A 44,579-nucleotide genomic window follows, 5' to 3' on the forward strand; every position below is an offset into this window, starting at 1 on the left:
CATGCCACTCGTGCAGGGCGGTCGTGCGGACCGGGTCGCTCAGCACGCCGCGGTCACGGCCGGCGAGGGCGGCGAAGGAGACCGGGGTGTACGGGCGCCTCCCTGTTTTGTGCCGCTGTATGCGTCAGAGCGAGCGGCGGGCCGCTGCCTCGACGAAGTCCGAGAACGCCTTCGGCGTCACCTTGAAGCCGGCCGCGCCACCACCCGCAAGCTGAAGTAACGCCTACTGCCGGACGCTCTAAGTTCCGGCGCCCGTGCGGTGCTGAGCGGCTGCCTGCGCCTGGCCCTCGAACACGAGTTGCTGCCGGACAATCCGCTGTTCCGGGTGCACTGGCAGACGCCCAAGGCAGTCGAGGAACTGGACGTGCGCAGCGTCGCCACACCCGCACAGGCGCGGGCACTGCTTCGGGGAAGGGGGCCTGAATCCTGGCCGCAGGTTGGCCGCACGCACTGGTCAGAGGTGGGATACCGCCGAACCAGGGTGAGACCCGGTGCATGCAGAAGGGGTGCCTCTCCGGAGAGGACACCCCTTCTGACCTGCAACATCTATGACCTGCGCGGAGGCGGTGGGATTTTAACCCACGGTGACATCGCTACCACGACGGTTTTCAAGACCGACATGGCGCACGGGCCTGCACTGTGGGTGACCTGCAAATACTCGCTCGCCCTCTGTCTACGGTAGGGCCCTGGCCCACACATGGCCCATGCGGAGCTCGATAAGCCTCACGGAGCGGGTCAGAGGTGCCACGATGCGGCAGGTCCGGATAGCCCACGGCCGCCCCCGTTACCCCCGCTCAGGGCGGCCGAATCAGGGCCGTGGCGGCACGCGAAGCGGGACGGGCGAGTCCTGCCCGTCCCATGTCACGTAAACCTGCGGAGGCACAGGGCCACCCAATGTGCCCGTCATGATGAACTCGTGAGCCTCGTCCGGCTGGAGGTCTCGGTCGATCGGTCTATTTCGAACGACAGGCGGCAAGTCCTGTTCAAGCACCGTGACCTTAAGGGCTGGCCCAGTACCGTAGTTGCACAGCCTGTACATGCTGCCCCTCGAGTACTCCACCACCAGCTCGGGTTGCGGGCGGGCCGCCTCAGCGTCCGCAGCACGCTGCTCCTCCGCCGCCAGCCTCTGCTCAGCCAGCGCCGCCTCGGCTGCATTCGCCGAGCGCACGGCTGCCCTGGCCGACTCCTTCCCGTCACCGCGGGCCTTCAGGCTGACAATGAAGGCCCCCGCCGAGAGTGCGCAGGCCACCCACGCCGGTGTGTCTCCCCAGTCCATGGCGGGACTGTAGTCGCTGAAGAGTTCAGCGACTACGGTAGTTGCCTCTAGTCCGGTCCGCTACCTCGCCAATGATCAGCGACGACCGGACTAGGCAGTTTCGTTTGGATCAGTCTGTCGTTGGTCCGGGTGTGCCGTTGACTGACGCGCAGTGGGCGCGGATCGAGCCGTTACTCCCGGACCGGACACCGAAGCGGGGTGGCCGCTGGCGCGACCATCGTGAGGTGATCGACGCCATCGCCTATAAGTTCCAGACCGGCACGCAGTGGGTCCACCTGCCGGAGAGGTACGGCAACTGGCGGGGTGTCTACAACCGGCTGCGGATGTGGGCCGTCGATGGCACCTGGGAGCGGGTCTTCACTGCTCTAGTGGCACAGGCCGACGCGGACGAGGACCTCAACTGGGCCGTATCGGTCGACTCCACGATCGTGCAGGCCCACCAGCACGCGGCCGGAGCCCGCAAAAAGGGGCCCCGGCCGGCGAACCCGATGACCATGCCATCGGCCGCTCCCGCGGCGGACTGACCACAAAGATCCACCTCGCCGCCGATGCCCGTTGCCGACCCCTCGCGTTCGTTCTCACCGCCGGACAAGCCGGTGATGCACCTGCCTTCACCGAGGTCATGGCCCGCCTGCGCGTTCCCCGTCGGCGAGGACGACCTCGCACCAGGCCGGACCTGGTCCTGGCCGACAAGGCGTACTCCTCCCGCGCGATCCGCGAGCACCTGCGCAAGCGGGGCATCCGGGCAGTGATCCCTGTCCCCGCAGACCAGCGCAGCCACCGGCTCCGTCGGGGCAGCCAAGGTGGCAGGCCACCAGCCTTCGACCGCGAGATCTACAAGCAACGCAACACCGTCGAGCGGTGCATCAACCGTCTGAAGCAGTGGCGAGGCATCGCCACCCGCTACGAGAAGACCGCCACCATCTACCTGGCCGGACTCCACATCGCGGGCATCTTCCTCTGGTCCGCCCGCTGATCCAAACGAAACTGCCTAGTCCATCTCGCCCAGTCCTGGAGGCCGACCTCCTGCCTGAATCGGGCAACGTCACGGATACGCCCTGCCCGGATCTCCCCTCGACACGCGCGCACCGACGTCACTCAGGGGCCTCGATCGCCTGAACATCCGTAGACGGAAGTAGGCCGATGGCTCTGCCCGGCTCGCCCTTGATTTTATCCAGGAATTTTTCAGCCTCTTCCTCCCCGAACTGGTTCGCGAGTCGATTGTAAATCTCGTCGGATAGTTCGAGCTTCCGAGATAGCGCCTCAAGCTGGCTAATTTCAGCCCGATCCTTAATGTTCTGAAGCTCGGCAACCGATTGCGCCTCGGTTACCTTTTCATGCATTTTGTTCATATTCTCTTCGTGCTGGCGGTGAGATTTCTTCCGCGCTCTATCCTCTTTGCGATCTGCCCTCCTGGACGGATCGAACACATCGGCAAGCTCGCGAATGGACTCGGCGATTCCTGTGAGACTGATCGTGAATGAGTTGTCTGAATTCAACTGCTCCAATTGCAACCGGGCCGCTTCCTCAATCATCGATTCAAGGGATAGGGTCGCCGCTGCCAGCCCGGCTTCGGGAGCGCTCTCGACAGCTGCTTTGAAGACCACGATCTCCGCTTTGTCGAGCCCACCCTGGTCAATGATGTGAGCTACTGCTGAGACGTCGTAGGCATAATTTAGAGACACCAGGCAATCGGTAACCCACCGGACGGTGGTGTAATTCTCCCCGCTAATTCGCAACGTTGTGGTGCCGATACTGAATCCCATGGACATCCTCCGAGCAACGGCCGATTTCCATCGTAAAGCGAAGGAAAACGAAGCGTCAGCTTACGCGGGAACCCAAGTGGGACCACTCACCGATACGGAGGAATCGGTTAAGCCATTCAGCGCCCGCTGCCCGTGAAGCAGCCCTTCGAGATGGAGGGCTGGCCGGTGCGCTTCCCCGGCGATCCGCTCGCCCTCGCCCCCTCACCGTCAACTGCCGCTGCGGCCTGCGCTATCGCACCGCACTCAAGGGAGAAACGTCGTGCGCTGGATCGTCTGGGCCCTGTGGACCTCCCTGTTCGCCCTATTCGAGACCTGGGAGCTGATCAACCGCAAGGAGGGCAACACCCTCAGCGAGAACACGCGCAGGCTGTTCCGCATCCGCCCGTCCAAGGCCGGCCGCGCGGCCTTCACCGTGGGGTGGCTGGGGTTCTCCGAGTGGTTTCTGTTGCACATACTCACCGAGACGATGTGAGCTTCTAGGACACCGTGATCACCTACAGTTTTTTGCCTGCTTTGACGTCGTCACGGCAGTCAACAGGTGCCTCTTACCAAGGTGAGCATCCTTCGATATCTTTCGAAGGGAATCACTAGTCATGAAACGCTTTGAATTTCCTCTCACAAATATTCCATCGACAGGCGACCACCAGTTCACACCTCGGCGATCAGTAAAATCGGCGGCAATCGGAACCCAGCCGGAGTAGTCGCGAGGCGCCCAGCCGTCATCCCCGCTCAATGTCGCCTTCATGCTGAAGGTCAACTGCGTGCATGCAGGGACGACCACTGGCCCGATCTCAACGTCGTCCACCTCCCTGCTCCGCATATAGTCAAGAATGCACTTAAGGGTGTCCTTCGCGGCCTTACAATTCTCTTTCTTATAGATCGTCGCCCAGACTCGCAAACGCAATCCACCGACGGGGAGGAGGTTTCTGTTTTCGACTGTTATGTTTGCCCCTCCATTCTTACCTGTCCCGCTCGCCAGGACGCGCTGCGCGAAATCGGCTTCCTGTTGCGCTTGCTTCTCCTCATCCTGCTGGCGCCCGTCCTTGTACGTGACGTAGGCCACATAAGTCGTGGTGCACGCAGTGAAAAGCGTGAGCACCGCTGCTACGCCGGCAAGAAGCGTGCCCCATGCGCTGAGCGCTGTATGCCGTTCGGCGCCAGTAGCCGCCGTAGAGGAATCTGCATCTCGGTCGGGGCTCGCTCCATCCGCGCCGTCAGCGACGTCCGCACCGTCGGTGTCGTCCGCACCACCAGCGACATCGGCACCGTCAGCGTTGTCGCCGCTCGCCCTATCATGGTTTACGTCACTTGTGGGCTCCGCCCCACTATCGCTCATTTTCGCCACCCCCGCAGGGGGAGATACCCGCGTGATACTCCATCAACCACTAGCCTTCGCTGTGAGCCCGCGACGCTAAGCAGGTCCGCTGCGCATGGTCCGCCCGCATGCCGAACCGGATCATCAACGCTCTCGCCTCAGTCTTCGAGACCAAGCGCGCCCGCCGCCCGTGGCGGGAGGAACTCCACCTCGTGACTCGAAGGGGCGGTTCGTTGAGACAGGCGGCATCGCCCGCATATGGGGCGGTGGCTTCGCCCGCGTTGAGCCCTATCAGCGGCTCAGCAACCCGAGTTCAAGCTCAGTAGGCACCCGACTCGTCACCGTTTGCGGGGCTCCAAGCGGGGGGCGCCCCGCCCCTCAGTGCTACGTGATGCGCTCTATCAGTGGGCATTTCGCGCAGTTCGAGGGCCAGACGGCACTTGGGTCCCGCGCCACGTAGCCGAGGAGCCCCCGGCGGAGATCCTTACCGCCCTGGAATGGGTCGCCGCCCGCTCCATCAAGGTCAAAGATTTGGAGGACCCCGCCCTCCTCCGTCCCGCCCTTGAAGCCCTCTCCCTCCGTCTGGACGGTGGGAAAGCCGCGGAGAACACCGCCCGACGTAAGCGCATGGTGCTGAGCAACGTTCTTCGCTACACAGTCGAGGAGAAGGGCCTACTCGCCTCCAACCCTCTCCCGCGAGTGGACTGGACGCCGCCCGAGAGTGACGACGAAATCGACTTCCGGTACGTGCCGGACCCACGGTTGGCGCGAGCCCTGCTCGGGGCAGTCCGCGACTCTGGCCCCCGCGGTCAGCACCTCCACGCGTTCTTCGGATGCCTCTACTACGCCGCCATGCGCCCTGGTGAAATCGTCGCGCTCACCGAATCCGACTGCACCTTGCCGCCTAACTCGCCCGATGCCGTTCAGGAGTGGGGCGAACTCCTGCTCGGAGAGAGCCGCCCGGAAGTCGGCGGCGGCTGGACGGATGAGGGCACGTCGTACGAAAAGCGTGGGCTCAAGCGACGTAAGCAGGGAGCGACGCGGACCGTGCCCATCCCGCCCGTTCTCGTGCACCTCCTTCGTCAGCACATCGAGCGCTACGGCACGGCCGACGACGGCCGGCTGTTCCGGGCCTCGCGGGGAGGGCGCGTCCCGTCCACCGAGTACTGCGACGTCTGGGAGAGAGCGCGAAAGGTGGTCCTCACGCCCCGTGAGGTGAAGTCGGACCTCGCCGCCGTGCCGTACTCCCTTCGGCACGCGGGAGTCTCCCTCTGGATCAAGTCGGGGGTGGACCCCGCGGAAGTCGCCGCGCGCGCCGGCCACAGCATCGCCGTGCTCTACCGCTTCTACGCAAAGATCCTTAAGGGCGGTCAGCAGCACTCCAACGACCTCATCTCCCGCGCGCTCGACGAAGGGGAAGAGTCGTGACCCTGGCCCACAGATGGCCCATACGTACTGGTCAACGCTGGGATATGGGCGAGAAAGACTGAGACAGGGTCCATGCAGAAGGGGTGCCGCTCCGGAGAGTGGCACCCCTTCTGACCTGCAACATCTATGACCTGCGCGGAGGCGGTGGGATTTGAACCCACGGTGACATCGCTGCCACGACGGTTTTCAAGACCGTTCCCTTCGGCCGCTCGGGCACGCCTCCCCGCGCCGGCCGTGATCGGCGGCGCGGGGACAAGGGTAACGGGTCGGTGCGGGCGGGTGGGGGTCAGTTGTCGCCGACGCGGGAACCGAGCGTGACGTCGACCGTGTGCTGCTTGCCACCGCGCTCGTAGGTGATCGTGACCTTGTCGCCGGGCTGGTGGGTCCAGATCTCGCCGATCAGGGTGGGGCCGGAGTCGATCACCCGGTCGTCGAGCTTGGTGATGACGTCGCCCGGCTTGAGGCCCGCCTTGGCCGCCGGGCCGCCCGGCTCGACCGGTGCCGCGCCGCCCGCGCCCTGGTCGGTGATCTGCGCACCGTCGGAGCCGTCGTCCAGGGAGACGGACGCGCCGATCTTCGCGTACACCGGCTTGCCGTTCTTGATCAGCTCCTGGGCGACGTACTTGGCCTGGTTGATCGGGATGGCGAAGCCCAGGCCGATCGAGCCCGACTGCCCCGTGCCGAAGCCGCCGTTGCCGGTGGACTGGATCGCGGAGTTGATGCCGATGACATTGCCCTGCGCGTCCAGCAGCGGACCGCCGGAGTTGCCCGGGTTGATCGAGGCGTCGGTCTGCAGGGCGCTCATGTAGGACGCCTGGCTGCCGCTGCCGTCGCTGGAGGCCACCGGGCGGTTCTTGGCGCTGATGATGCCCGTCGTCACCGTGTCGGACAGGCCGAACGGGGCGCCGATCGCGATGGTCGTGTCCCCGACGGCGACCTTGTCCGAATCGCCGAGGGTGAGCGGCTTCAGGTCGGACGGGGCGTCCTTGAGCTTGATGACCGCCACGTCGTAGCCCTGCGCGTGACCGACCACCTCGGCGTCGTACTTCTTGCCGCTCGGGAAGGTCGCCGTGAGCTTGCCGCCGTCCACCGCGTCCGCCACCACGTGGTTGTTGGTGACGATGTGGCCCTGCTTGTCGAAGACGAAGCCCGTGCCGGTGCCGCCCTCGCCGCTGGTGCTCTCGGCCTCGATCGTGACCGTGCTCGGCAGCGCCTTGGCGGCGACACCCGCCGTCGTGCCCGGGTCGCGCTTGACGTCGCCGCCGCTCGCGGAGGCCGAGACCGTCGTCGAACCGGTGCTCTCGTCGTTGTCCTTCGCCAGCACGTACCCGAGCCCGCCGCCCGCGCCGCCCGCGACCAGCGCGGCCACCAGGACCGCTGCGACCAGACCGCCGCGCCTGCGGCCGGGCGCCGGCGTCGGCTGCTGGTACGACGAACCCCAGCCGCCCGAGCCGGACCCGGAACCGCCGTCGCCGTACGGGGCGGTCGGCGGCGGGGGCGGGGGCCAGGACGGGTCGGGGGCGGAAGAGGAGGCGCCGGGGTGGCCGGCGCCGTCCTGTCCCTGGGGGACCTGCCCCTGGGCGTCCTGTCCGTACGGCCCCTGGTGGGCCTGTCCCTGGGGCGCCGGAGCAGCGGGAGCGTCCACCGGCACGGGGGGTGCGGACGGGGCGGGGGGTACCGCGGTGCCCTCGTTCTCGGTGCTCACAGCTTCTCTCCTAGATCCACGGCCGTTTCCGGGGTCGCATGCGTTCACGCTTTCACGCCGGTCGACGGGTCCGGCGCGATACACCTGAGCTTGTCCCTTTGTATGCCGTCAGCTTTTCCCACCGGCCGTCAGGGCACCATAAGCGGTGGCTGTGCGTCCGAGGCCATTCTTTATATAGGTCATTAACGGCGAAAAGGATGCAATCCCAATGCCTCCGTCCGGACCTGCGTCTCCGTCGAGTCCGTCCGACCGGACGCGTACCCGCACTCGGTGGCACCATGACGCGGTGACCCACGCACGACAGCACGTGATTCAAGTCGTCGCCCACCGCGGAGCCTCCGAGGACGCCCCGGAACACACCCTGGCCGCGTACACCAAGGCGATCGAGGACGGCGCGGACGCCCTCGAATGCGATGTGCGCCTGACCGCCGACGGCCACCTGGTGTGTGTGCACGACCGCCGGATCAACCGTACGTCCAACGGCCGCGGCGCGGTCTCCGCGCTGGAGCTGGCCGACCTCGCCGCCCTGGACTTCGGCTCCTGGAAGACGGGCGAGGCCTGGAGGGGACGCGACGAGGAACCCGACTGGGAGCACCGCCCGGAGGACCGCGAGGCGACATCCGTACTCACCCTGGAGCGGCTGCTGGAACTCGTCGCCGACGCCGGGCGCCGCGTGGAACTGGCCATCGAGACCAAGCACCCCACGCGCTGGGCCGGGCAGGTCGAGGACCGGCTGCTGGACCTGCTGAAGCGGTTCGGCCTCGACGCCCCGGTCTCGGCGACGGAGTCACAGGTGCGGGTCATGAGCTTCTCGGCCCGCTCGCTGCACCGCGTGCGTGCCGCCTCGCCGACGCTTCCGACGGTCTACCTGACGCAGTTCCTCTCACCCAGGCTGCGCGACGGACGGCTGCCCCCGGGCGTGCGGATCGCGGGCCCCTCCCTCCGGATCGTGCGCAACCACCCCACCTACATCGAGCGGCTGATGCAGGCCGGCCACCAGGTGCACGTGTGGACCGTGAACGAGCCCCGGGACGTGGACCACTGCGTCGAGCTGGGCGTCGACGCCATCATCACCAACCGCCCGCGCGCGGTGCTGGACCAGCTCGGCCGCTGACGCCCGAGCTCCGGCGCCGGCAACCAGCTCGGCCGTTGACGTCCACCCCGGCGCGACCAACCTCTCAAGTCCCACCAGACCCACGCACACCTCTTGACCCCGCGCGGTGCCGGGCGGGATCCTCCCCTCTCGGCCACACCGATGATTTTCAGCCAGCGGTTACAGGGAGTGCTCCGGCGCGTTCGATCCGTATTCGGTCGTGGTGAATGCGTCCCCGGACGTGGATTGGCCGGTTTCCGGTACAGGCCAATGGGGCATCCACACCGTGGCGTGGGGCGAAGGAGGTCTCGGGGGTGGCGTTGGTGGTGGCACAGGAGGTGCCCACGTCGTCGAGCATGGCCGTTCCCCATGGCCCTGCGGGCGTGGGGGTGGCGAGGCACCGGATGCGTACGCAGTTGCGCGGAGGTGGAGTCGCGGAATCGGTCATCGACGACGCCGTACTGATTCTTTCCGAGCTCTTGAGCAACGCGTGCAAGCACGGCAGACCCCTGGGCGACGCGCTGTCCGGTGACGGTGACGTCCGTGCCGCGTGGCGTGTGGAGCCGGCCGGCCGGCTCGTCGTGGAGGTCACGGACGGCGGCGGCCCGACCCGCCCCGCCCCCGCGACCCCGTCGGTCACGGCGCACGGCGGCCGCGGGCTGAACATCATCACCGCACTCGCCGACGACTGGGGCGTACGGGACGACATCCGCGGCGAGGTCACCGTGTGGGTCATCGTCCACGACGACGTGCACGATCCGGACGCCGGCCACCGCCGCGACGACTTCGCGACGCGCGTCGCCGCCCCCGCGGTCTCCCAGATACCCGGGCTGGACTTCGCGGACGCCTTCGACGACATGGACTGAGACCACCGGGACCGAGCCCGGCGGGGACAGCCACCGACGGGGACCGAGACCGGCGGGGTCCGCGACCGCGGGCACAGCGACCGACGGGGACCAAGACCGCCGGGGGCCGAGCGCGCACGCCGCGCTGAATCGGGTGTTGTCCACAGGACCCCGTCGCCCGGGGCACGAACGGCTAGGCTCGCGAGCGTACGAGACGAGCCGTAACCGGGAGACCCATCGATGGCCAAGAAGCGACCCCAGACGAAGGCCAAGCGCCCGCAGACCACGGGCGGGGCCCGAACCGCAGGTGCTGAGGGAGACGTTCCGGTCGTCGGCGCTCGTGAGCCCTGCCCCTGTGGCAGCGGCCGCCGCTACAAGGCCTGTCACGGCCGCGCCGCCTCGCACGCCGCGACCGAGCTGGTGCACCGCCCCTTCGAGGGCCTGCCCGGCGAGTGCGACTGGGTGGCTCTGCGCGAGCTGGTCCCCGCGGCCACGGTCGCGCTGACCCTCAAGGACGGTCTGCCCGAGGGCGTCCCGGCGGTCACCCTGGCCACGGTCCTTCCCATGGCCTGGCCGGCGCTGCGCCGCGACGACGGCTCGGTCCTGCTCGGCCTGCAGAACGACACCTCCTCCGGCGACATCAGCCGCGACCTCGCCGACACCCTCCAGCGCGCCCTCGAGGCCAAGCCCGGCACGCCCGTCCAGGGCCGCCGCGCCCCGGCCGACAGCCCGCGACTGCAGGATCTGCTCGACCCCGAGGGCGCCTTCGAGCCAGAAGTGCACAGCGGCTTCGAGTTCTGGGTGCCGGACCCGGAGAACGCCACGCCCGACGTGACCGCCTCCCTGGAGCGGGCCAACGCCGCGGCCATCCCGACCGTCAAGCTCCAGGGCGTGGACGCCGCCTACTGGTGCGAGACGCCGGAGAAGAACCATCTGCGGTGGGTCATGCCGCACGCCGAGGAACTGCTGCTGGACGCCCTCGCGCGGCTGCACGCCGCGGGCCGTTCCAGCCTCGGCGAGGGCACCCGCCTGGTGGGTTCCTTCCGCGCCCACGGGCTCACGGTGCCGGTGTGGGACCTGCCCAGCGGGGTCACCGCCGACGACGTGGAGAAGCCCGCGGCGGAGTTCGCCGAGCGCCTCGCCGCCGCCCTGGCGACGGACGCGCCGCTCACCGCCGACGAGCGCCGCGCCCGTGGCGGCCTCACCAACCGGCAGGTCACGCTCAGCTGACGCCCGCCCCGGCGTCCGGCCGGCCGGTCCACCGGCCGGCCCGCTTCCGGCACCCCGTCGTGTCACAACTCCCGGCGGGGACAAGCCAGTCGGTGACCGGAAAGGCGAGTTCGAATTTGCGAACCGCCGATCTCTTGTTACCGTTCCTGTAGCCCGGTTGCTGGTGCATCCCCCGTCGCCAGCAACCGGGTCTTTGCGTCTCCGCTTCCGTTCACGGAGCGCAGCAGCTCCTCAACTACCTGTTCTCACAAGCTAGTTGCTTCCCGAGCGCAGCAGCAGCGGTCCCCGCCCGCCCCGCTCGGCGAACTCCGCGACGGCCGTGTACGCCGCCGGATTCCCGCGCGCGGGCTCCCGGGGCGTCTCGCACGTTCCCGGCTCGTCCTCCGCCTCCACGGCACACGTCATCAGCACCGTGCGGTCGCCGGGGCCCATCAGGCTCAGTGCGGCGTCCAGCGCCTCGCCCGTCGTATTGCGGTAGTAGGTCCGCGCCCAGGTCTGCGCACCCTGCGTCACCACACAGGTCTGCGCCTCGACGCCGTCGGGCGAGGAGAGTTCGGGACCGCAGCGCACGGCGGTCGACAGGCCCTGGCCGAGCGCCGGAAGGCCGGGGGCGTCGGAGGACGCCCCGAGTGCTTTGCCGTCGGCACGCGGGGAAGGCCGTACGGCAGCGGAACCCGACCAGCGGGAGTCGGCACCGGAACCGGACGTGCGGGCGCCCGTGCCCACCGAAACCGCAGCCCGCTTGGCCCTCGCCGACTCCACCGGCCCCGCGGACGCCACCGCCAGCGGCAGTGCGATCGCGCACGCCGCCACGACGCCCGCGAGGGCGAGCAGTCTGGTCTTTCGAGGGTCCCGGGAGCGGCCCCGGGCGTGACGCCGCATGGTTCCGGAACTTAACGCGCCAGGGCGGGCGCCGGGCTCGGCGCGCCCGACAGCCCTAGAACTCGGGCGCGCTCACACCCGTACGAGTGAGGGCTTCGACCACGGCGTCCACCACGGCCTCGACATCGGGCACCCACGGCGAGGCCGAGCCGGGCAGCGGCGCGCGCTCCCAGCGGATCTCGCCCTGGCCCGTCTCGGAAGGCGGCAGCGCCAGGTAGCCGCCCTCGCCGTGGAAGCGGAGCGAACCGGGCACGAAGTCCTTGGCGTAGAGCAGTTCCCCGAGCTGCTCCATGGAGTACGGCTTGACGAGGATCGCCCAGCGGTCAGGGGAGGCGACGACCGGGCCGAGCCGCATGCCCATCTGGTCGAGCGCCTTGAGGGCGCGGGCGGCCGGCAGGGCCGGCAGCGAGACCGCGCAGGGCGCGTGACCGCCGGTGGCCAGCGCGATCGGCGCCGTCGGCCGGTTGCCCCACCACCAGCGCACCATGCGTCCGTCGGTGGTGGCCGCGAGGAGGCCGGGGTCGAAGGGGTGCGCGCCGGGCACCGTGCAGTCGGGGTCGGGGCAGCTGCAGCGGGAGTGCCCCTGCGGGTCCGCCGCCACGCCCGGGAGTACGGGCCACTGCCACTGCGTCGCGTAGGTCAGGGCCGCGTCGATCAGCTCAGGCTTCCCGTCGCTGCGCTGAGACAAGAGCCTGCGTCGCCTTCCGAGGATCTCGCGCATGAGCGCTCGTTCCTTTCCGTTGCACGCCTGGCAACACCGTGGTCCACATCACATCATGTGTCGATCACTTCACTGTGCGTACCTGTTGGCGCATCACACCCCTGCTGGAAGCAAGGGGAACCCCTATGGGTCGAGCTTCGGGCTGCCTCCGCGGCTGTCCCGCCCATACTGCGTCTGTCGAAAGCACGGGCGTGGCGTAGGGGTGGCGAAGTATGGCGTTTGCCGTCGCGCGTATTTCTCTCCGCCTCCGCCACGGGAGGATGGGGCACGGTCGTCGGTGGATAGGACGCCCGGTTCCGTCACCAGGTTCCGGGTGGTTCCCAACCACCCCTGGCCTTCACCGAGTACGTACCCATCACGACCGTTGTGACGCTCCGTCGAGCAAGCCCAGTCGACCGCAATAAGCCGTCCCCTGAGGCAGTTTTAAGCCAACTTTACATTTCCGCAAGAGGAAGAAGAGTTGTTCCCTCGCACCTCACGGACACCAGGAATCCCGGCAGGACAATGCTGGACATCTCCTCACGAGTGCGTGTACATGTGGAGACACTGCTAGCGACGCAGAATGACATGGGGGTTTGCGATGCTTTTGAGCAGTACGTACCGGTTGGAAGGCCGGACGCCATGAACGCTCCGCACCCTCCGAAAGTGGCTGGAATCGATTCAACGGTTCCGGCACCCGCACACACTGTCGCGCCCGTAGCGGCGGGCTCGTCCCCGGCCGTGCCCGCGAACCCCCCGGCCCCTGCCGGTGCCGTGCTCCAGGACCGTCTGGCCGGCTGGGTCTCCGACCTCACCACCCTGCACGAGCTCACCGAACGCCTGGCCCGCACCACCACGCTCGACGGGGCGCTCCAAGAAGTGCTGCGGGCCGGCGCCGCCCTGGTGGGCGCCCGGCGCGGCCTCGTCGTCATGGAACCCGGTGACGGACTCGGCCCCGACACCACCATCGGCCTGGGCCTCGCCCGCGCCGATCTCGGCCACATCGAGACCGTGCCGCGCAGCGCCCTGTCGTACGGCCGGATCCTCGACGGGCTGCCGGGCGACGAGGGCGGCATCGCCGACCCCGACCTCTTCGCCCAGGAGGGGCTCGATCCCCGCCACCGCGACGTCGCGGCCCGCCTCGGCTACGCCGCCAGCTACGCCCTGCCTCTGACCGCCGACACCGCCGTCCGCCTCGGCGCCGCCGTCTGGCTCTACGACGAGCCCGCCGAACCGGGCGAGCGGCAGCGCCATCTCGTCGGCCTCTACGCGCGGTACGCCGCCGAGCACCTGGCCCGCCTCCTCGAACTGGAACGCACCCGCACGTCCATGGCCACCATGTCGGACGAACTGCTGCCCGCCCGGCTTCCCCGGGTCGGCGGCGTCCAGCTCGCGGCCCGGCACCGCACCGGTCCGCGCGGCGGCGGCGACTGGTACGACGCGCTGCCGCTGCCCGACGCCGCCCTCGGTCTCGCCGTCGGATCCGTCACCGGCTCGGGGCCCAGCGCGGTCGCCGCGATGGGGCGGCTGCGGGCATCGCTGCGCGCGTACGCCGTGATGGAGGGGGAGGACCCGGTAGCCGTCCTGTCCGACCTGGAGCTGCTGCTGCGGCTGACCGAGCCCGCCCGGTCCGCCACCGCCCTGTTCGGCTACTGCGAGCCGGCCGCGCGCAAGATCACGCTGGCCGGCGCCGGGCACAGCCCGCCGCTGCTGATCGGACAGCGCCGCACCGAGTTCGTCGAGACCTCCGTCTCCGCCCCGCTGGGCATGCTCGCCTGCTGGGAGGCGCCGAGCGTGGAGATCCTCGCCGAGCCCGGAGAGACGGTTCTGCTCTACACCGACGGGCTCCTGCACCGCACCGGCGAGGCCACCGACCGCGCCTTCGCCCGGCTGCACGCGGCGGCGGCCGGAGTGCCGCGGGCCCTGCGCGGCGATCCCGGCGCCATCGCCGACCACGTTCTGCGGAGCGTGCTGCCGGACGGGCTGGACGCGGCCGACGGTGCGGAGGACGTCGTCCTGCTGGCGGTCAGGTTCGAGTAACGCTCCTCGTCATCGCCCTGGGCCCCCTTCCCCGCCGCCGTACAGTGGACGGTGGTCCAGTGCCGTTATCGAGGAGGATGACCGTGGCCGAGGAGCTCACACCGGCGACCCCGGACGAGAGCGAAGAGCCGATCAAGCAGCGGAAGAACGGACTGTACCCGGGCGTGTCCGACGAGCTGGCCGAGAACATGAAGAGCGGCTGGGCCGACACCGAGCTGCGCGACCTCGAGCCCATCCCCCAGGCCGCCGAGACCGCCGCCCGCCGGGCCGCGCTGTCCGCGCGCTTCCCGGGTGAGCGTCTGGTGATCCCCGCGGGCAACCTGAAGACCCGCTCCAACGACACCGAGTACGCCTTCCGCGCCTCCGTCGAGTACGCCTACCTCACCGGGAACCAGACCGAGGACGGCGTCCTGGTCCTGGAGCCCACGGCCGAGGGCCACGAGGCGACGATCTACCTCCTGCCGCGGTCCGATCGCGAGAACGGGGAGTTCTGGCTGGACGGCCAGGGCGAGCTGTGGGTCGGCCGCCGCCACTCCCTCACCGAGGCCGGAACGCTGTACGGCATCCCCGCCTCCGACGTCCGCGAGCTGGCCGACGCCCTGCGCGAGGCCACCGGCCCGGTGCGGGTCGTGCGCGGGTACGACGCCGGCATCGAGGCGGCCCTGACCGACAAGGTCACCGCCGAGCGCGACGAGGAGCTGCGGGTCTTCCTCTCCGAGGCGCGCCTGGTCAAGGACGAGTTCGAGGTCGGCGAGCTGCAGAAGGCGGTCGACTCGACCGTGCGCGGCTTCGAGGACGTGGTGAAGGTCCTCGACAAGGCCGAGGCGACCTCCGAGCGGTACATCGAGGGCACGTTCTTCCTCCGCGCGCGCGTCGAGGGCAACGACGTCGGCTACGGCACGATCGCCGCGGCCGGGCCGCACGCCTGCACGCTGCACTGGGTGCGCAACGACGGAGCCGTGCGCTCGGGCGAGCTGCTGCTGCTCGACGCGGGTGTGGAGACGCACACGTACTACACGGCCGATGTCACGCGCACGCTGCCGATCAACGGCCGCTTCAGCGACATCCAGCGCAAGATCTACGACGCCGTGTACGAGGCCCAGGAAGCCGGGATCGCGGCGGTGAAGCCGGGCGCGAAGTACCGCGACTTCCACGACGCCGCCCAGCGGGTGCTGGCCGAGAGGCTCGTCGAGTGGGGGCTCGTCGAGGGGCCCGTGGAGCGGGTGCTGGAGCTGGGGCTGCAGCGGCGCTGGACGCTGCACGGCACCGGGCACATGCTCGGCATGGACGTGCACGACTGCGCTGCCGCGCGGGTCGAGGCGTACGTCGACGGCACACTGGAGCCGGGGATGTGCCTCACCGTCGAGCCCGGGCTGTACTTCCAGGCCGATGACCTGACCGTACCGGAGGAGTACCGGGGCATCGGGGTGCGGATCGAGGACGACATCCTCGTCACCGAGGACGGCAACCGGAATCTCAGTGCCGCGCTGCCCCGGCGGTCCGACGAGGTCGAGGCGTGGATGGCCTCCGTCAAGGGCTGAGTGTCGTCTGCGGGTGCGTGGGGGCTGGTCGCGCCCTGCGGCGGAGCCGCACAGTGACTCAGCCCCGCGCCCCTGGATGGGCGTCCAGGAACAGTGCGCCCGCAAGCAGGGCCGCGCTGCCCCGTGGGGTCCAGGTGCGTTCCGCGAGGTCGGTGTCCAGGGCTCTCAGCGCCGCCGCACCCGGCTCCGTCGCCGTGCCGCCCGCCTCCAGGACACCGCGCGCCCCCGCCTGCACATGACGTAGCCCCCGCGGACCCGCCGTGTACAGCAGTTCCGTGTCCTGGAGCGTGGACATCACCGTGAGCAGGGCGTCCAGCCGGGCCTCGGGTTCGTTGGCCCCCTGACTGCGGGCCGTGGTGAGGGTGGTCAGGGCGCGGCGGACGTGCGGGAATCCCGCCCTGGCCTCTCCCCTCGCGCCGGCCGCGCCGTAGCGGGCCGACACCGTGGAGCCGCGCGACGGGCGGCGCGGGGCGCGGCGGTCCGGGTGGGCGGCCAGCTGTTTGGCCAGGGCCGTCATGCCGACCGGTGTGGCTCCCGGCTGCAGGGCTGCCGCCGCCACCAGCAGGCCCAGCGTCCACAGGGCGCCGCGGTGGCCGCCGCCCGCCAGCGCCACCGTGTGTTCCGTGGAGCGGCCGATCGCGCCCAGGTCCGCGCGGAGGCGGGCGCTGGGCTCGCCCGTGCGGCGGGCCGTGGCGGCCATGGCCGTGAGGCCGGGGAGCAGTGCCCCGGCCGACCACCGCAGGGCGCTGTGGTCCCGGGCTGTGCGCTCCCGCGGATCGGGCAGACCCGGCTTGGGGGTCAGGGCCAGCTGGCCGATCAGGGCGTCGACGGCGGCCTTCGCGAGTGCCTGGTCCGCGCGGCCGTTCCCGTACTGCGTTCCCGTCATGGGCCGGGAATGTAGGGGGGCCACCCATGAGACGGATGGGTCCCGGCTGTGAGCCCCCTTTGCACCGCCTCCCGGGGTACCGCGCCCCATAGGGGGCGGGAAACTGCGCGACCGGCCATGCACGACCCGCGCCCGCCCACGGCGATCCAGCGGCACCCCCTACGGCCCCTCCCAGCGCACGTCCGACCGGTCGGTCAAGAAACAGCAGGTCAGCGGTAGTTGACGTATGAGATCATGGCCGACCTTGCCGGGCCGACTCGGGGAACGGGCGCGATCATCATGAAGAACGTTCAGACGGCGCTGACCATGCAGGACGCCATCCTCACCCTGCAGAAGTACTGGAGCGACAACGGCTGCATGATCACGCAGCCGCTGAACACCGAGGTCGGAGCCGGTACGGCCAACCCGGCCACGGCACTGCGGGTGCTCGGTCCCGAGCCGTGGAGCGTCGCCTACGTGGAGCCCAGCGTGCGGCCGGACGACTCGCGTTACGGCGAGAACCCCAACCGCCTCCAGACCCACACCCAGTTCCAGGTGATCCTCAAGCCCGACCCGGGCAACCCGCAGGAGCTGTACCTGGGCAGCCTGCGCGCCCTGGGTGTCGATCTGAACGCGCACGACGTGCGGTTCGTCGAGGACAACTGGGCCTCGCCCGCGCTCGGCGCCTGGGGGCTCGGCTGGGAGGTCTGGCTGGACGGCATGGAGATCACCCAGTTCACCTACTTCCAGCAGGTCGGCGGTGTCGCCCTGGACCCGGTGTCGGTGGAGATCACGTACGGGCTCGAACGCATCCTGATGAACCTTCAGGGCGTGTCCCACTTCAAGGACATCGCCTACGCGCCGGGGATCACCTACGGCGAGGTGTTCGGGCAGAACGAGTACGAGATGAGCCGCTACTACCTCGACGACGCCGACATCGACACCAATCACCGGCTGTTCGAGTCGTACGCGGCCGAGGCCCGGCGCCTGCTGGACCTGGAGCTGCCCGTCCCGGCGTACACGTACGTGCTGAAGTGCAGCCACACCTTCAACGTGCTCGACGCGCGCGGGGCGATCAGCACCACCGAGCGGGCCAAGGCGTTCTCGCTGATGCGCGGCCTGACGCACGAGACGGCCAAGCTGTGGGAGCGGCGGCGGGCCGCGCTGGAGCATCCGCTCGGGCGGGCGGCGGCGCCGGCTCCGGCCGAGCGGGCCATGCTCCCCAAGGTGCCCGGTACCGAGACGCTGCTGTTCGAGATCGGCGTGGAGGAGCTGCCGTACGCCGACGTCCCCGCCACCACCGAAGCGGTGCGCGAGTCGGTCACCGCCAAGCTCGCCGCGACCCGGCTGGGGCACGGCGCGATCAACGTGATGGCCACACCGCGCCGGATCGTGATCACGGTCGACGGTGTGCAGCCGCGCGAGCGCGACACCATGCGGACCGTGCGCGGGCCCAAGGTCGCCGCCGCCTACAAGGACGGTGCCCCCACACCCGCGCTGCTCGGCTTCGCCCGCAGCCAGGGCGCCGAACCGGCCGATGTGCGGGTCGTCGAGGCCAACGGGGTCGAGTACGTGGCGGTCACCCGTCACGAAGAGGGCCGCCCGGCCGTCGAGGTGCTCAGCGAGCTGCTGGCCGAGGTCGTCTCCGGGCTGCGGGCCGGGCGCAACATGCGCTGGAGCGACCCGGGGCTGTCGTTCTCGCGTCCCGTGCGCTGGCTGCTCGCCCTGCTGGGGCGCACTCCGCTGCCCGTGGTGGTCTCCTCCTTGTCGTCCGGCGACACCACGCGGGTGCAGCGGCAGGCGCCCTACCCGGAGGTCCGGGTGACCTCCGCCGAGGGCTACCCGCACTTCCTGCACATGCACGGCATCCTGCTCGACCGGGAGGCCCGGCGCGGCGCTGTCGTGCGTGGCGCCCTGGAGGCGGCGGCCGAGGTGGGCGGGCGCATCGACGTGGAGGACCAGGCCGGGCTGATCGACGAGATCACCGACATCCTGGAGTTCCCGTACGCCGTGCGGGGCTCGTTCGACGAGCGCTACCTCGAACTGCCCGCGAGTGTCCTGACCACCGTGATGCGCAAGCACCAGCGCTATCTGCCGGTGCTGGACGGCGACCGGCTCATGCCGCACTTCGTGACGTTCGCCAACGCCCTGTGCGACGACGACGTGGTGCGGGCGGGCAACGAGGCGGTGCTGCGGGCCCGTTACGAGGACGCCGCGTTCTTCTGGCGGGCGGACCTGAAGGTGGCGCCGGAGGAGTTCCGGCGCCGGCTGGACAAGCTGACCTTCGAGGACCGGCTGGGCACGGTCGCCGACCGCGCCGTCCGGCTCGCCTCCCTCGCCCAGGACCTGGCCGGACGGGCCGGGCTCCCGGAGGAGTCGGTGGGGGTCGTGCGGAGGGCCGGCGCGCTGGCCAAGTTCGACCTGGCGTCGCAGATGGTGATCGAGTTCTCCGGTCTGGCCGGGGTCATGGCCGAGGAGTACGCCCGCCGGGCCGGTGAATCCGCCGAGGTCGCCCGCGCGCTGGCCGAGATGGAACTGCCCCGCTCCGCCGGTGGCGCCCTGCCGGCTGGGGACGCGGGGGCCGTGCTGTCCCTCGCCGACCGGTTCGACCTGGTGACGGGCATGTTCCTGATCGGCGCCGCGCCGACCGGGAGCTCCGACCCCTATGGGGTGCGCCGGGCCGCGATCGGGCTGCTCAACGTGTTGCGGAGCGTGCCCGCCGTGGCCGGGGTGCGGGTGAGCGAGGGGCTGCGCGCGGCGGCCGTACGGTATGCCGCGCAGGGCGTCGAGGTGCCCGCCGAGCGGGTCGCCGAAGCCGCCGAGCTCATCACCCGGCGCTACGAGCAGCAGCTCACGGACGCCGGGCACGAGCACCGGCTCGTCCAGGCCGTACTGGTGTGGGCCGACCGGCCCGCCCATGGCGATCGCACGCTCGCCACGCTGGAGCGGCATATCGGCAGCGAGGCGTTCGAGGCGCTCGCCGCCGCTTTCCAGCGGGTGGTGCGCATCCTGCCCGAGGGCGGTGTCGCGGCGGCCGATGGGTCCCTGCTGACCGCGCCCGCCGAACTTGCTCTCGCCGAGAGCGCGCAGGCCGTGCGTCAGGCATTGCAGGGGCGGGAGGACGATCTCGGCGCGCTGATCGAGGTCTCCGCCCCGCTGGTCGAGGCGATCGGCACATTCTTCGACGAGGTGCTGGTCATGGACCCCGATCCGGCGGTCCGGGCGGCGCGGCTGGCGCTGCTGACGGACGTGGCGGGGCTGGCGCGTACGACGCTGGACTGGGGAGCGCTGTAGGTATTGCCGATCACGGGCGCTGTTTCACGTGAAACACGGCTGTTTCACGTGAAACGCCGTCCTGTTGCGGGAGGTCAGACCGCCATCAGCGGGGCGTCGGAACGCCACTTCAGGACCTTGTCGAAGCTCACCACGGCTCCGCCCCGGCCCGGCTTGTTGCCGATGTGGACATGGTCGGCCAGCTCCTCGATGAGACACAGCCCCCTGCCGTTCTCCGCGTCGGAGTGCGCGGGGCGGACCGGCGGGCGGGACAGGCCTGCCGAAGCCGCGGGGAAGCCCGGGCCCGCGTCGGCGACCTCGATCCGGCACTTCTCGCCGTCGAGGTATGCGGTGACCCGGTAGGCCTCCGAGCCGGAGCCGCGCCCTGTGTCCCCGCCGTGCTCCACGGCGTTCGCGCACGCCTCACTGAGGGCGACGGAGAGGTCGTAGGAGATGTCCGGGTCGACGCCCGCGGTCTCCATCGTGCCGATCAGCAGGCGACGGGCGAGCGGCACGCTCGCAGCTTCGCGCCGCAGATGGAGTGACCACCAGATGCTCATGCTCCAGCCTCCTGGCTGCGGCTCGACATACCGTTACGTATTGCCCCGAGTCCCCCTGTATAAGCGTGAAGTTGGCGTGACGCCGCCCATACGGCGGATGCGCGCTGGTCCTGATCGGTGTATGTGGGCGCAGGTATCGGTGCATCCGGGGGCGCGCGGGGCCAGAGCGTGATGTTCCGGTCGTACGGCATCTTGTGGACCTGCCGCACGAGGTCTGCGAGGCCAGTGCGATGATGAGCCCGCCATGACTGCCCCCCACGCGCGCGCGACGCGCTCCGGACACACGCTCCGGATCCTGCGGGCCGCGGTGTTCGCCGCGGTCTGCGTCGTGCTGGCCGGGGCAGGTCATGCACTCGCCTCCTGCGACGGCATCCCGCTGTGGACGCTGGGTGCCGGATTCCTCGGAGTGGCCGCGGTGGCGGCTCCGCTCGCCGGGCGGGTGCGCTCGCTGGCGGGGATCACGGCGCTGCTCGCGGTCGGCCAGACGGTGCTGCACACGCTGTTCGGCCTCGGCCAGCACGGTACGGCCGCCGTCCCGTCCACGGCGCCGACGGGCGGGAGTGACGCCGCGCTGGTCCAGCAGGCCGCACGGTTCGTGTGCGGCACGACGGCGGCGGCGATCAGCCCTGCGCAGGCCCACAGGATCCTCACCGACGCCCGGATCCAGCCGCCCACGGGTGCGCACACGCATCTGGCCGCGGACACCGCGTCCGGGTCGTCGGCGTCGCTGTGGCCGTCCCTGCCGATGCTGCTCGGCCACCTCCTCGCGGCGCTCGCCGCCGGCTGGCTGCTGCGTCACGGCGACCTGGCTCTGCTGCGGCTCACCGAGCTGTCGGCCCAGGGAGTCGCCGAGGGGGCGCTCATGCGCTCCCTGCGGGCCGCTCTCGCCCTGGTTCGCGCCCTGCGCGCCGGGCTTCCGGGGGCCCCGGAAGTCCACCCGCGCCCGGCGCACACCACTCCGTCCGCGCCCCCGATGCCTCGCACGGCGGCGCTCCAGCACACGGTGATCCGGCGCGGCCCGCCGACCGCCACGGCTTCCGCAGCCGCACTCGCCCTCGCCGCCTGACGCGACGCGACCACCACCACTCCGCTCCCGCGGAGGAGGGGCCGCCGTCGTGCGGCACGCGCGTGTGCGCGCATCCCTCCTTCCACATCCAGACCGACTCACAGCGGAGTGCCCCTTCCATGAAGGCTTCCCGTATCGTCGCGGCCGGTGCCGCCGCCGGTATCACCGTTCTCGCCCTGTCCGCCCCCGCCTTCGCGCACGTCACCGTGCAGCCCGAGGGCACGGCCGCCAAGGGCGGCTACGCGGTCATCGACTTCAAGGTCCCCAACGAGCGCGACGACGCCTCGACCACCAAGCTCGAGGTGAACTTCCCGACCGACCACCCGCTGGCCTCCGTCATGCCGGAGCCCATGCCGGGCTGGAAGATCGAGGTCACCAAGTCCAAGCTGGACAAGCCGCTGGAGATGCACGGCGAGAAGATCACCGAGGCCGTCTCCAAGGTCACCTGGACCGCCGACGGCAAGGGGATCGAGCCCGGCTACTTCGAGAAGTTCCCGCTCTCCGTCGGCCAACTGCCCGAGGACACCGACCAGCTGGCCTTCAAGGCCCTCCAGACGTACTCCAACAAGGAGGTCGTCCGCTGGATCGAGGTGCCGCAGAAGGGCCAGGAAGAGCCCGACAACCCGGCCCCGGTGCTGGAGCTGTCCGCGGCCTCCGAGGACGGGCACCACGGCTCGTCCGCCGATGAGGACTCCGAGGCCAAGTCGGCCGAGAAGACCTCCGCCGAAACCGCCGCCTCCGACTCCTCCGCCGGCACCGACACCACCGCTCGCGTCCTGGGCATCGTCGGCATCGTGGTCGGCGCGGCGGGCGTCGCCTACGGCGTGCTCGCCGGGCGCCGGCGGTCCGACGCCTGAGGCTGCTTCCGTTGACGGCGCGCGCCGGGCCCCCGCCCCCGGGCGGGGGCACCCCCGGTGCGCGCCGGGTCACCGACAACTGGGACATTTTTCTATGCGCACCAAGACCTTCGCCGCGGCCGCACTGCTCGCCGCCGCCTCCCTGACCCTGACCGCCTGCGGCAGCGGCGACGCCGGCGACAAGCCCGTCTCCGTGGTGTCCGAGGAGGCCGGCTCCGACAAGGCCGCCACCGTCCTCGACAAGCCGTTCGAGAAGCCGGACCTGGTCCTCACCGACACGCAGGGCAAGAAGTACGACCTCCGCAAGGAGACCGAGGGCAAGCCCACACTGATCTACTTCGGCTACACCCACTGCCCCGACGTCTGCCCGCTGACGATGAACAACATCGCCGTCGCCAAGAAGCAGCTGCCCAAGGCCGAGCAGGACGAACTCCGCGTGGTGTTCGTCACCACCGACCCCAAGCGCGACACCTCGGCCGAGCTCGGCAAGTGGCTCAAGGGCATCGACAGCCAGTTCGTCGGCCTGACCGGCGACTTCGCGACCATCCAGGCCGGCGCCCGCACCCTCGGCATCTCCATCGAGCCGACGCGCAAGGACAAGAACGGCAAGCTCATCTCCGAGCACGGCACCCAGGTCATAGCGTTCTCCCCGAAGACCGACGGCGGCTATGTGCTCTACGGCGAGGACGCCACCGTCGACGACTACACCAAGGACCTCCCCAAGATCGTCAAGGGGGAGAACCCGTGAGGCGGCGACTCGTCCCGACGGCCCTCGCCCTGGCCGGAGCCCTGGCTCTGGCGGGCTGCGGCGGCTCGGACTCCGGAAGCGACTCGGGGAAACCGGACCTCTCCGCCGGCTCCGCCTACATGCCGCAGCCGGTGTCCGACGACATGGCGGCCGGTTTCCTCACCGTCACCAACAAGGGCGGCGCCGACGACGAGCTCACCTCGGTCACCAGTGACATCGCCGGGCAGGTCACCGTGCACGAGACCGTCGACGGGGCGATGCAGGAGGTCAAGAGCCTCAAGATCCCCGCGGGCGGCCGGCTCGAGCTGAAGAGCGGCGGGGACCACCTGATGTTCGAGCAGCTGAAGAGCAAGCCGAAGCAAGGCCAGACGGTCTCCGTCGAACTGCACTTCGCGCACTCCGGCCCCATGAAGGTCGATATGCCGGTGAAGCCCGCGACCTACATGCCCAAGACCGGACACTGAGGGAGGGACCCCTGTGACGCAGACCATCGCCCCCCGCGTCCGGACACTGGTGCTGCTGCTCCTGGCCGCGGCCTGCGCACTCCTCGCCGGAGCCGGCCCGGCCTCCGCGCACGCCGCCGTGACCGGCAGCGACCCCGGACAGGGGGCGGTGGTCGACAAGGCCCCGGCCCGCATCTCGCTCACCTTCTCCGAGCAGGTCGCGCTGTCCGACGACTCGCTGCGCGTGCTCGACCCCGAGGGCAAGCGCGTCGACACGGCCAAACCGGCCAACGTCAGCGGCACGACGTACGCCGTGCCGCTGCACTCGGGCCTGCCCGACGGCACGTACACGGTGGCCTACCAGGTCGTCTCGGCGGACAGCCATCCCGTCGCCGGCGCCTACACCTTCTCCATCGGCGCCCCCTCCAAGACCTCCGTGTCGGTCTCCGGGCAGTCGACGGACGACGGGGTCGTGGGCTGGCTGTACGGCTTCGGGCGGTACGTGTCCTACGCCGGGTTCATCGTGATGGCCGGCGGCGCCGCCTTCGTGCTCGCCTGCTGGCAGCGCGGTTCCGGGGTGCGGCCGGTCCAGCGGTACGTCGTCTCCGGATGGGTCGCGCTCACCGCGTCGACCCTCGCGCTGCTGCTGCTGCGCGGCTCCTTCACGGGCTCCGGGAAGATCGCCGACGTCTTCGACCTGTCCCTGCTCGGGCAGGTGCTGCAGACCAAGAGCGGCGCGGCCCTGGTGTCCCGGCTGCTGCTGCTCGCAGCGGCGGCCCTGTTCATCGCCGTGCTGTTCGGCGCGTACGACAAGCGGGAAGACGCCCAGGAGAAAAAGGACCTGACCTTCGGGCTCGCGATCGGCGGAGTCGTCGTGGCAGCCGGGCTCGCGGCGAGCTGGGCGATGTCCGAGCACGCCTCCGTCGGCCTCCAGGCGGGCATCGCCATGCCGGTCGACGTACTCCATCTGCTGGCCGTCGCCGCCTGGCTCGGCGGACTCGGCGCGCTGCTGGTCGCCCTGTACCGCGCGCCCGCCGAGACGCCCGTCGACGCACCGGCCGTACGCCGCTTCTCCCAGGTCGCCTTCGGCAGCGTCCTCGCCCTGATCGCGACCGGGACGTACCAGTCCTGGCGCCAGCTCGGCTCCTGGTCGGCCTTCACCGACACCCGCTACGGCCAGCTCCTGCTCGCCAAGATCGCCCTCGTGGTCGTCCTGGTCGGCATCGCGTGGATCTCGCGCCGGTGGACGGGACGACTGGCGGAGACGGCATCGGTGGAGAGGCTGGAGGTACGGGAGAAGGAACGGGTCGGCGCCCGGGCGGACGGCGCGGATATCGCGGATGGCCCCGGGGACGGGAAGGCCGCCCTCGCCGGCAACGGGGACGCCCCCGGCGAGGGGGCCGACGAGACCGCCCCCGGCCTCGACACCGACGAGCAGCCCGACACCGCGCCCACCGACACCGAGCCCGCCGGCACCGAACGCGCCGCGCAGCTCGCCCGGCAGCAGGCCGCCCGGGACGCCGCACGGCAAAAGCGGATGCGGGACGCGGACCCGAACCGCTTCGGGCTGCGCCGCTCCGTGCTGGCCGAGGCGGGCATCGCGGTCGTGCTGCTCGCCGTCACCACCGTGCTCACGCAGACCGAGCCCGGACGCACCGAGCAGGAGGCCAAGGCGGCCACCTCGTCCTCCGCGTCCGCCTCCGCCGACACCGGCGCGTCCGGGGCGCTGACCCTGAACATGCCGTTCGACACCGGCGGCGAGGACGGCAAGGGCATCGTCACCATCGACCTCGACCCCGCGCGGGTGGGCGACAACGAGATGCACGTCTACGTGGAGCGTCCCAACGGCCGGGCCTTCGACATCCCCGAGGTCAAGGTCGAGTTCACCCTGAAAGCCAAGGACATCGGGCCCCTGCCCGTCGTCCCCGACCACCTCGCGACCGGACACTGGTCGGCGAACGGAGTGCAGATCCCCATGGCCGGCGACTGGCAGGTCGACGTGACCGTGCGGACCTCCGACATCGACGAGGTGACCGTCTCCAAGAACGCGCAGATCGGCTGAACGACCATGCCTGACCAGTCCCTTCCGAAGGCCCGCACCCCCGAGGCCGGCCCGGGTGAGAGCGAAACGGCCCCCGCCCACGAGGGCATCTCACGGCGGCGGCTGCTCGGCACCGCCGGTGCCACCGGGCTCGTCCTCGGCACGGCGGGCGCCGCCGTGGGCTACGCCGCCGCCCCCTCCGAGGCAGCCGCACCGCTCACCTCGCTCGGCACGGACCGGGCGATGTTTCACGGGAAACATCAGCCCGGCATCACCGACGGCCTCCAGGCACGCGGCCACCTCGTCGCCTTCGACCTCGCGGCGGGCGCCGGCCGCAAGGAGGCCACCGCCCTGCTGCGCCGCTGGTCGGAGACGGCCCGGCGGCTGATGGCGGGCGAGCCGAGCACCCACGAGGACACGGACGTCGCCCGCGACGCCGGGCCCTCGTCGCTGACGATCACCTTCGGCTTCGGCCACAGCTTCTTCGCGAGGACCGGCCTGGAGAAGCAGCGTCCGGCCGCTCTGGACCCGCTGCCCGAGTTCTCCTCCGACCACCTCGACAAGAACCGCAGCAACGGCGACCTGTGGGTGCAGATCGGCGCCAACGACGCGTTGGTCGCCTTCCACGCCCTGCGCGCGATCCAGAAGGACGCGGGCCGGGCCGCGAAGGTCCGCTGGCAGATGAACGGCTTCAACCGCTCACCGGGCGCCACCTCCCACCCCATGACGGCCCGCAACCTGATGGGCCAGATCGACGGCACCCGCAACCCGAAGCCTGCCGAGTCCGACTTCGACCGGCGCATCTTCGTTCCGGAGAAGCCGGACAACGGCGAACCGGCCTGGATGGCGAACGGCTCCTACGCCGTCGTACGCCGGATCCGCATGCTCCTCGACGACTGGGAGCAGCTCTCCCTCAAGGCGCAGGAGGACGTGATCGGGCGCCGCAAGTCCGACGGGGCGGCCCTGTCCGGAGGCACCGAGACGACGGCGATGGACCTGGAGAAGACGGACGCCAAGGGCAACCTGGTCGTCCCGATCAACGCCCACGCCCGCATCACCCGGCCTGACCAGAACGGCGGCGCGGCGATGCTCCGCCGCCCCTTCTCCTTCCACGACGGCATCGACACCGACGGGGTGCCCGACGCGGGTCTGCTCTTCATCTGCTGGCAGGCCGATCCCCTGCGCGGCTTCGTGCCGGTGCAGCGCAAGCTCGACCGCGGCGACGCCCTGTCGCAGTTCATCCGGCACGAGTCGAGCGGCCTGTTCGCGGTGCCGGGCGGGGCCGCGGAGGGAGAGTACGTGGGGCAGAAGTTGCTGGAGGGGTGACAGTTCACCCTTGTGTGTGCTTGTGGGGGATAGCGCTTCCGCGAGCCCATTAGGGTGAGGTCATGCCAGCGAGCTACGCGTATCTCGGCCCTGAGGGCACCTTCACCGAAGTCGCCCTGCGCACGCTTCCCGAGGCCGCCACCCGGGAACTCATCCCGTACGTGTCCGTCCAGTCCGCGCTCGACGCGGTACGCGCCGGCGAGGCCGAGGCCGCGTTCGTGCCGATCGAGAACTCCGTCGAGGGCGGCATCACCACCACGCTCGACGAGCTGGTCGCCGGCGCGCCGCTGATGATCTACCGCGAGGTGCTGCTGTCGATCACCTTCGCGCTGCTGGTCCGCCCGGGCACGAAGCTGTCGGACATCAAGACCGTCTCCGCCCACCCGGCCGCGCAGCCGCAGGTGCGCAACTGGCTGAAGAAGCACCTCCCGGACGCGCACTGGGAGTCCGCCGCCTCGAACGCGGACGCCGCACGACTGGTCCAGGAGGGCCAGTACGACGCCGCCTTCGCCGGTGAGTTCGCGGCCGCCCGCTACGGTCTGGAGGCCCTGGAGACCCAGATCCACGACGCGGAGAACGCCCAGACGCGGTTCGTGCTGGTGGGCCGGCCCGCCCGGCCCGCGGCGCCGACCGGCGCGGACAAGACCTCGATCGTGCTGTGGCAGCGCGACGACCACCCCGGCGGCCTGCGTGACCTGCTGGGCGAGTTCGCCACCCGGGGCATCAACCTCATGCTGCTCCAGTCCCGGCCCACCGGCGCCGGCATCGGCAATTACTGCTTCTGCATCGACGCCGAGGGCCACATCTCCGACCGCCGGGTGGCCGACGCCCTGATGGGTCTGAAGCGGATCTGCCTCCAGGTGCGCTACCTGGGCTCCTACCCGCGCGCGGACATGCGGCCGGGGGATGTGCGGCCGCCGCGGCTGGGGACGTCCGACGAGGAGTTCGCGGGGGCGGCGGACTGGGTCGCGCGGTGCCAGGACGGGCGTTTCTAGTCCGGGTTCCCGCCCGTTCCGAGCTGGTCGTACCTGCTGATTGTCGTTATCCACAGAAGTTATCCACAGGTCCGCTTCTCGACCTGGGGACAAGTCGACAACGAAGCGTGGGTCAGTCGACAAATCGCCCTACAGGCCCTTGATGAGCCCATCGGCGGGCAGGTCACCCTTCGTCCACTGTTTTCCCTTGCGTACCCCTTCGAGGTGACCCACTTCCACTCGAAAGTGAGAGTGGAGGGGGTTTGTCACGGGAATTCGTGGGACGGTCCGACCATTCGGAGTGATCGATTCCGTAGTCCACAGATCTTCCACACAGCCTGTGGATAACTTTTGCCCGGATGTGGATCGCTGTGGACAACGGAAACCCAAGTCCCTTCCCGCCCAAGGGATTAGAGTCAAGATGACGCCCGTCGGATGCCACGTTCCGGGGAGAGGCGTCTTCTTTATTGACACTGCGCGCAATTCGCTCACAACGGTACGTAAGGCGCGAGCGGAATAGTGAGTCGTGGGCGGTCATCCCGCACCGGTAGCCTTGGGCGCGTGATTGACCTTCGCCTGCTCCGTGAGGACCCCGACCGTGTGCGCGTGTCGCAGCGCGCCCGTGGAGAGGACGTCGCGCTCGTCGACGCCCTCCTGTCTGCCGACGAGCGGCGCAGGTCGTCCGGCGTCCGCTTCGACGAGCTCCGCGCCGAACAGAAGGCGCTCGGCAAGCTCATCCCCAAGGCGGCCGGCGACGAGAAGGCCGAGCTGCTGAAGAAGGCGGGCCAGCTCGCCGCCGACGTCAAGGCCGCCGACGCGGACCGCGACGCGGCCGCGACCGAGACCCAGGAGCTGCTCCAGCGGCTCGGCAACCTCGTGCACCCGGACGTGCCCGTGGGCGGCGAGGAGGACTTCGTCACCCTCGAGACGCACGGCACGATCCGCGACTTCGACGCCGAGGGCTTCGAGCCCAAGGACCACCTGGCGCTCGGCCAGCTCCTCGGCGCGATCGACGTCGAGCGCGGCGCCAAGGTCTCCGGCTCGCGCTTCTACTTCCTGACCGGCGTGGGCGCGCTCCTGGAGCTCGCCCTGGTGAACGCGGCGATGGCGCAGGCCACCGCGGCCGGCTTCACCCCGATGCTGACCCCGGCGCTGGTCCGCCCCCAGTCCATGGCGGGCACGGGCTTCCTCGGCCAGGCCGCGCAGGACGTCTACCACCTCGCCGACGACGACCTCTACCTGGTCGGCACGTCCGAGGTGGCGCTCGCGGCGTACCACATGGACGAGATCCTCGACGCCGACCGCCTCCCCCTGCGCTACGCGGGCTTCTCGCCCTGCTTCCGCCGCGAGGCCGGTTCGCACGGCAAGGACACCCGGGGCATCTTCCGCGTGCACCAGTTCGACAAGGTCGAGATGTTCTCCTACGTCGCTCCCGAGGACTCGCAGGCCGAGCACCAGCGCCTGCTGGACTGGGAGAAGCAGTGGCTGACCTCGCTGGAGCTGCCGTACCGCGTGATCGACGTGGCGAGCGCCGACCTCGGCTCCTCGGCCTCCCGCAAGTTCGACTGCGAGGCGTGGATCCCGACCCAGGGCAAGTACCGCGAGCTGACCTCGACCTCGGACTGCACCGAGTTCCAGTCCCGCCGCCTGTCGATCCGTGTCCGTGAGGGCAAGCAGGTCCGCCCGCTGGCCACGCTCAACGGCACGCTGTGCGCCGTCCCGCGCACGATCGTGGCGATCCTGGAGAACCACCAGCAGGCCGACGGTTCGGTGCGCGTGCCCGAGGTGCTGCGTCCGTACCTGGGCGGCCGGGAGGTCCTGGAGCCGGTGGCCAAGTGAGCGACACGGCTTCCCCGGGCGCCTTCCCGTACCGGCTCGTCGCCACCGATCTCGACGGGACGCTGCTGCGCTCCGACGACACGGTGTCGCAGCGCACCCGTGACGCGCTCGCCGCGGCCACCGCGGCGGGCGCCGCGCACATCGTCGTCACCGGCCGCGCCGTCCCGTGGACCCGGCACATCCTCGACGACCTCGGCTACCGAGGCCTCGCCGTCTGCGGCCAGGGCGCGCAGGTCTACGATGCCGGCGCGCACCGCCTGCTGACGTCGGTGACGCTGGACCGGCAACTGGCCGGGGTGGCCTTGGCCAAGATCGAGGCGGAGGTCGGCCCGCTCCACCTGGCGGCGAGCCGCGACGGCCTCGACGGCGAGGTGCTGGTGGGCCCGGGCTACGCGGTGCAGGGCACCCTGCCCGCCACGCCCTTCACGGACGCGTCGGACCTGTGGACCGCGCCCCTGAACAAGCTGTACATCCAGCACCCGACGCTTTCCGACGACGAGCTCTGCGAGGCGGCGACCCGCACAGCGGGCGGTTTCGTCACCGTCACGATGGCGGGCGCGGGCATCGTCGAGCTTCTCCCCCTCGGTCTGTCCAAGGCGACAGGGCTGTCCCTGGCGGCCCGTCGGCTCGGTCTGAAGGCGGCCGACACGATCGCCTTCGGCGACATGCCCAACGACATACCGATGTTCGCCTGGGCCTCCCACGGCGTCGCCATGGCGGACGCCCACGAGGAACTGAAGGCGGTGGCCGACGAGGTGACGTCCTCCCACGACGAGGACGGCATCGCGGTGGTGCTGGAGCGGTTGCTGGGCTGAACCTTCGTAGCGTGTGCGCGGCGGAGGATGCACGGATCGAACGTGCGCGGGCCTTTCGACCCGACCATGGCTTAGCAAGCCAGTGCCTTACCACTCGGCCAATCCTCCGGGTGGGCGGCCTCACGCGATGTGCGATTCGCGTGCTCGAAGCGGCCGCCCCGGGCAGCTCCCCGTACGGGGCGGGTTCCACGGAGGGGTGGCGACTACTCCGGATCCCGCCTCGGGCTGCCCTGAAGGGAGCTGGACGTACTGCCGTGCATGGACATCGTCCCGCTCCTCTCCCGGCTCGTGACTCCGGGCCGATCGGCCCGGCGCTGACGACAACCACTCTGCCCGCCGGGCGAATTGGACGCCACTGAATAAATCGGCGGCCGGACCGGCGGCGGCCCGGCTACTTCCTGCGCCACCTGCGCCGCCGGACCTTGCTGAAGAACCAGCCCGCGGGCGGCTCGTCGGACCGCCAGGGCTGCGGCTCCGGTTCCTCGCGGCGCCACTTCGCGGCGAGCATCCGGGCACGGGCGGACGGCTCGGAGGTCCCGGCGGAGCGTATGAAGTCCTCGTCCAGTACGACATCCTCGAAGTCGTCCTTCTCGCTCGCCATTCCCGTCCTCCCAGCCGTCCAACTCCCGTTGTGCTTCCCCTACATCCCGTTCGCCCAGTGTGCCCGGACAGAGGTGAAGCCCCCGTCAAGGCCGGGGCACGTCACTCCTCGCCGGCGAGCGTCAGGGAGCGCAGCTTCTGCCCGGCGTACCAGGTGGCCAGCACCGTGACGGCCACCAGCAGCACCGTCGCCGTGGTCAGGCCCACATCCGAGGAGACCAGGTCCCCGCCGGACACCTTCTGGGCCACCGCCAGCGACCACTGCTGGACGCTCAGCGTGCGCGCACCCGGCACCAGGGAGCCGAACAGGGCCTCCCAGACCAGCGCGTAGACCAGGCCGAACACCACCGCGTGCCGGGAGACCGTGCCCAGCAGCAGGAACAGGGCGGCGTAGGCGATGGACGCGACCAGCGCGGCCACCGTGTAGGCGACGGCGACCTGCTGGCCGTTGCCGTTCAGGATGAAGCCGGCGATGAGCGTCGGCACCGCGGAGAACACCATGGTCACCGCGATGGCGACGATCAGCTTGGTGAAGATGATCGTCGGCCGTTTGATCGGCTTGGACAGCAGGTACACCACCGAGCCGTCGTCGATCTCCGGCCCGATCGCGCCGGTACCGGCGATGACGCCGATGATCGGCACCATCGTGGCGAGGGCGAGGCCGCCCAGCAGGTCGGACGCCGTCTGGTCGTCCGCCCCGGCCAGGCCGCGCACCGCCACGGCGATCACGATCAGCAGCATCGGCAGGGCACCGAGGATGAGGGCCCGGCGCCGGCCGAGCAGGGCCCGGTAGGTGAGCCGGGCGACTGTGGGGTCGTACATCAGGGCCTCCTACGCCGCGACGAGATACGAGAAGACGGACTCGAGGGACTCGTCGGACGGCGAGACCGTGAGCAGCCGGATGCCGTGGTCCCTGGCCACCCGCGGCAGCAGGGCCGTGAAGCGGCCGAAGTCGACGGCCTGGATGCGCAGCGCACCCTCGGCGAGGTCGACCTCGATGCCGGCCGTCGACGGGTCGGCGATCAGCGCGGCCGCGAGGGCGCGGTCGTCGCTGGAGCGCACCAGGTAGCGGTGCGGCCGGTCGGTCATCAGGCGGCGGATCTTGCGGAAGTCGCCGCTGGCGGCGTGCCGGCCGGCGACGACGACCTCGATGTGCCAGGCGAGTTGCTCGACCTCTTCGAGGATGTGGGACGAGAACAGGACCGTGCGGCCCTCGTCGCCCATGCGGCGCAGCAGGTCCATCAGCTGCATGCGCTGGCGCGGGTCCATGCCGTTGAACGGCTCGTCCAGCAGGAGCAGCGAGGGGTCGTGGACCAGGGCGGAGGCCATTTTCACGCGCTGGCGCATGCCCTTGGAGTACGTCTGGATCTTGCGGTCCTGGGCGTACTCCATCTCGACCGTGGCGAGCGCCTTCTGGGCCGCCTTGGCGCCCAGGCCGTGCAGCTCGGCGTTGGCCAGGACGAACTCCTTGCCGGTGAGGAAGTCGTACATCGCCTCACGCTCGGGCACGACACCGATGTGCTTGTAGATCTGCTCGTTGCGCCACACGGCCTGGCCGTCGAGGGTGACCGTGCCGGTGGAGGGGGCCAGGAAGCCGCCCATCATGTTGATGAGGGTGGACTTGCCGGCGCCGTTGGGGCCGAGCAGACCCGTGACACCGGGGCCGATGGTCATGGTGATGTCGTTGACGGCGACCACGTTGCCGAACCAGCGGGAGACGTGGTCGATGTTGAGCGTGGTCACAGTCCCACCTTCTTGTAGCGGCGCATCAGGAGGCCGTAGCTCGCCGCGATCAGGCCCAGGGCGACGACGACGTAGACGATGCCCTCGGCGGTGCTCGGGCCCACTCCGCTCGGGGAGGCGGACGTCGCGCCCAGGAACGCGGACTGCACACCGTCGACGATCGTGATCGGCGAGAACAGCCCGATCCACGGCACGGCGTCGCCGCTGCCCTGGGCGTCGGCGATGGCCTGGAGGGTGGAGACGGCGCCGTAGGTGATGGTCAGCACGGCGATCACGGCCGCGATGCCGAAGCCGCGGCGCGGGGTGAAGGACGCGATGACCAGGCCGATGCCGGCGAACAGCAGTGAGAGCAGTGCCACGGAGACGAGTCCCTGAGCGAATCCCTTGGTCTGGTCGGCGAAGTCGAGCTTGGCCAGCAGCGCGCCCACGTAGAGGACGAGCAGGGGCGCCGCGGTGAGGATGAACAGCGCCGAAGCCAGTGCCGCGAACTTGGCGCGGACGTAGTCGGCGGTCTCGATGGGCCGCGAGAAGTACAGCGGCACGGTCTTGAAGCGCAGGTCCCGCGAGACGGACTGGGGTGCCTGCGAGGCGACGAACAGGCTGATGACCGCCTGCATGACGATCGCGTTGCGCGTGTAGTCCAGCGGGAGGGCGTTGGCCTTGGTGGCGACCGCCACGGCGACGATGATGGCCGCGGGCACGCACATCACCACGAAGAGCAGCATCGGCAGCACCTTGGACTTGACCGAGCGGCCGAGGCCGTAGGAGCCGCGCAGGGACTGCGAGTACAGGGAGCGGCGGGCGTAGGCGCGGCCGAGGCGCGGGCCGTCGTAGTTGCGGTAGCCGATGTTGTGGATGCGGGTCTGGTCACCCGGTGCCGGGGCGGCTGCCCCTGTGGAGTGCTCAACCGCCATGGCCGACCGCCTCCTTCCGCTGCTCGCGCTCGTCGCTGCTGGTGAAGACCTCGGAGATGTGGTGCCGGCGCTGCTCCATGCGCACCAGGCCGAGACCGAGGTCCGCGATCACGTCCCGGACCAGGTCGTATGTCTCCTCGCCCTGCGCGGTGAGCAGCAGGACGTGGCCGGCGCCCGGCAGGCCGCTGCCGTCCTCGACGATCACCCCGCGCGCGTGCAGCGCCTCGCGGACCGCACGGGTGCCGTCCGGGTGCTCGTCGGTGTCGGTGACCTCGATGGCGAGGGTCGTGGTGGTCTGCGTGAAGTCCGTGGTGGAGCTGGAGCGCAGGAGCTTGCCGCCGTCCACGACGACGACGTGGTCGCAGGTGCGCTCCAGTTCGCCCAGCAGGTGGGAGGTGACCAGGACCGAGATGCCGAAGTCGGTGTGGATACGGCGGATGAGGCCGAGCATCTCGTCGCGACCGACGGGGTCGAGGCCGTTGGTCGGCTCGTCCAGGAAGACCAGCTGCGGGTCGTGGACGAGGGCCTGCGCGAGCTTGACGCGCTGCTTCATGCCGGTCGAGTAACCGCCGATGGGGCGGTAGCGCTCCTCGTACAGGCCGACGTGGCGCAGGGTGTCGGCCGTGCGCTCGCGCGCGGCGGTGGGCGGCAGGCCCGACATGCGCGCCATGTGCACGACGAACTCGGTGGCCGAGACGTCCGGCGGCAGGCAGTCGTGCTCGGGCATGTAGCCGACCCGCTCGCGGATGGCGGCGCCCTTGGTGGCGACATCGAGACCGAGCACTTCGGCGCGGCCCTCGGTGGCGGGGGACAGACCCAGCAGGATCTTGATCAGTGTGGACTTGCCGGCTCCGTTGGCTCCGACGAGTCCGGTCACACCGGGCCCGACGTCCACGGAGAGCCGGTCAAGCGCGGTCACCCGGGGGAACCGCTTGCTCAGGCTTTCGGTCGCGATCACAGTCACCCCTCGAAGGTAGGGGCCGTGCGCGTGGCGGGCATCACTCCGCAGAGCTGTCTTCGGATCAACCCTGAGTATTACGGGCCCCTAGGGGAGCTGCTTCTTGAGAGTTACCACCACCGGGAAGCTCCTATTGACGAACTCTCTAACAACTGCCAGATTCGCCGGATGACGTTGCTGACGGGTGCGCGGGAGCGCAGGGTGCGGACCGGCGAAGTCGAGCTGTGCGTGGCCGAGCTGGGTGATCCGGAGCGGCCGACGGTCGTCCTGGTGCACGGCTACCCGGACAGCAAGGAGGTGTGGTCCGAGGTCGCCGGCCGGCTCGCCGGACGCTTCCACGTGGTGGCGTACGACGTCCGCGGACACGGCCGGTCGACGGCGCCGCGGCCACTGCGGGGCGGGTTCACGCTGGAGAAGCTGACGGACGACTTCCTGGCCGTCGCGGACGCGGTGAGCCCGGACCGGCCGGTGCATCTGGTCGGGCACGACTGGGGCTCGGTGCAGGCCTGGGAGTTCACCACCGTGCGGCGCACCAGGGGCCGCATCGCCTCGTTCACCTCGATGTCCGGGCCGTCCCTCGATCACTTCGGCCACTGGATCGACCAGCGCGTGAAGCGGCCCACCCCGCGCCGGGTCGGCCAGCTGCTCGGGCAGGGCGCCAGGTCCTGGTACGTGTACCTGCTGCACACGCCCGTGCTGCCCGAGCTGGCCTGGCGCGGCCCGCTCGGCAAGCGCTGGCCGCGGGTGCTGGAGCGCGTCGAGAAGGTGCCCCGGGGTGACTACCCCACCGCGTCCCTGCCGTCGGACGCCGCCCACGGAGCCTGGCTGTACCGGGACAACGTCCGGCCCCGGCTGCGGGCGCCACGCCCGGACGCACACGCCCACGCCCCCGTGCAGATCATCACGCCCCTGGAGGACCGGTTCCTCTCGGAGCGGCTCCACGACGAACTGGAGCAGTGGGTTCCGCAGCTGACCCGCAGGACGATCCAGGCGGGGCACTGGATCCCGCGCACCCGCCCGGACCACCTGGTCTCCTGGATCGAGGAGTTCGTGACGTCCGTCGAGAGCGGGCGGTCCCCGGTGGTGGCGAGCGGTGAGCACGCGGAACGCTTCGGCGGGCAGCTCGTGCTGGTCACCGGGGCGGGCAGCGGTATCGGACGGGCGACCTCGCTCGCGTTCGCCGAGGCCGGCGCGCGCGTGGTGGCCGTCGACCGGAACGCGGAGGCGGCGGCCCGCACCGCCGAGTCCTGCCGCCTGCTGGGCGCCCCCGAGGTCTGGGCGGAGACGGTCGACGTCTCCGACGAGCAGGCCATGGAGAAGCTCGCCGACAAGGTCACCACCGAGTACGGGGTGGTGGACGTCCTCGTGAACAACGCCGGGATCGGACTGTCCGGTTCCTTCTTCGACACCACCCCGGAGGACTGGAAGAAGGTCCTGGACGTCAACCTGTGGGGTGTCATCCACGGCTGCCGGCTCTTCGGCCGGCGGATGGCCGAGCGCGGGCAGGGCGGCCACATCGTCAACGTGGCATCGGCCGCGGCGTACCAGCCGTCCCGGGCGCTGCCCGCGTACAGCACCTCAAAGGCGGCCGTGCTGATGCTCAGCGAATGCCTGCGGGCGGAGCTGGCGGGCCAGGGGATCGGCGTGACGACGGTGTGCCCCGGTTTCGTCAACACGGCCATCACCTCGACGGCGCACTTCGCGGGGGTCGACGCCCAGGAGGAGAAGCGGCTGCAGAAGCGCGCCGCCCGCCTGTACGGGCTGCGGAACTATCCGCCGGAGAAGGTCGCCCGTGCGATCCTGCGGGCGGTCACGCGCGATGAGGCAGTGGTGCCGGTGACACCGGAGGCACGGGGTGCGCGGTGGCTGTCACGATGGGCACCGGGAGTACTGCGGGGCATCGCGCGACTGAAGCCGCCAGTGTGAAGCGAGACCCAAAACCCCTGCGACGAAGGGAAGTTGTCCACAGAACCGCCCATTCTCCTGTGGATAACCATACTCGGCTGTGGATCAAACCTCCGAGGTGAAACTCGATCGCGTGATGCGCATCTCTCCCGCACCCTGGGGGGATGGACGAAAGACGCACCGTGAAGGTGTCGAAGTACCTGTCGAAGCATCTGCGCCACCAGCCGGAACGCATCGGACTCACGCTCGACGAGGCCGGCTGGGTCGAGATCGACACCTTGATCGCCGCGGCCGCCGCGCACGGCTTCCGGTTCACCCGCGACGAACTGGACCATGTCGTCGCCACCAACGACAAGCGGCGTTTCGCCGTCGAGGGCACCCGGATCCGCGCCAGCCAGGGCCACAGCGTGGAGGTCGACCTCGGGCTGGCGTCGGCGACCCCGCCCGCGCACCTCTACCACGGCACCGTCGCCCGCAACCTGGATGCGATTCGGGCCGAGGGACTCCGTCCGATGAACCGGCACGCCGTGCATCTCTCGCCCGATCGGAACACGGCGACCCGCGTCGGAGCCCGCCGGGGGCAGCCGGTCGTGCTCGGGGTGGACGCGTCCGCCATGCACGCCGACGGCCACGTCTTCCACGTCAGCGCCAACGGGGTGTGGCTCACGCAGGCCGTACCGCCGCGCTACCTGCGCTTTCCCGGACGGCACTGACCGGTTGGTGTGACCAGACACTCAGGGTGACTGGTTTCACGTGAAACACGGGTGGCCCACCGGGCTGCCTTAGGCTCGATCTCATGAGTCTGCGTCTGAGCACCGTGATCCTCCCGTACCGCCGCTGGCACGAAGGCGGCCGCGCGGCCTGGACGCGCGCAGAGCAGCTCGGTTTCCACACCGCGTACACCTACGACCACCTGTCCTGGCGCACCTTCCGGGACGGCCCGTGGTTCGGAGCCGTGCCGACCCTCACGGCCGCCGCGAGCGTCACCGACCGGCTGCGGCTGGGCACCCTGGTGACCTCTCCGAACTTCCGGCACCCCGTGACGCTCGCCAAGGAACTGATCTCCCTCGACGACATCTCCGGCGGGCGGGTCACGCTGGGCATAGGGGCGGGCGGCTCGGGCTTCGACGCCACCGCGCTCGGCCAGGAGCCATGGACCCCGCGCGAGCGCGCCGACCGCTTCGCCGAGTTCGTCCCGCTGCTCGACCGGCTGCTCAGTGAGGACGCCGTGTCGTACGACGGCGACTTCTACTCCGCCCACGAGGCACGGAACATCCCCGGCTGTGTGCAGCGCCCCAGGCTGCCGTTCGCGGTGGCCGCGACCGGGCCACGCGGGATGCGGCTCGCCGCCCGTTTCGGACAGGCGTGGGTGACCACCGGCGACCCGAAACTGTACGAGAACGGCACGCCTGAGCAGTCGGTCCAGGCCATCCGTGGGCAGGCGGAGAGGCTCGACGACATCTGCGCCGAGGTCGGCCGGGACATGACCGATCTCGATCGGGTGCTGCTCACCGGTTTCACACCGGACCGTGTCGGCCCGCTCCAGTCCCTGGACGCGTTCGTGGACTTCGCCGGACGGCATGGGGAGCTGGGCTTCACGGAGATCGTGATCCACTGGCCGATCCCCGACTCGCCCTTCGCCGCGGACGAGAAGGTCTTCGAGCAGATCGCGATGGAGGCGCCGGCGCAGCTACGCTGAGCCTCGGCGGATGCGTCGGGGTGTGTGCGGAGCCTCTGCTCGTGTGGGACTCCACCGCGGGGCCCCTGCGGAGCGGCTGCTCGTGCGGGGTTCCACCGGGGCCCCTGCGGAACGGCTGCTCGTGCGGGGCTCCTGGTGGGAGCGGTGTCCACTCACCTGTGCGGAGCCCCGCACGCCCGTGCAGGCATGTGCGGGACAATGGCCGGGTGACCTCAGCGACCCGACAGCCCGAGACCGCGGCCGAGACCCTCCCGCCGCGACTGATCGCCACCGACCTCGACGGCACTCTGCTGCGCGACGACAAGTCGGTGTCCCCGCGTACGGTCGCCGCGCTGGCCGCCGCCGAGGAGGCGGGCGTCGAGGTCTTCTTCGTCACGGGCCGCCCGGCCCGCTGGATGGACGTCGTCAGCGAGCATGTGCACGGCCACGGCCTGGCGATCTGCGGCAACGGCGCCGCCGTGGTCGACCTGCACGGCGGCCCCGGCGCCCACCGGTTCGTGAAGGTGCGGGAGCTGGCCCGGGAGAACGCCCTGGACGCCGTACGGCTGCTGCGCGACGCGGCACCGGGCACGGTGTACGCGGTGGAGCAGACCTACGGCTTCTACCAGGAGCCGGCGTACCCGAAGCTGCACATGGAGACACCGGACAGCCTCGCCCCGGCCGAAGAGCTGCTGGGCCCGGACCACCAGTCCGCCGCGGAGCCGGTGCTGAAGATCCTCGCCTACCACCCCGAGATCGACCCCGACGCCTTCCTGACCCTGGCCCGCCTCGCCATCGGCGACCGCGCCGTCGTGACCCGCTCCAGCCCCAGCGCCCTGCTCGAGATCAGCGGCCCGGGAGTGTCGAAGGCCAGCACCCTCGCCCTGTGCTGCGCCGAGCGCGGCATCTCGCACGAGCAGGTCGTCGCCTTCGGTGACATGCCGAACGACGTGGAGATGCTGACCTGGGCGGGCCGGTCGTACGCGATGGGCAACGCGCACCCGGACGTGATCGCCGCCGCCTCGGGCCGGACGGTGGCGAACAACGAGGACGGGGTGGCGGTCGTGATCGAGCGGTTGCTGACGGAACTGCCATAGCCGCCGGAGCCGGGGTGTCTCAGAGGGACACCCCGCGCGCCGCCAGCCACGAGACCGGGTTCACCGACGAGCCCGACTCCGCTGTGATCCGGGCCTCGAAGTGCAGGTGCGGCCCGGTGGAGTTGCCCGTGGTGCCCGACTGGCCGATCCACTGTCCGGGGCTGACGTGTTCCCCCTGGTCGACCGCGAGAGAAGCGAGATGGGCGTACTGCGTGTAATAGCCGCCCGCGTGCTCGAGGACGATCTCCATGCCGAAGGCGCCGCCGCAGGACACCCGCACCACCCGGCCCGCCCCGACGGCCCGTACCGGCGTGCCGATCGGCACCGCGAAGTCCTGCCCGGTGTGCCGGTTCGACCACCGCGCACCACCGCTGCCGTAGGAGGCCGACAGCTCGTACGTCTCGACCGGCGCGACCCAGTCGCCCTCGAGAAACCCCGTCTCCGGCTGGTCGAGCCGGACGGCTCCGCGGCACGCCCCGGCGGCCACCGCGGCGTCCGCCTGCCCCTGAAGCTGTGAGCGCGCCGACTCCAGCTTCTGCTCGATGTCCGCTTTCAAAGCCGCGAGTTGGGTGTTGCGCCGCTCCAGCGCCTGCCACCGGTCCGCGGCCCTGGCCTCGTCCGCCGCCAGCCGTGCCTCGGCCCGCCGGTTCTTGGAGATCGCGTTGTTCACGGCGAGATCCGCCTGCGAGAAGGCGTGCTGACCTCGCATCAGGCTGTCGGGACTGTCGGCGAGGAGCATGTGCGCGGCCACCGGCAGGCCACCACTGCCGCGGTACTGAGCCCGGGCGATCCGGCCGAGATCCTCGTGCAGAGCGGCGATGTGCCGCCGCTGCGCGTCCAGGAGTTCCTCCGCCCGCTGGACCTCGGCCCGCTGCTCCTCGGCCTCCTTGCGGCCGGCCTCGTACTGCTGCGTCGCCACCGCGGCCTCCTCGTACAGCCGCGCCACCTCGGCGCTGAGGCCGGTGTCCGCGCCGGTACCGGTGCCGCTGCCGGGTTCCCCGGGCGCTGCCGTCGGCCGGGCCGCGAGGACGGCCAGCGCACACAGCAGGACCGGAACCAGCAGCCGATGGCGGCGATATGAGCGCATGTCAGCGATCGTCGCCCAGCACCGCGGGCCTGGTCCTGTTCAGGTCCTACGGCTGGGGGACCGGCTGCGCCGAACGGCCCAGTGCACACCGCTCCCGGCCGCTACCGTGCTCCCACCAGCGACTCCGCCGCCGCTTCCCGCTCCGCCATCTCCCGCAGCGGCCCCTCCACTGCCAGCAGGTCCGCGTACCGGCCGCGCTGCACCACCCGCCCCCGGTCCAGCACGATCACCTCGTCGACCGCTTCGAGGCCCGCCAGCCGGTGCGTGATGAGCAGCGTGGTCCGCCCCTCGGTGACGGCCAGCAGATCGGCGGTGAGCGCGTCGGCCGTCGTCAGGTCCAGGTGCTCGGCGGGCTCGTCCAGCACCAGAACGGGGAAGTCGGCGAGAAGTGCCCGGGCCAGCGCCAGCCTCTGCCGCTGTCCTCCCGACAGCCGCGCCCCGTGCTCGCCGACGAGCGTGTCCAGACCGTCGGGCAGGCTGTCCGCCCACTCCAGCAGCCGGGCGCGGCCCAGCGCGGCGCGCAGCTGCTCCTCGGTGGCGTCCTTCCGGGCGAGCAGCAGGTTCTCGCGCAGCGAGCTGTCGAAGAGATGCGCGTCCTGCGCACACAGCCCGACGAGGCCTCGTACGTCGTCGCCGTGCAGCGCGGACGCGTCCACACCCGCGAGCGTGTATGAGCCCGCCTCCGCGTCGAGGAACCGCAGCAGCACCTGCGCCAGCGTGGTCTTGCCGGAGCCGGAGGGTCCGACCACGGCGATCCGACGCCCCTCGTGGAGGGTCAGGTCGAGCGCATCGAGCGCCTCCCGGTCCTGCCCTGCGTGCCGGGCGGTCAGTCCCCTGACGACGACCGGGAACGGCGACGCGGGCGCCTGCCGGGGCCGCTCCGGCTCCCCCACGGGCTCCGGGGCGTCCAGCACCTCGTACACCCGCTCCGCGCTGCGGCGCACGCGCTGCCGGTACTGCACGGCGAGCGGCATCCCGAGCACGGCCTCGAAGGCGGCGAGCGGAGTGAGGACGACGACGGCCATGGCCACGCCGTCGAGCCGCCCGGCGAGGACCGCCTGCGCGCCGGCCAGCGCCGCGGCCGTGACGGTCAGCCCGGAGATCAGCGCGGTGAGGCCGTCGCCCAGGGCGGTGGCCGTGGCGGCCCGCGCGGCATGAACAACGAGATCGCCACCATCGTTGCCCCAGTCGCAAAAGCAGGAGCCGCGTCAGCAGTAGCCGGATTCGTACTCGGAACACTGATCGGCTGGCTGTTCTTTCCCGACGCAATGAAGCCGTGGCAATTCGGCATGATCCTCGCCCTGGTCACGCTGTTGCTGGTTCTCGTCGCCGCCACCCCCTACGTATGGCGCCGGTACAGCGGGCAAAGCTAGCAGTGCAACCCCTCGCAGACGCCCCCCTCGAGGAGCGCACCGACAAGGCCGCCGCACAAAACCGAAACACCCTGTTCAGGCACCGCTCCACAACCGTTGTTGACCGCAGGAAACAGGCAATGATCAGGTAGAATAGACAACGGTGCGCAGCTCCCCTGCGCACCACCACACTCGCCCGAGTCGACGAAGGAGCACCGGTGACCACTGCACGCAACGCACAGTCGCACATGACCGAAGCCCAGATCGACCGAGCCATCGCCGCCGCCACAGCCGGACACCGCATGGCCGGCATGGAACCCAGCGCCACCGACGTCGAAATCGGCCGCCGGCAACTACGCGGAGAAATCACCGGCGACAAAGCCGTTGAACTCGCAGTCGCCGCAGCACTCGCCGAATACGAGGCAGCACAGCCCGAGTGAACGACCCCTACGAGATCGCCCCAGGCGTCCTCAAAAACAAATACGGCATCACCGACCCCGCGAAACTCGCAGTAGTCGAACGCGCAGCCGCCTACCAGCGAATCCTGCAACTCGAAACACAGCCCATACCAGGCAATTTCGACTTCGACCACCTCAAAAAGATCCACCAATTCATCCTGCAAGACGTCTACGACTGGGCCGGCACCCTCCGCACCCGCGACACCGGCGCAGTCGGCATGAACCTCCCACACTGCCGACCCGAACACATCGAAAACCAAGCCGCATTCATCTTCCGCGGAATCGCCAAAGACAACTTCCCCCAAGGACTCCCGAAAGACCGCGCCGTCGACCGACTCGCTTACCACTGGGGTGAAACCACTACCGGTGGAAGTGGATTATTCGATAGGGAACTGTTCACTCTGATGTGAGCGAAGCGCGGGGTAGTCGCCGCGATTGGCGCCGGCGAGACGCGCATAGGTCTCGAACATCGTGACATTGAAGTCGAGCATGTCGGCCAGCACTTTGGCGGGGACGGCTCCGGCGAGGCGGAAGCGAGCGGTCTTTTGCAGCGCAGAGATACTTGTGCCGAGCATGCGCAACTGACCGGTGAGATAGAGCGGATGTCTCGGTCGGCCGGGTTGCCGCCCTGGGAACAGCCAGTCCTGCGGCCCCGCGTCGGGGTGCCGGGCGAGTTGGGTTCGAGCTAGATCCGTCAGCGGTTCGGGAAGCCGCAGCGGCCGGTCACCGACGTGCAGGTCGACGGCATCGCCGGTGTCGTGGAGGTGTGCGTGTTGCAGCGTGAGAATTCTGGCCGCGGTGAAGCCGTAGACGGCGATGAGCAGGCAGGGAAGGCGGACATCGACGGGGATGGTGTCATCACGGACGAGCGTGGCGATGGTCTGTTCGTGATCGCGTTCGGACGCGGTGATGTTAGGCAGTCCTGGTACGAGGGCGGGAACCTCCAGCCGTGGCGCGACACCACGCTCCTGCGCCCAGCCGAGGAACTGAGGCAGCCAGCGTTGCGCGGATCGGACCGCAAGGAACTGCTCGACCCGTCCTTGCGTGACAGCGTCGAGAGGAGTGTCGTGCTCGTCGAGCCAGGTGAGAAAGGCGATCAGTCCGCGGGTTGCGGCCTTGACATGGTTAGCCGCGCCGGGAGTGATATCGCCTGTGCCGCAGCCTTGTTGGGCGCGGCGTAGCAAAACCCACCGGGTATAGGTTGTCAGCACCCGGCGGTGCCCGGCGGGAGCGTCGCCGATGGTGCGGGCCGTCCAGGCTTCGAGGAGATCGGTGTTTGCCCGATCGCGGGGAATCGCTCCGGCGTCGACCAACAGGGCGTGGAGGTAGTCAAGGCCTTTCCCGCCGTGTGTCTGGACGAAGGACACGGCGATCAACGGTGTTCGCCCGGAGGCGATCTCACCCAGAAGGTCGATGTGCGGGCCGTGGCGGAGCCATTTGATGATCTGCGCCGGCCGGGGTCGTGCAAGCAGATGGTCGCGTAGGGCGCGCATCGGCTCACTCAACGTCCCGTCCGGGCCGGCCAGCAGTTCGGTGCAGCGGTCCTCGAGGGTGCAGCGGCCGCAGAGCCTGCCGTAGTAGTGCTCCTCGCCGCCGCAGCGGCGGCAGGCGTAACGGGCCGGCTGGCCCGCGCAGACCGCGCAGACCGCCTCAGCGGTGTCGTCGAGGAACGCGAGGATACGTACTTGGTCGCAGCCAGGACATGAGGCGGGGTTGCGCAGCACACGGTTGTGGCAGGCGAAGCAGTGTGGCCCGGACATGATCACTACGGCGATCTTCTTGTCCTTGCCGCAGGACACGCACCGCCGGGTGGGTGTGGGGTAGCAGTTCAGACAGTGCCACCGGCCGTCGACGTGGCTGGCGACGGTCACGTTCTTTCCGCAGGCGGTGCACTCGAAGGTCGGGAGTGCGCGGCGACGTGCACGCTCACCTCGAGGTGGTCATCCCGAGCCGTCTCGATCACAAGCAGTCCAAGCTGCTCAAGGAATTCAAGCTGCTCCGCGATCGTGACGAGGCCGAGGTTGTCTCGACGGCCTCGCAGAACAGCGGTGGACTGTTCTCGCGCGCCGGCAGGCCCCTCCGCGAGTCGTTCGTCGCCTCCTCCCGAATCCTCACCGCCCCCACCCTCGACCCTCAGGCCGCGACGCGCCTGCTCACCG

41 protein-coding genes, 3 tRNA genes and 2 pseudogenes are annotated in these 44,579 nt (G+C 70.2%); 27 read left to right on the forward strand and 19 right to left on the reverse strand.

Translation table 11 applies throughout. From position 1 onward, the window contains the following. Nucleotides 1–220: hypothetical protein (locus ABT116_RS10400; protein WP_351630588.1), on the forward strand; the 220-nt coding region annotated here is incomplete at its 5' end. A 338-nt stretch (nucleotides 221–558) separates the two neighbouring features. Here the strand turns inward: ABT116_RS10400 and ABT116_RS10405 are convergent. Both ABT116_RS10405 and ABT116_RS10410 read right to left on the reverse strand, forming a co-directional pair. Next, nucleotides 559–670: transfer RNA gene (locus tag ABT116_RS10405), tRNA-Ser, on the reverse strand. A 138-nt stretch (nucleotides 671–808) separates the two neighbouring features. Beyond that, a complete protein-coding gene (locus ABT116_RS10410) occupies nucleotides 809–1,276 on the reverse strand; it encodes a hypothetical protein (RefSeq protein WP_351630591.1) in 468 nt (155 codons plus the stop codon). A gap of 71 nt (nucleotides 1,277–1,347) precedes the next feature. Here ABT116_RS10410 and ABT116_RS10415 point away from each other — a divergent pair. Then, nucleotides 1,348–2,252 (forward strand): IS5 family transposase gene (locus ABT116_RS10415; RefSeq protein ID WP_502983848.1). Its coding sequence is split into 2 segments (ribosomal slippage): nucleotides 1,348–1,747 and nucleotides 1,747–2,252, totalling 906 coding nucleotides; the frame shifts between segments, so codons are not numbered across the junction. Nucleotides 2,253–2,370: 118 nt separating this feature from the next. Here ABT116_RS10415 and ABT116_RS10420 read toward each other — a convergent pair. After that, nucleotides 2,371–3,042 carry a hypothetical protein gene (locus ABT116_RS10420; RefSeq protein WP_351630594.1) on the reverse strand — a complete coding sequence of 224 codons (672 nt, stop codon included), beginning with the start codon at nucleotides 3,040–3,042 and terminating at the stop codon, nucleotides 2,371–2,373. Between the two features lie 259 nt (nucleotides 3,043–3,301). Between ABT116_RS10420 and ABT116_RS10425 the strand changes: the two genes are divergently transcribed. Then, nucleotides 3,302–3,514 carry a hypothetical protein gene (locus ABT116_RS10425; protein ID WP_351630596.1) on the forward strand — a complete coding sequence of 71 codons (213 nt, stop codon included), beginning with the start codon at nucleotides 3,302–3,304 and terminating at the stop codon, nucleotides 3,512–3,514. Nucleotides 3,515–3,532: 18 nt separating this feature from the next. Here ABT116_RS10425 and ABT116_RS10430 read toward each other — a convergent pair whose 3' ends face one another. Then, on the reverse strand, nucleotides 3,533–4,378 hold the full coding sequence (locus tag ABT116_RS10430; protein WP_351630599.1) for a hypothetical protein: 846 nt from the start codon (nucleotides 4,376–4,378) through the stop codon (nucleotides 3,533–3,535). Between the two features lie 510 nt (nucleotides 4,379–4,888). Between ABT116_RS10430 and ABT116_RS10435 the strand changes: the two genes are divergently transcribed. Next, nucleotides 4,889–5,785, forward strand: coding sequence for a tyrosine-type recombinase/integrase (locus tag ABT116_RS10435; protein WP_351630602.1), 897 nt, complete (start codon nucleotides 4,889–4,891; stop codon nucleotides 5,783–5,785). Nucleotides 5,786–5,921: 136 nt separating this feature from the next. On the opposite strand, the gene ABT116_RS10440 is transcribed toward ABT116_RS10435, so the two are convergent. After that, nucleotides 5,922–6,008 (reverse strand) — tRNA-Ser (locus ABT116_RS10440). A 63-nt stretch (nucleotides 6,009–6,071) separates the two neighbouring features. Beyond that, nucleotides 6,072–7,490: a S1C family serine protease gene (locus ABT116_RS10445; protein ID WP_351630604.1), complete on the reverse strand. Its 1,419-nt coding sequence runs from the start codon at nucleotides 7,488–7,490 to the stop codon at nucleotides 6,072–6,074. Between the two features lie 286 nt (nucleotides 7,491–7,776). On the opposite strand from ABT116_RS10445, the gene ABT116_RS10450 reads away from it, so the two are divergent. The 3 genes from ABT116_RS10450 (at nucleotide 7,777) to ABT116_RS10460 (ending at nucleotide 10,658) form a co-directional block, all read left to right on the forward strand. Then, nucleotides 7,777–8,604 carry a glycerophosphodiester phosphodiesterase gene (locus tag ABT116_RS10450; protein WP_351630606.1) on the forward strand — a complete coding sequence of 276 codons (828 nt, stop codon included), beginning with the start codon at nucleotides 7,777–7,779 and terminating at the stop codon, nucleotides 8,602–8,604. 206 nt (nucleotides 8,605–8,810) lie between these two features. Beyond that, entirely contained in the window at nucleotides 8,811–9,449 is a 639-nt protein-coding gene (locus tag ABT116_RS10455; RefSeq protein WP_351630609.1) for an ATP-binding protein, read from the forward strand. Between the two features lie 219 nt (nucleotides 9,450–9,668). Continuing rightward, nucleotides 9,669–10,658 (forward strand): DUF5926 family protein, encoded by a 990-nt coding sequence (locus tag ABT116_RS10460; RefSeq protein ID WP_351630611.1) that lies wholly within the window; start codon nucleotides 9,669–9,671, stop codon nucleotides 10,656–10,658. A gap of 252 nt (nucleotides 10,659–10,910) precedes the next feature. On the opposite strand, the gene ABT116_RS10465 is transcribed toward ABT116_RS10460, so the two are convergent. After that, on the reverse strand, nucleotides 10,911–11,540 hold the full coding sequence (locus tag ABT116_RS10465; RefSeq protein ID WP_351630614.1) for a hypothetical protein: 630 nt from the start codon (nucleotides 11,538–11,540) through the stop codon (nucleotides 10,911–10,913). A 55-nt stretch (nucleotides 11,541–11,595) separates the two neighbouring features. Next, nucleotides 11,596–12,261: a bifunctional DNA primase/polymerase gene (locus tag ABT116_RS10470; protein ID WP_351630616.1), complete on the reverse strand. Its 666-nt coding sequence runs from the start codon at nucleotides 12,259–12,261 to the stop codon at nucleotides 11,596–11,598. 504 nt (nucleotides 12,262–12,765) lie between these two features. Between ABT116_RS10470 and ABT116_RS10475 the strand changes: the two genes are divergently transcribed. Together ABT116_RS10475 and ABT116_RS10480 are read left to right on the forward strand one after the other, a co-directional pair. Continuing rightward, nucleotides 12,766–14,280, forward strand: a complete 1,515-nt coding sequence (locus tag ABT116_RS10475) for a PP2C family protein-serine/threonine phosphatase (RefSeq protein ID WP_351630618.1) — start codon at nucleotides 12,766–12,768, stop codon at nucleotides 14,278–14,280. A gap of 77 nt (nucleotides 14,281–14,357) precedes the next feature. Continuing rightward, the gene (locus ABT116_RS10480) at nucleotides 14,358–15,821 is read left to right on the forward strand and encodes an aminopeptidase P family protein (protein ID WP_351630621.1); all 1,464 of its coding nucleotides are present in this window, start codon (nucleotides 14,358–14,360) and stop codon (nucleotides 15,819–15,821) included. A gap of 58 nt (nucleotides 15,822–15,879) precedes the next feature. Here ABT116_RS10480 and ABT116_RS10485 read toward each other — a convergent pair whose 3' ends face one another. Next, nucleotides 15,880–16,707, reverse strand: a complete 828-nt coding sequence (locus ABT116_RS10485) for a triphosphoribosyl-dephospho-CoA synthase (RefSeq protein WP_351630624.1) — start codon at nucleotides 16,705–16,707, stop codon at nucleotides 15,880–15,882. Nucleotides 16,708–16,986: 279 nt separating this feature from the next. On the opposite strand from ABT116_RS10485, the gene ABT116_RS10490 reads away from it, so the two are divergent. After that, a complete protein-coding gene (locus ABT116_RS10490; RefSeq protein WP_351630626.1) occupies nucleotides 16,987–19,980 on the forward strand; it encodes a glycine--tRNA ligase in 2,994 nt (997 codons plus the stop codon). Nucleotides 19,981–20,054: 74 nt separating this feature from the next. On the opposite strand, the gene ABT116_RS10495 is transcribed toward ABT116_RS10490, so the two are convergent. Then, entirely contained in the window at nucleotides 20,055–20,519 is a 465-nt protein-coding gene (locus tag ABT116_RS10495) for an ATP-binding protein (RefSeq protein WP_351630628.1), read from the reverse strand. A 244-nt stretch (nucleotides 20,520–20,763) separates the two neighbouring features. Between ABT116_RS10495 and ABT116_RS10500 the strand changes: the two genes are divergently transcribed. The 9 genes from ABT116_RS10500 to ABT116_RS10540 all read left to right on the forward strand — a co-directional run bounded on the left by ABT116_RS10500 (nucleotide 20,764) and on the right by ABT116_RS10540 (nucleotide 30,628). After that, nucleotides 20,764–21,585 carry a hypothetical protein gene (locus ABT116_RS10500; RefSeq protein WP_351630631.1) on the forward strand — a complete coding sequence of 274 codons (822 nt, stop codon included), beginning with the start codon at nucleotides 20,764–20,766 and terminating at the stop codon, nucleotides 21,583–21,585. 119 nt (nucleotides 21,586–21,704) lie between these two features. After that, nucleotides 21,705–22,442: a YcnI family copper-binding membrane protein gene (locus tag ABT116_RS10505; protein WP_351630634.1), complete on the forward strand. Its 738-nt coding sequence runs from the start codon at nucleotides 21,705–21,707 to the stop codon at nucleotides 22,440–22,442. Nucleotides 22,443–22,536: 94 nt separating this feature from the next. Beyond that, nucleotides 22,537–23,190, forward strand: coding sequence for an SCO family protein (locus tag ABT116_RS10510; protein WP_351630637.1), 654 nt, complete (start codon nucleotides 22,537–22,539; stop codon nucleotides 23,188–23,190). Then, the gene (locus tag ABT116_RS10515; RefSeq protein ID WP_351630640.1) at nucleotides 23,187–23,654 is read left to right on the forward strand and encodes a copper chaperone PCu(A)C; all 468 of its coding nucleotides are present in this window, start codon (nucleotides 23,187–23,189) and stop codon (nucleotides 23,652–23,654) included. Before ABT116_RS10510 ends, ABT116_RS10515 begins: the two co-directional genes overlap by 4 nt. Before the next feature lie 13 nt (nucleotides 23,655–23,667). Beyond that, the gene (locus ABT116_RS10520) at nucleotides 23,668–25,695 is read left to right on the forward strand and encodes a copper resistance CopC/CopD family protein (RefSeq protein WP_351630643.1); all 2,028 of its coding nucleotides are present in this window, start codon (nucleotides 23,668–23,670) and stop codon (nucleotides 25,693–25,695) included. 6 nt (nucleotides 25,696–25,701) lie between these two features. Continuing rightward, nucleotides 25,702–27,000, forward strand: a complete 1,299-nt coding sequence (efeB, locus tag ABT116_RS10525) for an iron uptake transporter deferrochelatase/peroxidase subunit (RefSeq protein ID WP_351630645.1) — start codon at nucleotides 25,702–25,704, stop codon at nucleotides 26,998–27,000. Between the two features lie 62 nt (nucleotides 27,001–27,062). After that, nucleotides 27,063–27,995, forward strand: a complete 933-nt coding sequence (gene pheA / locus ABT116_RS10530) for a prephenate dehydratase (RefSeq protein WP_351630647.1) — start codon at nucleotides 27,063–27,065, stop codon at nucleotides 27,993–27,995. Between the two features lie 540 nt (nucleotides 27,996–28,535). Beyond that, entirely contained in the window at nucleotides 28,536–29,813 is a 1,278-nt protein-coding gene (gene serS / locus ABT116_RS10535) for a serine--tRNA ligase (RefSeq protein ID WP_351630650.1), read from the forward strand. Continuing rightward, nucleotides 29,810–30,628: an HAD family hydrolase gene (locus ABT116_RS10540; RefSeq protein WP_351630652.1), complete on the forward strand. Its 819-nt coding sequence runs from the start codon at nucleotides 29,810–29,812 to the stop codon at nucleotides 30,626–30,628. Before serS ends, ABT116_RS10540 begins: the two co-directional genes overlap by 4 nt. Nucleotides 30,629–30,649: 21 nt before the next feature. Here ABT116_RS10540 and ABT116_RS10545 read toward each other — a convergent pair. The 6 genes from ABT116_RS10545 to ABT116_RS10570 form a co-directional block, all read right to left on the reverse strand. After that, a tRNA-Ser gene (locus ABT116_RS10545) sits at nucleotides 30,650–30,736 on the reverse strand. 283 nt (nucleotides 30,737–31,019) lie between these two features. After that, the gene (locus tag ABT116_RS10550) at nucleotides 31,020–31,229 is read right to left on the reverse strand and encodes an SGM_3592 family protein (protein WP_351630654.1); all 210 of its coding nucleotides are present in this window, start codon (nucleotides 31,227–31,229) and stop codon (nucleotides 31,020–31,022) included. Between the two features lie 101 nt (nucleotides 31,230–31,330). Next, nucleotides 31,331–32,050, reverse strand: coding sequence for an ABC transporter permease (locus ABT116_RS10555; RefSeq protein ID WP_234750387.1), 720 nt, complete (start codon nucleotides 32,048–32,050; stop codon nucleotides 31,331–31,333). 9 nt (nucleotides 32,051–32,059) lie between these two features. After that, complete coding sequence (locus ABT116_RS10560; RefSeq protein WP_097217810.1) at nucleotides 32,060–32,971, reverse strand: ABC transporter ATP-binding protein; 912 nt, start codon at nucleotides 32,969–32,971, stop codon at nucleotides 32,060–32,062. Continuing rightward, the gene (locus tag ABT116_RS10565; RefSeq protein ID WP_351630657.1) at nucleotides 32,968–33,885 is read right to left on the reverse strand and encodes an ABC transporter permease; all 918 of its coding nucleotides are present in this window, start codon (nucleotides 33,883–33,885) and stop codon (nucleotides 32,968–32,970) included. The genes ABT116_RS10560 and ABT116_RS10565 overlap by 4 nt, the downstream gene beginning before the upstream one ends. Continuing rightward, entirely contained in the window at nucleotides 33,875–34,843 is a 969-nt protein-coding gene (locus ABT116_RS10570; RefSeq protein ID WP_351630673.1) for an ABC transporter ATP-binding protein, read from the reverse strand. Before ABT116_RS10570 ends, ABT116_RS10565 begins: the two co-directional genes overlap by 11 nt. A gap of 168 nt (nucleotides 34,844–35,011) precedes the next feature. Between ABT116_RS10570 and ABT116_RS10575 the strand changes: the two genes are divergently transcribed. The 4 genes from ABT116_RS10575 to ABT116_RS10590 all read left to right on the forward strand — a co-directional run bounded on the left by ABT116_RS10575 (nucleotide 35,012) and on the right by ABT116_RS10590 (nucleotide 39,523). Continuing rightward, nucleotides 35,012–36,769 carry an SDR family oxidoreductase gene (locus ABT116_RS10575; RefSeq protein ID WP_351630658.1) on the forward strand — a complete coding sequence of 586 codons (1,758 nt, stop codon included), beginning with the start codon at nucleotides 35,012–35,014 and terminating at the stop codon, nucleotides 36,767–36,769. A 143-nt stretch (nucleotides 36,770–36,912) separates the two neighbouring features. Beyond that, nucleotides 36,913–37,461: an RNA 2'-phosphotransferase gene (locus tag ABT116_RS10580; protein WP_351630660.1), complete on the forward strand. Its 549-nt coding sequence runs from the start codon at nucleotides 36,913–36,915 to the stop codon at nucleotides 37,459–37,461. Nucleotides 37,462–37,544: 83 nt separating this feature from the next. Next, on the forward strand, nucleotides 37,545–38,447 hold the full coding sequence (locus ABT116_RS10585; RefSeq protein WP_351630662.1) for an LLM class flavin-dependent oxidoreductase: 903 nt from the start codon (nucleotides 37,545–37,547) through the stop codon (nucleotides 38,445–38,447). Nucleotides 38,448–38,653: 206 nt separating this feature from the next. After that, entirely contained in the window at nucleotides 38,654–39,523 is an 870-nt protein-coding gene (locus ABT116_RS10590; protein WP_351630664.1) for an HAD hydrolase family protein, read from the forward strand. 19 nt (nucleotides 39,524–39,542) lie between these two features. Here the strand turns inward: ABT116_RS10590 and ABT116_RS10595 are convergent, their stop codons facing one another. Together ABT116_RS10595 and cydC are read right to left on the reverse strand one after the other, a co-directional pair. Further along, nucleotides 39,543–40,610 carry a M23 family metallopeptidase gene (locus ABT116_RS10595; RefSeq protein WP_351630666.1) on the reverse strand — a complete coding sequence of 356 codons (1,068 nt, stop codon included), beginning with the start codon at nucleotides 40,608–40,610 and terminating at the stop codon, nucleotides 39,543–39,545. Between the two features lie 101 nt (nucleotides 40,611–40,711). Next, nucleotides 40,712–41,767 (reverse strand): annotated as a pseudogene (gene cydC, locus ABT116_RS10600) (thiol reductant ABC exporter subunit CydC); the annotation flags it as partial. Between cydC and ABT116_RS10605 the strand changes: the two are divergent. The 3 genes from ABT116_RS10605 (at nucleotide 41,765) to ABT116_RS10615 (ending at nucleotide 42,830) form a co-directional block, all read left to right on the forward strand. Next, complete coding sequence (locus ABT116_RS10605) at nucleotides 41,765–41,983, forward strand: hypothetical protein (RefSeq protein WP_219468629.1); 219 nt, start codon at nucleotides 41,765–41,767, stop codon at nucleotides 41,981–41,983. The pseudogene cydC and the gene ABT116_RS10605 sit on opposite strands and share 3 nt — an antisense overlap. Nucleotides 41,984–42,180: 197 nt before the next feature. Continuing rightward, nucleotides 42,181–42,402 carry an antitoxin VbhA family protein gene (locus tag ABT116_RS10610; RefSeq protein ID WP_219468632.1) on the forward strand — a complete coding sequence of 74 codons (222 nt, stop codon included), beginning with the start codon at nucleotides 42,181–42,183 and terminating at the stop codon, nucleotides 42,400–42,402. Beyond that, nucleotides 42,399–42,830, forward strand: coding sequence for a Fic/DOC family protein (locus ABT116_RS10615; RefSeq protein WP_311052699.1), 432 nt, complete (start codon nucleotides 42,399–42,401; stop codon nucleotides 42,828–42,830). Before ABT116_RS10610 ends, ABT116_RS10615 begins: the two co-directional genes overlap by 4 nt. Here the strand turns inward: ABT116_RS10615 and ABT116_RS10620 are convergent. After that, the gene (locus ABT116_RS10620; protein ID WP_351630670.1) at nucleotides 42,798–44,291 is read right to left on the reverse strand and encodes a site-specific integrase; all 1,494 of its coding nucleotides are present in this window, start codon (nucleotides 44,289–44,291) and stop codon (nucleotides 42,798–42,800) included. The genes ABT116_RS10615 and ABT116_RS10620 overlap by 33 nt on opposite strands. A gap of 35 nt (nucleotides 44,292–44,326) precedes the next feature. Here ABT116_RS10620 and ABT116_RS10625 point away from each other — a divergent pair. After that, a pseudogene (locus ABT116_RS10625) lies at nucleotides 44,327–44,579 on the forward strand (hypothetical protein); the annotation flags it as partial.

This window comes from Streptomyces sp. NPDC002130 (assembly GCF_040296465.1).
Classification (GTDB): Bacteria; Actinomycetota; Actinomycetes; order Streptomycetales; family Streptomycetaceae; genus Streptomyces.

Coding starts and splice junctions, on each gene's coding strand:
- ABT116_RS10505 (WP_351630634.1), top strand. CDS start 21,705: ATGAAGGCTTCCCGTATCGTCGCGGCCGGTGCCGCCGCCGGTATCACC.
- ABT116_RS10410 (WP_351630591.1), bottom strand. CDS start 1,276: ATGGACTGGGGAGACACACCGGCGTGGGTGGCCTGCGCACTCTCGGCG.
- efeB (WP_351630645.1), top strand. CDS start 25,702: ATGCCTGACCAGTCCCTTCCGAAGGCCCGCACCCCCGAGGCCGGCCCG.
- ABT116_RS10555 (WP_234750387.1), bottom strand. CDS start 32,050: ATGTACGACCCCACAGTCGCCCGGCTCACCTACCGGGCCCTGCTCGGC.
- ABT116_RS10585 (WP_351630662.1), top strand. CDS start 37,545: ATGAGTCTGCGTCTGAGCACCGTGATCCTCCCGTACCGCCGCTGGCAC.
- ABT116_RS10580 (WP_351630660.1), top strand. CDS start 36,913: ATGGACGAAAGACGCACCGTGAAGGTGTCGAAGTACCTGTCGAAGCAT.
- pheA (WP_351630647.1), top strand. CDS start 27,063: ATGCCAGCGAGCTACGCGTATCTCGGCCCTGAGGGCACCTTCACCGAA.
- ABT116_RS10455 (WP_351630609.1), top strand. CDS start 8,811: ATGCGTCCCCGGACGTGGATTGGCCGGTTTCCGGTACAGGCCAATGGG.
- ABT116_RS10550 (WP_351630654.1), bottom strand. CDS start 31,229: ATGGCGAGCGAGAAGGACGACTTCGAGGATGTCGTACTGGACGAGGAC.
- ABT116_RS10565 (WP_351630657.1), bottom strand. CDS start 33,885: ATGGCGGTTGAGCACTCCACAGGGGCAGCCGCCCCGGCACCGGGTGAC.
- ABT116_RS10495 (WP_351630628.1), bottom strand. CDS start 20,519: ATGAGCATCTGGTGGTCACTCCATCTGCGGCGCGAAGCTGCGAGCGTG.
- ABT116_RS10460 (WP_351630611.1), top strand. CDS start 9,669: ATGGCCAAGAAGCGACCCCAGACGAAGGCCAAGCGCCCGCAGACCACG.
- ABT116_RS10500 (WP_351630631.1), top strand. CDS start 20,764: ATGACTGCCCCCCACGCGCGCGCGACGCGCTCCGGACACACGCTCCGG.
- ABT116_RS10510 (WP_351630637.1), top strand. CDS start 22,537: ATGCGCACCAAGACCTTCGCCGCGGCCGCACTGCTCGCCGCCGCCTCC.
- ABT116_RS10480 (WP_351630621.1), top strand. CDS start 14,358: ATGACCGTGGCCGAGGAGCTCACACCGGCGACCCCGGACGAGAGCGAA.
- ABT116_RS10465 (WP_351630614.1), bottom strand. CDS start 11,540: ATGCGGCGTCACGCCCGGGGCCGCTCCCGGGACCCTCGAAAGACCAGA.
- ABT116_RS10470 (WP_351630616.1), bottom strand. CDS start 12,261: ATGCGCGAGATCCTCGGAAGGCGACGCAGGCTCTTGTCTCAGCGCAGC.
- ABT116_RS10485 (WP_351630624.1), bottom strand. CDS start 16,707: ATGACGGGAACGCAGTACGGGAACGGCCGCGCGGACCAGGCACTCGCG.
- ABT116_RS10595 (WP_351630666.1), bottom strand. CDS start 40,610: ATGCGCTCATATCGCCGCCATCGGCTGCTGGTTCCGGTCCTGCTGTGT.
- ABT116_RS10430 (WP_351630599.1), bottom strand. CDS start 4,378: ATGAGCGATAGTGGGGCGGAGCCCACAAGTGACGTAAACCATGATAGG.
- ABT116_RS10420 (WP_351630594.1), bottom strand. CDS start 3,042: ATGGGATTCAGTATCGGCACCACAACGTTGCGAATTAGCGGGGAGAAT.
- ABT116_RS10475 (WP_351630618.1), top strand. CDS start 12,766: ATGCTGGACATCTCCTCACGAGTGCGTGTACATGTGGAGACACTGCTA.
- ABT116_RS10490 (WP_351630626.1), top strand. CDS start 16,987: ATGAAGAACGTTCAGACGGCGCTGACCATGCAGGACGCCATCCTCACC.
- ABT116_RS10605 (WP_219468629.1), top strand. CDS start 41,765: ATGAACAACGAGATCGCCACCATCGTTGCCCCAGTCGCAAAAGCAGGA.
- ABT116_RS10575 (WP_351630658.1), top strand. CDS start 35,012: ATGACGTTGCTGACGGGTGCGCGGGAGCGCAGGGTGCGGACCGGCGAA.